Origin of the sequence: Aggregatibacter kilianii (assembly GCF_003129965.1) — a bacterium.
In the GTDB taxonomy this organism is placed as follows: Bacteria; Pseudomonadota; Gammaproteobacteria; order Enterobacterales; family Pasteurellaceae; genus Aggregatibacter; species Aggregatibacter kilianii_A.
This window is the reverse complement of sequence record NZ_NRCJ01000014.1, coordinates 1-57,671: the sequence shown is the minus strand read 5'-3', so window position 1 is coordinate 57,671 and position 57,671 is coordinate 1. Positions and strand designations below refer to the sequence as shown.

General features: G+C 44.2%; 55 protein-coding genes and 1 riboswitch (1 of these 56 running past the window's edge). Of the genes, 41 read left to right on the top strand and 14 right to left on the bottom strand.

Annotated elements, in window-relative coordinates:
* The 9 genes from DK430_RS10800 to DK430_RS10760 form a co-directional block, all read right to left on the bottom strand.
* Positions 1 to 816 carry the 5' portion of a type II secretion system F family protein gene (locus DK430_RS10800; RefSeq protein ID WP_109079072.1) on the bottom strand. It extends 69 nt beyond the left edge of the window, so 816 of the gene's 885 nt are visible here — the first part of the coding sequence; the start codon lies at positions 814 to 816; its stop codon lies beyond the left edge, outside the window.
* Positions 816 to 2,096, bottom strand: a complete 1,281-nt coding sequence (locus DK430_RS10795) for a TadA family conjugal transfer-associated ATPase (RefSeq protein ID WP_109079071.1) — start codon at positions 2,094 to 2,096, stop codon at positions 816 to 818. Before DK430_RS10795 ends, DK430_RS10800 begins: the two co-directional genes overlap by 1 nt.
* A gap of 16 nt (positions 2,097 to 2,112) precedes the next feature.
* The gene (locus tag DK430_RS10790; protein ID WP_109079070.1) at positions 2,113 to 3,234 is read right to left on the bottom strand and encodes a CpaE/TadZ family protein; all 1,122 of its coding nucleotides are present in this window, start codon (positions 3,232 to 3,234) and stop codon (positions 2,113 to 2,115) included.
* 14 nt (positions 3,235 to 3,248) lie between these two features.
* Positions 3,249 to 3,752 carry an RcpB protein gene (locus DK430_RS10785; protein ID WP_109079069.1) on the bottom strand — a complete coding sequence of 168 codons (504 nt, stop codon included), beginning with the start codon at positions 3,750 to 3,752 and terminating at the stop codon, positions 3,249 to 3,251.
* A complete protein-coding gene (locus DK430_RS10780) occupies positions 3,749 to 5,131 on the bottom strand; it encodes a type II and III secretion system protein family protein (RefSeq protein ID WP_109079068.1) in 1,383 nt (460 codons plus the stop codon). Before DK430_RS10780 ends, DK430_RS10785 begins: the two co-directional genes overlap by 4 nt.
* Before the next feature lies 1 nt (position 5,132).
* A complete protein-coding gene (locus tag DK430_RS10775; RefSeq protein WP_109079067.1) occupies positions 5,133 to 5,960 on the bottom strand; it encodes a flp operon protein C in 828 nt (275 codons plus the stop codon).
* Positions 5,961 to 6,006: 46 nt separating this feature from the next.
* Positions 6,007 to 6,435 carry an A24 family peptidase gene (locus DK430_RS10770; protein ID WP_109079066.1) on the bottom strand — a complete coding sequence of 143 codons (429 nt, stop codon included), beginning with the start codon at positions 6,433 to 6,435 and terminating at the stop codon, positions 6,007 to 6,009.
* Positions 6,436 to 6,449: 14 nt separating this feature from the next.
* Positions 6,450 to 6,650: a Flp family type IVb pilin gene (locus tag DK430_RS10765; protein ID WP_109079065.1), complete on the bottom strand. Its 201-nt coding sequence runs from the start codon at positions 6,648 to 6,650 to the stop codon at positions 6,450 to 6,452.
* Positions 6,651 to 6,742: 92 nt separating this feature from the next.
* Entirely contained in the window at positions 6,743 to 6,970 is a 228-nt protein-coding gene (locus DK430_RS10760; RefSeq protein ID WP_109079064.1) for a Flp family type IVb pilin, read from the bottom strand.
* A 533-nt stretch (positions 6,971 to 7,503) separates the two neighbouring features.
* On the opposite strand from DK430_RS10760, the gene DK430_RS10755 reads away from it, so the two are divergent.
* The 13 genes from DK430_RS10755 to DK430_RS10700 all read left to right on the top strand — a co-directional run bounded on the left by DK430_RS10755 (position 7,504) and on the right by DK430_RS10700 (position 20,635).
* Positions 7,504 to 8,628: a PhoH family protein gene (locus DK430_RS10755; RefSeq protein ID WP_109079063.1), complete on the top strand. Its 1,125-nt coding sequence runs from the start codon at positions 7,504 to 7,506 to the stop codon at positions 8,626 to 8,628.
* Between the two features lies 1 nt (position 8,629).
* The gene (gene ybeY, locus DK430_RS10750; RefSeq protein WP_109079062.1) at positions 8,630 to 9,094 is read left to right on the top strand and encodes an rRNA maturation RNase YbeY; all 465 of its coding nucleotides are present in this window, start codon (positions 8,630 to 8,632) and stop codon (positions 9,092 to 9,094) included.
* Between the two features lie 95 nt (positions 9,095 to 9,189).
* Complete coding sequence (locus DK430_RS10745; RefSeq protein WP_109079061.1) at positions 9,190 to 9,879, top strand: DUF5358 family protein; 690 nt, start codon at positions 9,190 to 9,192, stop codon at positions 9,877 to 9,879.
* Positions 9,880 to 9,884: 5 nt separating this feature from the next.
* Positions 9,885 to 11,807 (top strand): tRNA(Met) cytidine acetyltransferase TmcA, encoded by a 1,923-nt coding sequence (locus DK430_RS10740; protein WP_109079060.1) that lies wholly within the window; start codon positions 9,885 to 9,887, stop codon positions 11,805 to 11,807.
* Positions 11,808 to 11,856: 49 nt separating this feature from the next.
* The gene (locus tag DK430_RS13220) at positions 11,857 to 12,033 is read left to right on the top strand and encodes a DUF5363 domain-containing protein (protein ID WP_162616838.1); all 177 of its coding nucleotides are present in this window, start codon (positions 11,857 to 11,859) and stop codon (positions 12,031 to 12,033) included.
* Between the two features lie 129 nt (positions 12,034 to 12,162).
* Positions 12,163 to 15,618 (top strand): transcription-repair coupling factor, encoded by a 3,456-nt coding sequence (gene mfd / locus DK430_RS10735; protein ID WP_109079059.1) that lies wholly within the window; start codon positions 12,163 to 12,165, stop codon positions 15,616 to 15,618.
* 59 nt (positions 15,619 to 15,677) lie between these two features.
* Positions 15,678 to 16,073 carry a GFA family protein gene (locus tag DK430_RS10730; protein WP_109079058.1) on the top strand — a complete coding sequence of 132 codons (396 nt, stop codon included), beginning with the start codon at positions 15,678 to 15,680 and terminating at the stop codon, positions 16,071 to 16,073.
* Between the two features lie 105 nt (positions 16,074 to 16,178).
* Positions 16,179 to 16,763 (top strand): D-sedoheptulose 7-phosphate isomerase, encoded by a 585-nt coding sequence (gene lpcA / locus DK430_RS10725; protein ID WP_109079057.1) that lies wholly within the window; start codon positions 16,179 to 16,181, stop codon positions 16,761 to 16,763.
* A gap of 138 nt (positions 16,764 to 16,901) precedes the next feature.
* Entirely contained in the window at positions 16,902 to 17,636 is a 735-nt protein-coding gene (gene artP / locus DK430_RS10720; RefSeq protein WP_109079056.1) for an arginine ABC transporter ATP-binding protein ArtP, read from the top strand.
* Positions 17,637 to 17,656: 20 nt separating this feature from the next.
* On the top strand, positions 17,657 to 18,376 hold the full coding sequence (locus DK430_RS10715; protein WP_109079055.1) for a lysine/arginine/ornithine ABC transporter substrate-binding protein: 720 nt from the start codon (positions 17,657 to 17,659) through the stop codon (positions 18,374 to 18,376).
* A 4-nt stretch (positions 18,377 to 18,380) separates the two neighbouring features.
* Positions 18,381 to 19,043, top strand: coding sequence for an arginine ABC transporter permease ArtQ (gene artQ, locus DK430_RS10710; protein ID WP_109079054.1), 663 nt, complete (start codon positions 18,381 to 18,383; stop codon positions 19,041 to 19,043).
* A gap of 2 nt (positions 19,044 to 19,045) precedes the next feature.
* A complete protein-coding gene (gene artM / locus DK430_RS10705) occupies positions 19,046 to 19,729 on the top strand; it encodes an arginine ABC transporter permease ArtM (RefSeq protein WP_109079053.1) in 684 nt (227 codons plus the stop codon).
* Between the two features lie 186 nt (positions 19,730 to 19,915).
* Positions 19,916 to 20,635: a lysine/arginine/ornithine ABC transporter substrate-binding protein gene (locus DK430_RS10700; protein ID WP_109079052.1), complete on the top strand. Its 720-nt coding sequence runs from the start codon at positions 19,916 to 19,918 to the stop codon at positions 20,633 to 20,635.
* A 52-nt stretch (positions 20,636 to 20,687) separates the two neighbouring features.
* On the opposite strand, the gene DK430_RS10695 is transcribed toward DK430_RS10700, so the two are convergent.
* Entirely contained in the window at positions 20,688 to 20,924 is a 237-nt protein-coding gene (locus DK430_RS10695; RefSeq protein ID WP_109079051.1) for a zinc ribbon domain-containing protein, read from the bottom strand.
* A gap of 280 nt (positions 20,925 to 21,204) precedes the next feature.
* Between DK430_RS10695 and DK430_RS10690 the strand changes: the two genes are divergently transcribed.
* From DK430_RS10690 to pheA, 20 genes are all read left to right on the top strand, one after another.
* Positions 21,205 to 22,803: a carbon starvation CstA family protein gene (locus tag DK430_RS10690; protein ID WP_109079050.1), complete on the top strand. Its 1,599-nt coding sequence runs from the start codon at positions 21,205 to 21,207 to the stop codon at positions 22,801 to 22,803.
* Positions 22,804 to 23,075: 272 nt separating this feature from the next.
* Entirely contained in the window at positions 23,076 to 23,534 is a 459-nt protein-coding gene (gene mraZ, locus DK430_RS10685; protein ID WP_109079049.1) for a division/cell wall cluster transcriptional repressor MraZ, read from the top strand.
* Positions 23,535 to 23,643: 109 nt separating this feature from the next.
* Positions 23,644 to 24,612: a 16S rRNA (cytosine(1402)-N(4))-methyltransferase RsmH gene (rsmH, locus tag DK430_RS10680; RefSeq protein WP_109079048.1), complete on the top strand. Its 969-nt coding sequence runs from the start codon at positions 23,644 to 23,646 to the stop codon at positions 24,610 to 24,612.
* Positions 24,612 to 24,929, top strand: coding sequence for a cell division protein FtsL (gene ftsL, locus DK430_RS10675; RefSeq protein WP_109079047.1), 318 nt, complete (start codon positions 24,612 to 24,614; stop codon positions 24,927 to 24,929). The genes rsmH and ftsL overlap by 1 nt, the downstream gene beginning before the upstream one ends.
* A 17-nt stretch (positions 24,930 to 24,946) precedes the next feature.
* Positions 24,947 to 26,770, top strand: a complete 1,824-nt coding sequence (locus DK430_RS10670) for a penicillin-binding transpeptidase domain-containing protein (protein ID WP_109079046.1) — start codon at positions 24,947 to 24,949, stop codon at positions 26,768 to 26,770.
* 17 nt (positions 26,771 to 26,787) lie between these two features.
* On the top strand, positions 26,788 to 28,254 hold the full coding sequence (gene murE / locus DK430_RS10665) for a UDP-N-acetylmuramoyl-L-alanyl-D-glutamate--2,6-diaminopimelate ligase (protein ID WP_109079045.1): 1,467 nt from the start codon (positions 26,788 to 26,790) through the stop codon (positions 28,252 to 28,254).
* Between the two features lie 9 nt (positions 28,255 to 28,263).
* Positions 28,264 to 29,643, top strand: a complete 1,380-nt coding sequence (murF, locus tag DK430_RS10660; protein ID WP_109079044.1) for a UDP-N-acetylmuramoyl-tripeptide--D-alanyl-D-alanine ligase — start codon at positions 28,264 to 28,266, stop codon at positions 29,641 to 29,643.
* Positions 29,637 to 30,722 (top strand): phospho-N-acetylmuramoyl-pentapeptide-transferase, encoded by a 1,086-nt coding sequence (gene mraY / locus DK430_RS10655; protein ID WP_109079043.1) that lies wholly within the window; start codon positions 29,637 to 29,639, stop codon positions 30,720 to 30,722. The genes murF and mraY overlap by 7 nt, the downstream gene beginning before the upstream one ends.
* A gap of 37 nt (positions 30,723 to 30,759) precedes the next feature.
* Positions 30,760 to 32,064, top strand: a complete 1,305-nt coding sequence (murD, locus tag DK430_RS10650) for a UDP-N-acetylmuramoyl-L-alanine--D-glutamate ligase (protein WP_109079042.1) — start codon at positions 30,760 to 30,762, stop codon at positions 32,062 to 32,064.
* 13 nt (positions 32,065 to 32,077) lie between these two features.
* Positions 32,078 to 33,268, top strand: coding sequence for a putative lipid II flippase FtsW (gene ftsW / locus DK430_RS10645; RefSeq protein ID WP_109079041.1), 1,191 nt, complete (start codon positions 32,078 to 32,080; stop codon positions 33,266 to 33,268).
* A gap of 49 nt (positions 33,269 to 33,317) precedes the next feature.
* Positions 33,318 to 34,382 carry an undecaprenyldiphospho-muramoylpentapeptide beta-N-acetylglucosaminyltransferase gene (gene murG, locus DK430_RS10640; RefSeq protein WP_109079040.1) on the top strand — a complete coding sequence of 355 codons (1,065 nt, stop codon included), beginning with the start codon at positions 33,318 to 33,320 and terminating at the stop codon, positions 34,380 to 34,382.
* Positions 34,383 to 34,457: 75 nt separating this feature from the next.
* Positions 34,458 to 35,888: a UDP-N-acetylmuramate--L-alanine ligase gene (gene murC / locus DK430_RS10635; RefSeq protein ID WP_109079039.1), complete on the top strand. Its 1,431-nt coding sequence runs from the start codon at positions 34,458 to 34,460 to the stop codon at positions 35,886 to 35,888.
* A 12-nt stretch (positions 35,889 to 35,900) separates the two neighbouring features.
* The gene (locus DK430_RS10630) at positions 35,901 to 36,830 is read left to right on the top strand and encodes a D-alanine--D-alanine ligase (RefSeq protein ID WP_109079038.1); all 930 of its coding nucleotides are present in this window, start codon (positions 35,901 to 35,903) and stop codon (positions 36,828 to 36,830) included.
* Positions 36,827 to 37,594: a cell division protein FtsQ/DivIB gene (locus tag DK430_RS10625; protein WP_109079037.1), complete on the top strand. Its 768-nt coding sequence runs from the start codon at positions 36,827 to 36,829 to the stop codon at positions 37,592 to 37,594. Before DK430_RS10630 ends, DK430_RS10625 begins: the two co-directional genes overlap by 4 nt.
* 24 nt (positions 37,595 to 37,618) lie before the next feature.
* On the top strand, positions 37,619 to 38,899 hold the full coding sequence (gene ftsA / locus DK430_RS10620; protein WP_109079036.1) for a cell division protein FtsA: 1,281 nt from the start codon (positions 37,619 to 37,621) through the stop codon (positions 38,897 to 38,899).
* 83 nt (positions 38,900 to 38,982) lie between these two features.
* Positions 38,983 to 40,266: a cell division protein FtsZ gene (ftsZ, locus tag DK430_RS10615; protein ID WP_109079035.1), complete on the top strand. Its 1,284-nt coding sequence runs from the start codon at positions 38,983 to 38,985 to the stop codon at positions 40,264 to 40,266.
* A 40-nt stretch (positions 40,267 to 40,306) separates the two neighbouring features.
* On the top strand, positions 40,307 to 41,224 hold the full coding sequence (gene lpxC / locus DK430_RS10610) for a UDP-3-O-acyl-N-acetylglucosamine deacetylase (RefSeq protein WP_109079034.1): 918 nt from the start codon (positions 40,307 to 40,309) through the stop codon (positions 41,222 to 41,224).
* Positions 41,225 to 41,353: 129 nt separating this feature from the next.
* Positions 41,354 to 41,614, top strand: a complete 261-nt coding sequence (locus tag DK430_RS10605) for a hypothetical protein (protein WP_109079033.1) — start codon at positions 41,354 to 41,356, stop codon at positions 41,612 to 41,614.
* Between the two features lie 339 nt (positions 41,615 to 41,953).
* Positions 41,954 to 43,594: a bifunctional UDP-sugar hydrolase/5'-nucleotidase UshA gene (gene ushA / locus DK430_RS10600; RefSeq protein WP_109079032.1), complete on the top strand. Its 1,641-nt coding sequence runs from the start codon at positions 41,954 to 41,956 to the stop codon at positions 43,592 to 43,594.
* 26 nt (positions 43,595 to 43,620) lie between these two features.
* Entirely contained in the window at positions 43,621 to 44,784 is a 1,164-nt protein-coding gene (pheA, locus tag DK430_RS10595) for a prephenate dehydratase (RefSeq protein WP_109079031.1), read from the top strand.
* Between the two features lie 67 nt (positions 44,785 to 44,851).
* On the opposite strand, the gene DK430_RS10590 is transcribed toward pheA, so the two are convergent.
* The gene (locus tag DK430_RS10590; protein ID WP_109079030.1) at positions 44,852 to 45,487 is read right to left on the bottom strand and encodes a tellurite resistance TerB family protein; all 636 of its coding nucleotides are present in this window, start codon (positions 45,485 to 45,487) and stop codon (positions 44,852 to 44,854) included.
* 164 nt (positions 45,488 to 45,651) lie between these two features.
* On the opposite strand from DK430_RS10590, the gene htpG reads away from it, so the two are divergent.
* From htpG to DK430_RS10565, 5 genes are all read left to right on the top strand, one after another.
* Positions 45,652 to 47,532 (top strand): molecular chaperone HtpG, encoded by a 1,881-nt coding sequence (htpG, locus tag DK430_RS10585; RefSeq protein WP_162616837.1) that lies wholly within the window; start codon positions 45,652 to 45,654, stop codon positions 47,530 to 47,532.
* Positions 47,533 to 47,610: 78 nt separating this feature from the next.
* Positions 47,611 to 47,955 carry an ArsC family reductase gene (locus DK430_RS10580; RefSeq protein WP_109079028.1) on the top strand — a complete coding sequence of 115 codons (345 nt, stop codon included), beginning with the start codon at positions 47,611 to 47,613 and terminating at the stop codon, positions 47,953 to 47,955.
* Between the two features lie 65 nt (positions 47,956 to 48,020).
* A complete protein-coding gene (locus tag DK430_RS10575; RefSeq protein WP_109079027.1) occupies positions 48,021 to 48,449 on the top strand; it encodes a hypothetical protein in 429 nt (142 codons plus the stop codon).
* Positions 48,450 to 48,477: 28 nt separating this feature from the next.
* Positions 48,478 to 49,611 carry a succinyl-diaminopimelate desuccinylase gene (dapE, locus tag DK430_RS10570; protein ID WP_109079026.1) on the top strand — a complete coding sequence of 378 codons (1,134 nt, stop codon included), beginning with the start codon at positions 48,478 to 48,480 and terminating at the stop codon, positions 49,609 to 49,611.
* 1 nt (position 49,612) lies between these two features.
* Entirely contained in the window at positions 49,613 to 50,293 is a 681-nt protein-coding gene (locus tag DK430_RS10565; RefSeq protein WP_109079025.1) for a M15 family metallopeptidase, read from the top strand.
* 86 nt (positions 50,294 to 50,379) lie between these two features.
* On the opposite strand, the gene DK430_RS10560 is transcribed toward DK430_RS10565, so the two are convergent.
* Positions 50,380 to 53,490, bottom strand: coding sequence for a DUF2339 domain-containing protein (locus DK430_RS10560; RefSeq protein ID WP_109079024.1), 3,111 nt, complete (start codon positions 53,488 to 53,490; stop codon positions 50,380 to 50,382).
* 313 nt (positions 53,491 to 53,803) lie between these two features.
* On the opposite strand from DK430_RS10560, the gene nudF reads away from it, so the two are divergent.
* From nudF to queC, 3 genes are all read left to right on the top strand, one after another.
* On the top strand, positions 53,804 to 54,427 hold the full coding sequence (nudF, locus tag DK430_RS10555; protein WP_109079023.1) for an ADP-ribose diphosphatase: 624 nt from the start codon (positions 53,804 to 53,806) through the stop codon (positions 54,425 to 54,427).
* A 54-nt stretch (positions 54,428 to 54,481) separates the two neighbouring features.
* Positions 54,482 to 55,306 (top strand): 3',5'-cyclic-AMP phosphodiesterase, encoded by an 825-nt coding sequence (cpdA, locus tag DK430_RS10550; protein ID WP_109079022.1) that lies wholly within the window; start codon positions 54,482 to 54,484, stop codon positions 55,304 to 55,306.
* Between the two features lie 86 nt (positions 55,307 to 55,392).
* Positions 55,393 to 55,437, top strand: a riboswitch (PreQ1 riboswitch).
* A 3-nt stretch (positions 55,438 to 55,440) separates the two neighbouring features.
* Positions 55,441 to 56,112, top strand: a complete 672-nt coding sequence (queC, locus tag DK430_RS10545) for a 7-cyano-7-deazaguanine synthase QueC (protein WP_109079021.1) — start codon at positions 55,441 to 55,443, stop codon at positions 56,110 to 56,112.
* Positions 56,113 to 56,250: 138 nt separating this feature from the next.
* On the opposite strand, the gene DK430_RS10540 is transcribed toward queC, so the two are convergent.
* Together DK430_RS10540 and DK430_RS10535 are read right to left on the bottom strand one after the other, a co-directional pair.
* Positions 56,251 to 56,820, bottom strand: a complete 570-nt coding sequence (locus DK430_RS10540) for a Dps family protein (RefSeq protein WP_109079020.1) — start codon at positions 56,818 to 56,820, stop codon at positions 56,251 to 56,253.
* A gap of 132 nt (positions 56,821 to 56,952) precedes the next feature.
* A complete protein-coding gene (locus tag DK430_RS10535; protein ID WP_109079019.1) occupies positions 56,953 to 57,603 on the bottom strand; it encodes a transferrin-binding protein-like solute binding protein in 651 nt (216 codons plus the stop codon).
* Between the last annotated feature and the right edge of the window lie 68 nt (positions 57,604 to 57,671).

The window sequence follows — 57,671 nt, the reverse complement described above, 5'->3', positions numbered from 1 at the left end:
CAAGACGTACCTACCACTCGGATCATTAATTAAGAAATCAAAATTCTCAGGCATGGAAAACTGCATGAAAAAGAAAAAACCAACCGGGAAACAAGCTACGATTATTGCTGACATCCGAGCTTCAGATGTCATTGCCTTCTTTTTCTTTTCCATCTTATTACTATCGGCAATTACACGACCTAATCGTGAAATTACCTCTCTAATTTGTCCCCCTTTACTCAGGTTAGTACGAACGATAGTAATGAAAAAATAAAATTCCTTATATGGATAACGGCTATAGCTATCTTCAAAAACAGTCATTGGATCTTCACCTATAGCAAGGCGTTTATGAATGTTTTTGAATTCTTCTCCCAGTTGACCGGTTAGATCTTTGCCACAACGTTCTAGTGCTTGCAATAAACCGGCACCGGATGTTGCTGCTGCATTCAGGATTTGAATTACTTCAGGAAACATAGCATTAAATGTTTTTCTATTGCGATGTTGCCCAAGCTTCCAAACAAATAAAAGAAAACCAACAGTAAAGAATAAGCAGAAAACTAATCTATCTACATGAACATAAGCAACATTAATTATAAATAGTGTAAAAAATGCCAGACAGCTTATAACAATATTACGAATTAAATTTTTCTTATCTCCACCGGTAAAATAGTAATACCATAGGATAACTCTGCTTTTAACTCCCTTAATAAAACTTGCGGTTTTACTAATGGAAGCATCATATTGGTTAATTTTCCTTTTGGTCGAAAACCAACTACGTAAGGTAGCTATTAATAATAGCGCCCCCATAGATAGCACGGCATAGAACAAATAATCCATTATTCAACCTCTCCGAAAATACTTTGTAATTCGGCACTTAGATTAAATACTTGTGCATTTTGGAAAACGACAGAACGGGTTAATAAACCATGATTAACAAATTCTCCAAGAATTTTACCGTTCTTATCACGATATTTACTTGCTTTATAGGAAAAAATATCCTGTAAAACGATTTGTCCATTTTCCATTCCCATTATTTCAGTGATATTCATAATTTTTCTTGAACCATCATTTAAACGGGAGGCTTGAACAATAATGTTAACTGCCGAAGCAATGTTTCGGCGAATTGCCTCTAAAGGTAATGTCGCATTAGACATCATCACCATACTCTCTAAACGAGAGGTTGCATCGCGTGGACTATTGGCGTGCAGGGTTGACATAGAACCATCGTGACCGGTATTCATCGCTTGTAGCATTTGGAATGCCTCACCGCCACGACACTCACCCACAATAATACGTTCCGGACGCATACGTAAGGCATTGATTACCAAATCCTGCATACTAACTTCGCCTGTTTTTTCAACACCGGCAAGACGGGTTTCTAAACGCACTACATGTGGCTGTTCTAATCGTAATTCTGCCGTATCTTCTAACGTAATAACCCGCTCGCTATGGGAAATATAATTAGATAATGCATTAAGTAAGGTTGTTTTACCGGAACCTGTACCACCGGACACAATAATGTTTACTCGTGATCTGGCAGCAATAATCAAAAAATTTGCCATTTCACGAGTCATTGAGCCGAAGTTTACAAGTTCTTGTAGTGTTTTCTTATTCTTACTGAATTTACGAATTGAAATCGATGTACCATCTAATGCGATTGGCGCAATAACCACGTTTAAACGGCTACCGTCCGGAAGACGGGAGTCAACTAAAGGACTTCCGTCATCAATGCGACGACCAACGCGAGCAACCAGACGTTTCGCAATATCGGTTAATTGCTCATTACTTACAAAAGTTTTATTGGTTTTTTCTAAGATACCCGCACGTTCAATCCAGACATCGTCAGGACCGTTCACTAGAATATCATTGACGGTATCATCAGCCATGAGATCACGTAATGGTCCATAACCTTCAATCTCATCAGCAACAATCTCTGCCATCACTAATGTGTCGGCAGAAGTTAAGTAAGTGCCGCTTTTATTAGAGACACGATTAACAATCTGAACCAGTTCGTTTACCAGTAAGTTTCTTTCACTTTGAAGTTCATCAATCTTTTCTATATCAAGATTGCTGAGTACTTCTGTTCTAAAGAATATTTGTTGTTCTTTGGTCAGCATGTGTAGTCACTACTTATTATTTAATGAGTTTTGCAAAAAATGAAGAAAGTGAACTTTGCTTTTCTTTTGGTTTGCTGTTACGGGATACAGCACCGATAACTTTCAGCATAAGCGAATTCATTTCTTTCTTACCATTACGACCTAAATTAATACCTAATACTGTCTTTGTATTTGTATCTTTCACAAATGGGATGACAGCATCTACTTGTGAGCCAATTAGAGTTTCAATATCCTTTTTAGCCATTAATTTAGATGTTTCCATCCGGCTATCAGAAATACAAATAAAGGTACGAATCGGCTTGCCTGTTGTGCTACGAACTCGTTCACATTCGTCTAGGAATTGTTTAGCTAAACGCAGTGACCCAATTTTTCTTTCTACAACTAAAACAAAACTATTATAGCTTTCTAAGAAATTTACAAAGTTATCTTTTTTAACGTTATAGATTGGCTGATCATAGATGATAAAGTTATATTTCTCCGTGCTTGCCGGTGTCAATTCAAATAGATTGCCATTGTACAAATCAAGGTTTAATGCGTATTCAACGACACTTCCGGCAATCTTTTTATCAAACAATAAATCAAGATCTTGGGAACCGTTTGGACCTTGCGCTAGTAAAACAGGAATTTTTTTATTTACTACAATTTCATTAGCAATATGCGAACTAATTAAACTCGCGCCAATACCGCCTTTACAACTTAATACGGCAATTTTTACTGTGTCTCTTACTCTGGGAACATTCACACCAGAAATGATTTTTTCAACCATTTGGCTTAATTGGGAGTGTGAATTGAAGTAAAGGATGCCTTCTTCTAAGAGTTTTTGTGATAAAGAGATTGAGTCGCTATCACCAATAACACAGCACCATACATTTTGTGGAACGGCACTAAAAACACGCTCAACAATGGTTTTTACATTGGTTTCGTGAGTGATATCAATAATTACACCAACAGTGTCTTCTGCTGAAAATGAAATTTCGTCAGATGATTCAAAAAAATCCTTTTTAATAATTTCAATATTTTCAAGACCACGAGTACGCAAGATCTGTGCGACCTCTCCTTGGATATTGTCGCGGTTCGAGACAATCGTGATGGTACGTGCACTGTCAATTGTAATTGTTTCTTGATCCAGTAATAACATACAAATACCTTTTATTAATATTTCAATTGAACACGTTGGTTGCTTTTGATTGCACAGGAGGTTTCATTGGCGTTCCAGAACACAACCTCCCCTCTGCGAACCGGGCAACGTGTTGGTTTTGCCGCAATTTGCGCTACTTCAATATAAATTGGGTAAACTTCTGTTTTATGCGCTTTTTTCTCGATAAAAATAGATTTTCCGTTAACGCCATCTTTAATCAGTTTTGCACGAATTTTTGCGGCCGCTTTTTTGGCCGTAGCGTCACGCCAAACAATATTTACCTGTTTTTGTTGGTTACTACCAATATCGCGGATTACAGATTGATATATATTGCTGTAACTCACATTGGAGTAGTCCGACAACGCATAACGATTAACTAATTGAGTACGGTTAAATTCACTGTTTTTTGTCGGCTGAGCAACTGTGGTGTCTTTTACAAGTTCATTAATTGCAAAGGTTGTTGTCGGTGCAATAATTGAGGCCAAAGCGATGGTGGCCGTAATAACTAAATTTCTCATTGAATAAACCCACTATTTTTTAAGAAGTTAGACGTTAATGTTTTGTGATAAACATTTTTTAATGGAGTAGTATGGAAGAATCTCTCCATTGTGCCTGTTTGTTCAAAGTCAGGATAGACAATGTCTTTTTCCTCTACCGGCTTAACAACGTTTACTGTTGCCACAATAACTAATTCTTTTTTCTCACGATTAGTAGAAGCGTTACGGAAGAATGAGCCTAAAATAGGAATATCGCCCAACAGAGGAACTTTATTAATGCCTTCAACATCGTTGGAGCTGAATAAGCCACCGATAATAAAGCTTTCGCCATTAGCCACTTCAAATAAGGATTTAGCACGACGGGTATCAAAATAAGGAATATTTCCAATACCTTCAAAATTATAGTTACCGGCAAGGGTACTTACGGATTGATCTAAAATCAAACGAATACGATTATTCTTTTGCAACTTAGCTGCAACAGCCAATTTAACACCGAATTCTTTATAGATAATCGTTGGAGAACCTTCTTTGTCGCGTTGTGCAAATGGGATTTCACCACCAACTAAAATATCGGCAGTTTCACCGGATAACATAGAAATATTTGGTTCGGCTAAGATTTTGCCATTGCTTTGGTTATCTAAGGCATTAATAAATGCTGAGATACCTTGTGCATCCAGACGTAACACACCCTGGGTTCCATTAAAACCACCGGCTGCACTGAAATTACCGCCAAGTAATGGACCGCTTCCTGCAACATGGCTCCAGTTAATCCCCATCGCTTCGGAAAGTTTTTTGTTCACTTCCACAACGGTAAGTTTCACGTTAATTTGGGTTGTGTCATTAATATTAGAATGGTCAACAACGCCTTCATAACTATATTTATCCAAGAAAGGAATACTTTCATTACCTAACTTGGTTTCGGTTACTTTTCTGCCGGTACCTAAAGCTTCACCCACGATACGACGGACTTCATCACTTTCTTCTTGAGAACGTGCTTTCCCTTCAATGACATAGGCTTTACCGACTTTCTTCACAGAAAGATTCGTATTTGGGAAGTGGGTTTTAAGTTGTTTGTTGGTATCTGCAATGTTAGTTACTACAGAATCTACGTTTACCGTATCAGAAGTTAAAGGACGACCATCAGCCCCAAATGCAGTCACTTCTGCTTTACCTTCATCTTTTGCGTAAATAATAAAGGTGTTGTCGTCTAAAATTTCATAGTCGGCAACATTTGGAGAAGACACGAAAATCGTATCGATTTTTTCTTTAGTTTGGACTAATTGGGTTGCGCCTTTCTCTAAAGAAAAGTTTTGCGCGTAAGCATTTAACGAGAACATCGCCCCGAGTACTGCATAGCATACTAATTGTTTTTTGCCAAAAGCACGGTTCCAATTTAGCATCTTATTGACCTCTTAATTTTCTGATAAATACACCGCGTGAATCAATTTCTTGAGTATTATTTTCAGCAGGTAGTATGACTAATTTTGATTCTCTATCCAGTGAATAGAATTTTTTCGCTTGTTCTGCAGTCACTTTTAACGCCACATAACCGGCATATTCCTGATTATTTGGAATCCCATCAGCGGCTTTTTCTGCTTCAGGCGAGTTCTCATCAGCTGGAGCTGAAAAGGTTTTAGCTTGTAAAACCAGCACTTTGCCTAACACTTTTACCAAGTCTTTACGATCATAAGTATTGCGGGAGTCTGCGGAAATTTGTTGGCTATAAACAGCAATATAATCACCACCTGCAATCGTATTTAAAATATAGTCATCGCCGGATTTAATATAAACACGGTAAGCGACTTCTTGATTCGGATCTAAACTGGAAGTAAAGAATCTCGGATCATTTGGAGAAATAATGGATTTATTAGAAAGAAATGAGCCGGCTCTCATATTTTCTGCCATTAAGTAGCCTTGTAATCCCTGAATGCCATTTTTGGCTACAGCATCTCTCAAATCGTTAGCAATTAACGGACTGTCTTCCTCAACAGAAATTTCATTGAGGATATAGTCTTCAGCTTGCAATAAACGGCCTTTATCCACATCATTTTTCAGTTCTGCAGTAAGGATCAATTTCTCCGGTTTTTTCTCCGCTTGCGGTTCCGGTTGGTTTATTGTGGTAGTTTGCTGATTTTCAGTATTCTCACCACCGGTTGGCATGAACATGATTCCGCCGATACCAACAGCCAGTGTAAGCACTGAAATAATCAAGAGCGTTCTATAATTCATTTTTTACCCTTATTGTTTTAATAAAGTAAAGTAATCGCTTATCAAATCAATTTGATAAGACTAGGTTTGTCATAAAGCCGAGGCTTATTGCTACGCCATAAGGCAAGCCGTTTTCTTTAATTGATTTACGGAAAAATAACCAACCGATAATAATTAGTCCTAATCCTGCAAATGTTGTAAAAAAGAAAAAAGGAAAAATTTCGTCATTGGGAATCATTAACATCAACACTGCAATCAATTTCACATCTCCGGCACCAATGACATTTAGCGTGAAGAGTAAAAAACCAATTGCAAGGGCACATAAGGCAGGAACAATAAATAGTGTTTGATATTTTAATAAACTGAGCGGGATAACCGTAATTAATAAAAGGAAGACAATCCGATTACTGATGATTCGCGAATGAATATCGGTAATAGACAAAGTGATTAATAATAGAAAGGTGATAATTACTAATATACCAATAAGCCAGTTCATTTTATGTCATCATATTAACTTGTACCGACTACGGCTTTGACTACTTCGCTGGCAAGGATGGAATATTTATCGGTCAGGATCTTAATAAAAGAGTCATCTCCTATTAATATCGCAACCAGTAGTACAGCCATTGCAATCGCAGCCAATCCATACTCAATAGAAGTTGCTCCTTGTTGACTTTTACAAAATTTATTAAAAGAAAGATTACTATTCAATAAAAGTAACCTCAAAATATATTGAAAACTAAAGTAAACAAGGTTAGTCCCGCTGAAGGAACTAACCAGAGATTAAGTTAAACTAAGTTTTATTATTTAATAACAAGGCTAGTTGCAGCACCGTTAATTGTGCCTACTAAGTCTTTATTGAATTTAGATTTTAATGTGTTGATAAAGCCATCACCGTTATAGAATACTGCAACGATTAAGATGGCTACTGCGATAGCGATCAAACCGTATTCAATTGCGGTTACACCGGCTTCATTTTTTTTGAAAGAACGTAATGCTTCGGTTGCTTTGATATATGCTTTAGTTAACATTTTTTAATGCTCCTAGTTTTTTTGTTTGTAGAAAATAAAATTTAAGAATTCTGTTGTTTAGAATTAATGTCATTTATTTAATAAGTTGTGGAATTAAATAAACGAGGTGCATTATAGTCCTGAAAAATTAAAATGCAAATTTTTTAAAAGAACAAATTCGTTATGTATTATTATCTATTTTGATTGCTAAAAATTTATGTTAAACAATATGATATTTGTGTTTGTAAGTGGTCTAACCTCTTCTTTTGTGATTGGTTTTACAGTAAATTTACAAATTTTAACCTTAATTACAAAAAAGCCATTTAAATATATGTGGATTTAAACATAGGATTATTTATTCCCTATTTATTTTAGGGAATAAATTGTGCTTTTATTATTTTTAACTACATCAAATTAGGACATTTTTGCTAAAAGAGAATTATTTGCAATAAATCAATTTTGTCTTTTCCGTGCAATGTCGTTGGCTTTTGCTACGTCGTTGCCCAAATTGTGCTATATTGTCAGCCACTTTTTTGCATACTCTTTGAGGCAGGATGTTGACCGAACAATTTACCCAAACCTTTACGCTTGAGCCACAAGATAACGAGCGTTTGCGTTCGCTGTGCGGCGCGGGGGACGAACACCTTTCTTTAATTGAAAAACATTTCAACCTTTCTATTGCCCGCCGCGGTTTTACTTTTACCGTACAACCGCAGGATGAACATCCGTCGGCGCATTTTCATAAAATCGTGCAAAGTGCGGTGGATTTACTCCGTGATTTATATGCACAAACGGCGCCTGTGCGTGGTCAGATCAAAGAATTGGATTTAGAAAATGTCCACATGGCGCTGGTGGAAAGCCGTATTTTGCAACAGGATGCCGAACCATCGCGCACCGAAAGCAAGGTTTATAGCACCACGATTAAAACCAAACGGGGCTTGATCAAACCGCGCGGACCGAATCAAATTCAGTATTTGCACAATATTTTGCGTTATGACATCAGTTTTGGTATCGGCCCTGCCGGCACAGGGAAAACCTTTCTGGCGGTAGCCGCCGCAGTGGAAGCCTTAGAACGGCAGGAAATTCGCCGCATTCTGTTGACCCGCCCTGCGGTGGAAGCGGGTGAAAAACTCGGTTTCCTGCCTGGTGATTTAGGACAAAAAATCGAACCCTATTTGCGTCCTTTATATGATGCGCTATTTGAAATGCTGGGATTTGAGCGCGTGCAAAAATTGATGGAGCGCAATGTCATTGAAATCGCGCCCTTGGCGTATATGCGCGGTCGCACCTTAAACGACAGCTTTATTATTCTGGATGAAAGCCAAAACACCACGGTGGAACAAATGAAAATGTTTTTAACCCGTATCGGCTTTAATTCCAAAGCGGTGATTACCGGCGACATTACTCAAATCGACCTGCCGCGCTCGCAAAAATCCGGTTTGCGTCATGCAATCGACGTGCTTTCGGGGGTGGAAGAATTGAGTTTTAATTATTTCGACAGCAAAGACATCGTGCGCCATCCGGTGGTTGCCAAAGTGGTGCAGGCGTATGATGCTTGGGATGCGCAGGAAGAAATCCGCCGTCAGGAACTGGCGGAGCAGCACAAAGCAGCGCTCCAAGAGAAAACAGAGCGAGAAGAAAAAGTGCGGTCGGAAATCACAATGAATTTAGGAGAATAATATGGGAAAGATGGTCATTGATTTACAAATTGCCTGCGAAAATGAAACAGGCTTGCCGACGGCGCAACAAATCGAGCAATGGGCAACGGCGACGGTGCAACCGCAAAGCGACGAAGTGGAAATGACGGTACGCATTGTGGATGAAGCGGAAAGTAATGAATTGAACCTGAATTATCGCGGCAAAGATCGCCCGACCAACGTGTTGTCTTTCCCCTTTGAATGCCCCGACGAAGTGGAACTGCCGTTGCTCGGCGATTTGGTGATTTGTCGTCAAGTGGTGGAGCGCGAAGCGCAGGAACAAGAAAAGCCTTTAATGGCGCATTGGGCACACATGGTGGTGCACGGCAGTTTGCATTTGCTGGGTTATGACCACATTGAAGACGACGAAGCGGAAGAAATGGAAAGCTTGGAAACCCAAATTATGACGGGGCTGGGCTTTGCTGATCCCTATTTGAGTGAGAAATAAGAAAAAATTAGGACGCATAAAACCATTTCCTAAAAACAAGGTCAAACGGGCATTATTTTTATGACAAAATTTTAGCTTTAACCAAAGGAAACACGATGCTTAAAAAATTTTTGACCGTTTTACCGCTTTTCTTTTTAACCGCTTGCGTCGGTTATTATCCTTATCCGCAGTTTGATCCGTCTTACCCACCGCCTTCGGTACAGTATGACGACACAGAGGAAAACGACGCGGTTTTCCGCACCCGCCGTCACCATGACGCCAAATATCAAATTTCTACGGAAGCCATGGAAAGATTCATTTTAGCCAAAAATAATCTGGAATATTGCCTGTTGCCGGAATTGGGCAAGCAGTCTGACGAACGAGTGACCGCGCTGGAAAAACGCCTATTAAAAGACATGATGAATGATCGATTAGCCGACATTGTGGGCAAATCGGCGGCGCGCACGATTTTTGACGATGTGCCTTCTTATGATTATTTTCAGTTTAAATATCAACAGCTCAACCATGACGTGAACAACATTCGTGAAGTTGAGTGTCACGATCTGAAACGGCATTTCCGCGATCAGCTCAACGAACGCAAACGCCGACAAGGGCTGGCGGGCGATAGCCGTTCCATTGAAAATCAAATGCAACAGCAGCGGCAAACCATGGACGATGCCTTCCGCCGTTTTCACACGCAACAACAATCCATGGAACGCCAGATTCGCGGTGAAAGTGAGCCCTTATACAAAAGCAATAAAAATATCAGCGTGGATTGGACAGATCCGTATTCGCGGGGTTGGTAATCGAAATGGCGCGGCAATTAATCCTTTTGGTTGGTGATGATGTTGCATTGGCGCGCCAAACAGAAAGCCTTTCTGTACTCAAAAGTGCGGTCTATATTGGCGGCGTTTCGCCACTTTTTTCTTCTCAAGCGCATTTCCCGTTTAGCAAAAGTAAAAATCTGCTTGGCAGTGAATTCCCCACTATCATTTACGACGCGCGTCAAGGCGTCAATTTAGATGCCCTTGCCATTGCCGCCGGTACATTGCAAGAAGGGGGCGTGCTGTTATTACTATTCAGCCATTGGCAGGATTTAGCCGCGCAACCTGACGATGACAGCCTTCGTTGGTCGGGCGAAAAACACCCCATAAACACACCGCACTTTGTGGCTTTTTTACAGGAAAAAATTGAGCAATACGGCTTCCCGATTTATCAGGCAATGCCGTTGAATCTAGCTTTGCCGATGCCTCCCCAAAGCCTTTCAACCGATGTTAAACCGACGTTAGAACAAGCCACGCTATTGCGACAAATGGCGCAATCCGATGCGGACATTTTTATCGTCACGGCAAAGCGCGGGCGGGGAAAATCTGCGTTGGCGGGGATGTTTGCCAAACAACAGTTAGCGCAAAATCAGCCCGTTATGCTCACCGCGCCGAATAAAAGTGCGGTTAATATTTTCAATGAATTTGCGGGCGCGGATATTGCCTTTATGCCGCCTGACGAATTGCGTCGGCAGGTTGAGGAAAACCCGCAGCAATTTGCCGATCATTGCTTGTTTATTGATGAAGCGGCGATGATTCCACTAGCTGTGTTGTTTTCGTTAACGCGCGCTTTTAAACGCCTTGTGCTGACGACCACGATCCACAGTTACGAAGGCTCGGGCAGAGGCTTCCTATTAAAATTCATGGCAAAAAACAACCGCACTTTTCATCACGTTGAATTGTTTACGCCCCTGCGTTGGCGGGCGGACGATAAATTGGAACGCTTTATTGACGAATTGCTGCTCTGTGATTGCGAAGATCGCCTGCCGCAGCCGCTGTACGATGCTGAATTCGCCGAACAAATTCAGATTTCTTCTCAAACAGCCATTCCCCGCCATCAAATTGAGGCGGTTTACGGACTGCTAACTTTAGCTCATTACCGCACCTCGCCGCTGGATTTGCGCCGTTTACTGGATGCACCGCACCAACAATTTTATCTTGCCGAAGCGCAAGAAACCTTGCTCGGTTGCGTATGGGCGGTGCCGGAAGGCGGGCTGGAAGATAAAGCGTTAATCCGCCAAATTCGACGGGGACAACGCCGTCCGCGCGGCAATTTGGTGGCGCAAATGCTGTGTTTCCAGGCGGGATTGGAAGAAGCTTGTAAATGGCGTTCCCTGCGCATTACCCGTATCGCCGTGCAGCCCAACTGGCAACAACATGGCTTGGGGCAGCGTTTAATTGCGCAGGTGAAACAGCAAAGCGCGACGGATTTTCTTTCCGTGAGTTTCGGTTATACGCCCGAACTGCTGGTATTCTGGCAAAAGTGCGGTTTTATTTTAGTGCATTTCAGCGAAAGCAAAGAAGTCAGCAGCGGTTGTTATTCCGTGGTAGCGTTGTGTCCGTTGAATGCCCGAGGGCAGGCGTTAGTGCAACAGGCAGAACGACAATTTCAGCGTAATTTGCCTCTTTCTTTACATCCGCTGGCGGCGCAATTTGTGGCGAGGGAAACCGATTGGACGCCGGATGATACGGATTGGCGACGTTTAAGGGATTTCGCCGATTTTTTCCTGCCACTGTCTTCCGCACTGCCGTCCATTCGGCGTTTAATCAAATTGGCAGGGGGGCAACATTTCCCGTTGCTGGCGGATTATTGCAAACAACCGCAAAAAAGACCGAATCAAAAAACGTGGTTAGAAAATTGTCGTTTGGAAGTTAAGAAGTGGTTGCAAAAAAATTTCGTCTTCTTATGATAACAATCTATTAACAACCTAAAATAACAGCAAAACTAAGGAGACAAACATGAGCGAAGAAGCAAAAAAAGGTTGGATTAAACGCGCCTGGGAAGCCTATTCCGATTTCTGTAAAGAGGCGGGTATCGATCAAGGCACTTGCCGCGGTTGCGTGCCGGTGGTGAGATTTGATGAAGATCCGGAACCGAAGGAAAAAGACACGAAGAAAGAGGAAAGCACTCATTAAGATTTATCCCCTAGGGTAACTTGTTACCCTAGACTTAACACTGTTTTTTTATACAGACTTTTATTGGCAATCCCTCCGCGTTTGAGCTACACTAGCGACAATTTTTTTCTTAAATAACATTGTCGTTTTATGCAAACTCCATTTTTTCACATCGACATTCCGACCCAAGCGAATGATCATAAAATTTTAGCCAATATGCTGCCCGGCGCAGACAGCCTTGCCGTGAGCGAAATTGCCTCACAGTTCGACGGTTTAACCGTGGTAGTGACCAATGACACCCGAAGTGCGGTGCGTTTGGAGAAAGAATTAAAGCAGCTCTCGCCCGCTAACTTAGCGCGAAACGTCACCTTTTTCCCCGATTGGGAAACCCTGCCTTATGACAGCTTTTCGCCTCACCAAGATATTATTTCCGCGCGTCTGAGCGCCTTGTTTCACTTGCAACAACGCAAACAGGGCATTTTCATTTTGCCGGTCGCCACCTTAATGCAACGGGTCTGCCCGCCGTCTTATTTGCAACATAATGTGTTGCTGATTAACAAAGGCGATCGTTTCGTCATTGAAACCCTTCGACTGCAACTGGAAAAGGCCGGTTATCGCGCGGTGGAGCAAGTGCTGGAGCACGGCGAATATGCCGTGCGTGGCGCCTTGTTAGATTTATTCCCGATGGGAAGTGCGGTGCCTTTTCGCCTAGATTTTTTCGACGATGAAATTGATTCCATTCGTACCTTTGACGTGGACACCCAACGCACCTTGCAGGAAATCGAGCAAATCAATTTGTTGCCGGCGCACGAATTTCCGACGGATAGCCACGGCATTGAGTTTTTCCGCAGTCAATTTCGCGCGGCATTCGGCGAAATTCGACGGGATCCGGAACATATTTATCAGCAGGTCAGCAAAGGCACGCTGGCGGCGGGGATTGAATATTGGCAGCCGCTATTTTTTGAGCAAATGGCGACCTTATTTGACTATTTTCCGGCGAATACCTTGTTTATTACCGGCGAGCAACATCAGGCGCAGGGCGAGCGTTTTTATGCCGATACGGAACAGCGTTTTGAAAGCCGTCGTGTGGACCCGATGCGTCCGTTGTTATCGCCCGATAAACTGTGGTTGCGCATTGATGAGGTCAATCGTTATTTAAAACAGTATCCCGCCATCACCTTCAAAGCGGAAAAAGTGCGGTCGTCTGCGCGGCAGAAAAATTTGGGCGTTGCGCCTTTGCCGCCGCTAACCATTCAATCGCAACAAAAAGAACCCTTACATCAGCTACGTCAATTTATCGAACATTTTAAGGGCGATATTTTATTTGTCGTGGAAACGGAAGGGCGGCGCGAAACCTTGTTAAGCCTGCTTGCGCCGTTAAAGCTTAAACCAAAGCAAGTGCATATGTTGACGCAGGTGAGGGAAGAAAAATTTGCCTTAATGGTCAGTCCGCTTGAGCATGGTTTTATTATTGAACAGGATACGCCGCTTGCCATTATTTGCGAGGCGGAATTGCTCGGCGAACGGGTGCAACAGCGGCAGCGCGATAAATCCCGTACCGTCAATCCCGACACCTTGATTCGCAATCTTGCCGAACTGCAAATCGGGCAACCCGTGGTGCATTTGGATCACGGTGTGGGGCGCTACGGCGGCTTGGTGACGCTGGAAAATGGCGGCATCAAAGCGGAGTATTTGTTGCTCAATTACGCCAACGACTCAAAACTCTATGTGCCGGTGGCGTCGTTACATTTAATTAGTCGCTATGTGGGCGGTTCCGATGAAACCGCGCCGCTACACAAATTAGGTTCCGAAGCCTGGGGCAAAGCGCGAAGCAAAGCCGCCGAGAAAATCCGTGATGTGGCGGCAGAATTGCTGGATGTGTACGCCCAACGGGAGGCGCAAAAAGGTTTTGCATTTCACTATGATCGCGAGGAATTCCAACAATTCTCCGCTACCTTCCCGTTTGAAGAAACCCACGATCAGCTCATGGCGATCAATGCCGTGATTTCCGATATGGCTCAACCGAAAGCCATGGACCGCTTGGTGTGCGGCGATGTGGGCTTCGGCAAAACGGAAGTGGCGATGCGCGCGGCATTTTTGGCGGTGATGAATCATAAACAGGTCGCCGTGTTGGTGCCGACCACCTTGCTCGCGCAGCAGCATTTCGACAATTTCAAAGACCGCTTCGCCAATTTACCGGTGAACGTAGAAATGCTGTCCCGTTTTAAAACCGCTAAAGAGCAAAAGCAGGTGGTGCAGGATTTAGCCGAAGGCAAAGTGGATATTCTCATCGGTACGCACAAAATTATCCAAAGTGACGTGCAATTCCACGATCTCGGCTTATTGATTATTGACGAAGAACACCGTTTCGGCGTGCGCCAAAAAGAAAAAATGAAACAATTGCGCGCCAACATTGATATTCTCACGCTTACCGCCACGCCGATTCCCCGCACCTTAAACATGGCAATGAACGGCATTCGCGATCTTTCCATTATTTCCACCCCGCCGGCGCGTCGTCTGACGATTAAAACCTTTGTGCGTCAAACGGACGAATTGGTGATTCGCGAGGCGATTTTGCGTGAAATTCTACGCGGCGGGCAGGTGTATTATTTGCATAACGATGTGGCGAGTATTGAAAATACGGCGGAAAAACTGACCGCACTTGTGCCGGAAGCACGCGTCACCGTCGGGCACGGACAAATGCGCGAGCGTGAGTTGGAACGCGTGATGTCGGATTTTTATCATCAACGTTATAACGTGTTGGTGTGTTCTACCATTATTGAAACGGGCATTGACGTGCCAACGGCGAATACCATTATTATCGAACGCGCCGATAATTTCGGTTTGGCACAGTTGCACCAATTGCGCGGACGGGTGGGGCGTTCTCATCACCAAGCCTATGCGTATTTGCTCACACCGCCGCCGAAATTGATGACCAAAGACGCGCAAAAACGGCTGGAAGCTTTGGAAAGCCTTGACAATCTTGGCGCAGGTTTTATTTTAGCGACACACGATTTAGAAATTCGCGGCGCGGGTGAATTGCTGGGCAACGAGCAAAGCGGACAAATTGAAAGCATCGGTTTTTCCCTTTATATGGAATTGTTAGAGCGCGCCGTGAAAGCCTTAAAAGAAGGGCGCGAACCGTCTCTCGACGAACTGACGCAGCAACAAACGGAAATTGATTTACGCGTGCCGTCGTTACTGCCGGAGGATTATTTGGGCGATGTGAATATGCGTTTGTCTTTCTATAAACGCATTGCCGGCGCGGAAAATACCGAAGCTTTGGACGAATTGAAAGTGGAGCTTATCGATCGCTTCGGTACGCTCCCGCAAGCCACCCGAAACTTATTGCAAATTGCACAGTTGCGTCTGGATTTAAAACCGCTCAATGTGATTCGCTTGGATGCCAACGCTCAAGGCGGTTTCATCGAATTCGCCCCGAACGCCGATTTAGACCCGATGATCTTTTTACAATTAATTCAACGCAACCCCGCCGTTTATCGTTTCGACGGCCCGCATAAATTCCGTTTCAGCAAAGACTTAACGGATAATAAAGTGCGGTTAGAATTTGTGATGGATTTAGTACGGGAATTAACTTCGCGCTAAAGAGAATGATGTATCTCGGTTAAAGATTGAGTTTAGAACTAAAAATGAGGAGAAATATTATGGAAGGTCAATGTTTATGCGGAGCGGTTTCCATTACCGTACCACAAAATAAAAGCGTTCACGCCTGTCATTGTAATATGTGTCAGCGTTGGAACGGCGGTCCTTTATTTGCTTTTCACTGCGAGGAAATAGAGGTTGAAGGTAATGAACATATTACCCGTTATCAATCCTCCGAGTGGGCGGAACGCGCGTTTTGCAAGCACTGCGGTTCACATCTTTATTATCATTTGCTTGGTTCTCAAAGCTATGAAATTTCTGCCGGGTTGTTTTCTGCTCAAACGGATTTTAAGCTAGAAGATGAAATCTTTATTGACAGAAAACCCGCATTCTATGAATTGAAAAATGATGTGCCGAAATTAACGGAAGCCGAAGTGATGGCTAAGTATGGTTTTTAAATGAAAAGTGCGGTGGTTTTTCGACATGTTTTTAAAATACTTAAAAAACATACCGCACTTTGGTTATAATGGCGCGCAATTCATCATTTTATAAAGGAGAACCTAATGTATTTCGATCAAATCAAAGCCGAGCTTACCGAAGCGGCGGATGTATTAAACAAATTTTTATCTGATGACAACAACATTAAACTGATTCAACAAGCGGCGTTATTGATTTCCGACAGCTTCAAACAAGGCGGCAAGGTGTTGTCTTGCGGTAACGGCGGTTCACACTGTGATGCCATGCACTTTGCGGAAGAATTAACCGGTCGCTACCGTGAAAATCGTCCGGGTTATCCGGCCATCGCCATTTCCGATGTGAGCCATTTAAGCTGTGTAAGTAACGATTTCGGTTACGACTATGTGTTCTCTCGTTATGTGGAAGCGGTTGGGCAAAAAGGCGATGTATTATTCGGTTTATCTACTTCAGGTAATTCTAAAAATGTGTTGAATGCGATTGAAGCTGCGAAAGCGAAAGGCATGAAAGTGATTGCCATGACCGGCAAAGACGGCGGCAAAATGGCAGGGCTTGCCGATGTGGAAATTCGCGTGCCGCATTTCCGTTATGCGGATCGTATTCAGGAAATCCATATTAAAGTCATTCATATTTTGATGATGCTAATTGAATTTGAAATGGCGAAAAAGGAATAAAAGTGCGGTCATTTTTAACAATGTTTTTAAAAATCCCAAATCACATGGGATTTTTTTATAAGATTAAGTTGCATAATTATTCATAAAAGCATAATATGTTTTCAATTTTACGTTATTGATGTAGAGAAGTAGTGAAGAATGACAATCAGTGTTGAAAATTTAAATTTTTTTTATGGCGCGAACCAAGCCTTGTTTGATATTAACTTAACCGCCGATGACGGTGATGTGGTGGTGTTGCTAGGGCCGAGCGGCGCGGGGAAAAGCACCTTGATTCGTACTCTGAATTTATTGGAAGTGCCGCAATCGGGAAAATTAAGCATTGCCAATAATCAGTTTGACTTGTCTTTTGGTAATGATCCGAAGCAACTTCGTCAGCTACGCCGCGATGTGGGCATGGTGTTCCAGCAATACAATCTGTGGCCGCACATGACGGTGTTGCAAAATCTCATTGAAGCACCCATGAAAATTCTGGGCGTGAGCGAAACGGAAGCCAAGCAACAAGCGTTGGAGTTATTGCAACGTTTACGTTTAGAAGAGTTCGCCGAGCGTTTTCCGTTGCATTTGTCCGGTGGGCAGCAACAACGCGTGGCAATTGCCCGCGCGTTAATGATGAAACCGCAAGTGTTGCTATTTGACGAACCGACGGCGGCGCTGGATCCGGAAATTACCGCACAAATCGTTTCCATTATTGAAGAATTGCAACAAACGGGGATTACCCAAGTGATTGTGACCCATGAAGTGAATGTGGCGAAAAAAGTGGCGACGAAAGTAGTGTACATGGAACAGGGGCATATCGTGGAAATCGGTGATAAAACCTGCTTCGAGCAACCGAAAACGGAACAACTTAAACAATATCTATCACACAATATTTAACCTTGAGTAGGAGAAATAACATGAAAAAATTACTGTTAAGCGCGATTTTATTGGGTTCTGCCGTAGCAGCCAATGCACAGGATTTAACCTTTGCCATGGAACCAAGTTACCCACCGTTTGAATCCACGAATGAAAAAGGTGAGATTATTGGTTTTGATGTGGATATTGCCAACGCTATCTGTAAAGAAATCCAAACGACCTGTCATTTCAAAGGCGAGGCTTTTGATTCGTTGATTACTAACTTGAGATCAAAACGTTTTGATGCGGCAATTTCTGCCATGGATATTACCGAAGCGCGCGCGAAACAAGTGTTGTTCTCTGATCCGTATTACGACAGCACGGCAAGTTACGTAGCGTTGAAAGGCAAAGCGACTTTAGAAAGCGCGAAAAACGTTGGCGTGCAAAACGGCACAACGTTCCAACAATATACGGTTGCCGAAACCAAACAATATGCGCCGAAATCTTATGCCAGCTTGCAGGACGCGATTTTAGACTTAAAAAATGGGCGTATTGACATTATTTTCGGCGACACCGCCGTGCTGGCAGACATGATTTCCAAAGAACCTGAAATTCAGTTTGTCGGCGATAAAGTCACTAACAAAAAATATTTCGGCAACGGTTTGGGTATCGCCATGAACAAGTCCAATAAAGAACTTGCAGAAAGCCTCAACAAAGGTTTGGCGGCGATTAAAGCCAGCGGCGAATATCAAAAAATCTATGATAAATGGATGACCAAATAATCTTATGTTTTCCGATTATTTTTCTTTAATGCTGACCGCAGCCCTGATGACGTTAGGGCTTGCGGTTTGCTCGTTAGTACTGGGGCTTATTCTGGGCATGGTATTTGCCATGCTGGAAGCGAATCGCTTTGTGGGAAAACCGATGGCGGTGTTTGTTGCCTTGTTACGTGGATTGCCGGAAATTCTGGTTGTGTTATTGGTGTACTTTGGTTCCAGCGAACTTGTTGAGTTGATTACCGGCGAGTACATTGAATTCGGTGCGTTCGGTTGCGGCGTGTTTGCGTTATCTTTAATTTTCGCCGCGTATGCCTCGCAAACCTTGCGCGGGGCGATTCAAGCAATTGCTAAAGGACAGTGGGAATCCGGTGCGGCATTGGGGCTGAGTAAAGGTTATACTTTCATTCATATCATTATGCCGCAAGTGTGGCGCCACGCGCTGCCGGGATTGAGCAATCAATGGTTGGTGCTGCTGAAAGATACGGCGTTAATTTCTTTAATCGGCGTGGATGACATTATGCGTCAGGCGCAGTTAATTAACACCAATACGCATCAGCCTTTCACTTGGTACGGCATTGCGGCGTTGATTTATCTCTTGGTGACTTTAGTGAGTCAAGTGGGCATCCGTAAATTAGAACTGCGTTTTACGCGCTTTGAAAGGGAAGTGTAATCATGTTTCAAGAATATTTAAGCGTTATTGCACAGGGCATTCCCACCAGTTTGTTATTAACCGTGGTTTCATTGGCGATCGCCTTTGTGTTGGCGTTATTGCTTACGGTGTTGCTTTCCGTTGGCAATAAAGCGGTAAAAAGTGCGGTCAATTTATACCTTACTTTATTCACCGGTACGCCTTTATTGGTGCAGTTCTTTCTGATTTATTCCAGTCCGGGACAATTTCAGTGGATTGTGGACGGCCCGTTGTGGTCTGTGCTTTCTAACGCTTGGTTTTGTGCGGCGTTAGCGTTAGCATTAAACAGTGCGGCGTATTCCACTCAATTATTTCACGGTGCGGTCAAAGCCATTCCGAAAGGACAATGGGAAAGCTGCGCCGCGTTAGGATTGAGCCGTTTACAAACACTAAAAATTTTAATTCCGTATGCCTTAAAACGTGCGTTGCCTTCCTATTCCAATGAAATCATTTTGGTATTTAAGGGCACCGCATTGGCATCCACCATTACTATCATGGACATTATGGGCTATGCCCGACAGCTTTACGGCACGGAATACGATGCGCTTACCATTTACGGTATCGCAGGCGGCATTTATTTGATTATTACCGGCATCGCGACGTTACTGTTGCGTAAACTGGAAAACAAAGTGCTTGCCTTTGAGCGATTGGATATGAAAGGTGCGTAGCACTATAAAAGTGCGGTCGTTTTTCATCGTGTTTTTTAAAATCCCAAAATTCCTTTGGGATTTTTTATGTTTTCATATTGCATAAATATGCAAATAAAAGTAATATCTTTTCATGTTGATCAAATCATAAGCAAAATACATCAAGTTATCCGCCAGATTATTCACACAGATAGAGGACGCATTACGATGAAAACCTTACTACTCGGCAGCTTGTTAATGGGCGCAACAATCACAGCGAACGCACAGAATTTAACTTTCGGCACGGAGCCTAGCTATCCGCCTTTTGAATTGACCAATGAAAAAGGGGAGCTTGTCGGATTTGATATTGATATTGCACAAGCCATTTGCAAAGAAATTCAAGCCACTTGTCAGTTCAAAACCCAGCCTTTTGATGCGTTAATTCCAAGCCTGAAAGCCAAACATTTTGATGCGGCAATGTCGGCGATTGATATTACCGAGGCGCGTGCCAAACAAGTGTTGTTTACTGATTCCTATTACGACAGTTCCGCCAGTTACGTGGCGTTAAAAGGAAAGGGGGATTTGGCTACGGCGAAAAATATCGGCGTGCAAAACGGTTCTACCTTTCAGCAATATACTTTGGCGGAAACCAAACAATATGACGCGAAAGCCTATGTGAATTTGCAGGATGCCATTTTGGATCTGAAAAATGGACGGGTTGATATTGTATTGAGCGATACCGCGCTGTTGGCGGACATGATGAAAAAAGAACCCGATATTCAATTTGTCGGTGAAAAAGTGGTGAATCCGAAATATTTCGGTAACGGCACAGGCATTGCTGTGAATAAATCCAACAAAGCCTTGCAGGAAAGCCTAAATAAAGGGTTGGCGACAATTAAAGCCAATGGTGAATATCAAAAAATTTATGATAAATGGATGACGAAGTAGTCGATTTTTTTGTTCATTTGGGATGGCGCAAACATTCAGGTTTGTGCCTTTTTTATTTTCCATCGGTTATCCAACCCGCCACAATCAACACTAAAGCGAAAATTGCGCCCCAAATGAGGTGGAGTTTAACGCTTTTGCGATTAATTTCTTCATTCTGTAATCGGCGTTCTTCCAGCTTTTGTTTATAGGCTCCAAGATTTTCCGGCTTAAAGGAAAAACCGCAGTTCGGGCAGGCTTCTGCGCTTTCACTGATTTTTTTACGGCATTCGGGGCAGCGATGTAACATAATTTTCTCTTGCGTGATTCATGTGCATAAGGCGCACAATGTAGCGATTTTTGCTAAAAACACAAGAAATTTATACCGCACTTTGGGTTCAGGTTAAAAATGTGATTAATATCACATTTTGTGAAGATATTTTGAACCGACGGATCATAGTTTGTTTACTTAATTGTAACAGAGACCTAAAATAGCGCCGCTTTACTCGGTTTCGAGTAAATCGTTTAAACATTAACCCGAACCGGTTATTTTTGACTCATGAAACTAACTGTTCTCTTTGTAGGATTCTCATATGTTGTGGTTTTTCTTCTGTGTTTTGGTGTTGATTTTAGGTTATGCGATTTATGGCAAAATTATCGAAAAGATTTTTGTCATCAACCCTAAACGTCAAACGCCGGCGTATCAACTCAATGATGGCGTGGATTACATGCCAATGTCCAAAACCAAAATTTGGCTTATTCAATTATTAAACATTGCCGGTACCGGTCCGATTTTCGGTCCGATTCTTGGTGCGCTATATGGACCTGTGGCAATGTTGTGGATTGTTATCGGTTGTATTTTTGCCGGTGCGGTGCATGATTATTTCTGTGGGATGTTAAGTATTCGCCACGGCGGCGCAACCATGCCGTATTTGGCGGGTAAATTCTTAGGTCGCCCGGTTAAAGTCTTCATTAATATTTTAGCCCTTGTTCTTCTTTTATTGGTCGGTGTGGTATTCGTAGCCAGCCCGGCACAGTTAATGGGGACCATTACTATGGACGTCATGGGCGCTTCTCAAGGGGCATTGCAACTTGGTGATGTTGAGGCCGTTCATCAGGCGGTAGAGTCCGGCGGTTTAACCGTTTGGGGCATGGATAAAGCAACGGTTGTTTCCGTATGGACAGTGATTATTTTCGCCTACTATATTCTTGCCACCTTGTTACCAATCGACAAAATTATCGGTCGTATTTATCCAATCTTCGGTGCGTTATTGCTCTTCATGTCCGTAGGTATGGTGTACGGTTTGGTTTCTGCACACTTCAGCGCGGTCGATCCGATTGAATTCTTCCGTACGATCGATGCAGATGGTCAAGGTTTAACTTGGGATAAATTCACTCAAAACTTCCAAGTGAAAGGTGATGTTCCGATTTGGCCATTATTATTCTTAACCATTTCCTGTGGTGCATTGTCCGGTTTCCACGCAACACAAACACCATTAATGGCACGTTGTGCAGAAAATGAAAAAGAAGGTCGTTTCATTTTCTACGGTGCGATGATCACTGAAGGTGTCATTGCGTTAATTTGGTGTATGGTTGGTTTGGCATTCTATGAAAACCCACAAGCATTACAAGATGCGATTTCTGCAGGTTCCCCGTCTAAAGTTGTGTATGACAGCTCATTACACTTCCTTGGATTTATCGGCGGTATTTTTGCGGTACTAGGCGTAGTGGTGCTTCCAATCACCTCCGGCGATACGGCATTCCGTGCGGCACGTTTACAATTAGCGGAAATCTTCCACATTGATCAACGTTCACTTTCTAAACGTTTGTTGATTGCGGTGCCGTTGTTCGTATTAGGCTTCTTTGTTTCCACTATCGACTTCAGCGTATTATGGCGCTATTTCACTTGGGCAAACCAAATGACTGCGATGGTGATGTTATGGACGGCTGCGGCATATTTATACCGCTACCATAAATTCCACTGGGTGGCTTCCATCCCTGCATGGTTCATCACCACAGTTTGTGCCACGTACTTGTATTACAACAAAATCGGCTTTAGTTTAGATTATCAGTTATCTGTGTATTTAGGCTTTGCTACAACGGTTGTATGTGTTGTCTTATTCTTCGCCTTGGTGAAACGTTCAGGTGAGCCGGATCCTGATGCGTTAGTGGATAACCTCGCAAAACAATAAAAATTTTGACCGCACTTTTGCGGTAAACGCAACCAAAACACCCTGCTAATGAAAATTGGCAGGGTGTTTTTTTATACGTTTAATTTCATTCTGTTACTTAGACGATCCGATAAAAAAATACAAAACTTTACACAGAGGATCCTGAAACAGCTTGCAACTTGTACAAACAAATAATAAACTTAGCGAAAAGTGGTAGAAAGTGGTTTTTTGTGGAGAATTTTGGAAGAAAATCCCAAATTCAGACCAATTAAACGGAAAAAAGGAATAAATTCATGTTTCGTGGAGCTTCGGCGGTTAATTTAGATGCGAAGGGTAGAATTTCTATCCCGACCCGCTATCGCGCCGAGCTTTTAGAACAAAATCAAGGACAAATGGTTTGTACCGTAGATATTCGTCAGCCTTGTTTATTGCTTTATCCGTTACAGGAATGGGAAATCATCGAACAAAAACTCCTTGAACTCTCCAACTTCGATCCCGTACAACGTAGTCTTCAACGGGTAATGTTAGGTTATGCCACAGAATGTGAATTAGATAATGCAGGTCGAATTTTAATCAGCGGTCCATTGCGTCAACATGCCAAATTAGAAAAATCCATTATGTTGGTGGGGCAATTGAATAAGTTTGAAATCTGGAGTGACGCGGAATGGCAAGCCCAGGTGGAACAAGACATGGCATTAGGTGCAACGGATACCTTCGCATTATCGGAAAAATTAAAAACGCTGTCATTATAAGAGGAAAACTCACAGAACAGCGGCACTAGCAAAAGATAAGCGGCGGTTACGCCGCTCTATCTTCTTCTTTTTTACATTGAAATTTTTTATGTACCATTGGTAATGACTTATGACGCAGTTAAATACGTTTTCTTCAGCTGAACATTTGACGGTTTTATTGCATGAAACCGTAGATGGTCTGGCATTGAAAGAAAACGGCATTTATATCGATGGTACTTTTGGTCGGGGCGGTCATTCCCGTTTAATCCTTTCCCAATTATCGGCTAACGGCAAGTTGATTGCGATCGATCGCGATCCGCAAGCCGTCGCGGAAGCAAAAAAAATTCAGGATTCGCGTTTTCATATTGAACATTGCGCTTTCTCGGAAATTTTACCTCTTTGTGAAAAACTCGGTTTAGTCGGCAAAATTGACGGTATTTTGCTTGACCTTGGTGTGTCTTCGCCACAATTGGATGATGCACAACGCGGTTTCAGTTTTATGAAAGACGGTCCGTTAGATATGCGTATGGATAGCTCAAGAGGGCAATCCGCCGCCGAATGGCTTGCACAGGTTTCCGAGCAGGATTTGGCTTGGGTGTTAAAAACCTTCGGTGAAGAGCGTTTTGCTAAACGCATCGCCAAAGCCATCGTCGATTACAACAAAAGTGCGGTACAAAATGGCGGTGAATATTTAACGCGAACGTCGCAACTTGCCGAATTAATCACGCAAGCTGTGCCGTTTAAAGATAAGCATAAACATCCGGCAACCCGTAGTTTTCAGGCGATTCGCATTTATATCAATGCCGAGTTGGATGAGTTGGAAAAAGTATTACAAGCCGCATTAAGCGTGTTGGCACCGCAAGGTCGTTTATCCGTGATCAGTTTCCACTCGCTGGAAGATCGCATGGTGAAACAATTTATGCGCAAGCAAAGTCAGGGGGAAGCGATTCCGAAAGGGCTTCCGTTGCGCGAAGATCAAATTCAGCGCAATCAAACGTTAAAAGTGATCGGTAAAGCCATTATGCCGAGTGATGCCGAAATCGCCCAAAACCCGAGAGCCCGAAGCGCCGTATTACGCATAGCCGAGAGAATTAACTGATGTTGGAAAATAACGATAGATACCCGCTACAAGACATTATTATGGAAGACTTATTCACGTCGAATAAGTTTGTGCTGATCTTGTTATTGTTGATTGTGGTAACAGCTCTCGGCACCGTTTGGATTACCCATCAGACCCGCAGTCTGGTGGCGGAAAAAGGTGACTTGGTTCTTCAGCACCAAGCATTAGAAAATGAATTTTTAAATTTAAAATTAGAAGAGGCGACACAAAGCGATAACACTCGAATTGAAGCGATTGCCAGACAATTAGGCATGCAGCGTGCAACACCCGAACAAGAAGTTGTAATTCTTGAGTAAAGCTGAAGGTGATGAAAATGGTGAAATTTAATAAATCGGTAAAACCTTTAAAAGCAAAGAAAACGACAAAAACTTCCGTTAAAAGCGGTTCTTCGGTAAAACCTAATAAACCGAAACCGGTGTATGAAAGAAGTTTTTTAAAAGGTCGTTATTTATCCGCACTGAGTTTAATTGTGGTGGGATTGACTGCGCTTATCGCTCAAGCCGCTTATGTTCAAATTGTTAATGCCGATTCATTAATTGATGAAGCGGATAAACGCTCCTTGCGCAAACAGGAAGTGCAGTTCGTGCGCGGTTCGATTTTGGATCGTAACGGTCAGTTGCTTTCCGTGAGCGTGCCGATGTATTCCGTGGTCGCCGATCCGAAATTCATTTTCGATGAAAATTCCCTGAAAGATAAAGAACGCTGGCAAAAACTGGCGGAAGCCTTGGGCATTTCATACAGCAATTTACTCAAACGGGTAGAAAAAGATCCGAAATCCCGTTTTGTGTATTTATCCCGTCAAATTTCACCGACGTTGGCAAGCTATGTAAAAGATTTAAAAATCACCGGTATCGTGTTGAAAGCCGAACCGCGCCGTTTCTATCCGCGAGTGGAAGAAACCGCTCATTTAATCGGTTATACCAACATTGACGGCACGGGTATCGAAGGTATCGAAAAAAGTTTTGATTCCATGTTAATCGGCAAATCCGGCCTGCGTACTTACCGTAAGGATAAATTCGGTAACATCGTGGAAAATATTTCCGATGTGAAGAAATACGATGCCCAGGACGTGACCTTAAGTATTGACGAAAAATTACAATCTATGGTGTATCGCGAAATTAAGAAAGCGGTGGCGGAAAACAAAGCGGAATCTGGCACTGCCGTATTGGTGGATGTGCGTACCGGTGAGGTGTTGGCGATGGTTAATGCGCCGTCTTACAACCCGAATAACCGTACCGGTGTGAAATCCGAATTGATGCGTAACCGCGCGATCACCGATACGTTTGAGCCGGGTTCTACGGTAAAACCGTTCGTCGTTTTGACCGCACTTCAACGTGGTGCGGTACGTCGTGACGAAGTGATTAATACCGGTCCGTTGGTGTTAAACGGACATGAAGTGAGAGATGTTGCGCCGCGTGATAAATTAACCTTGGACGGTATTTTGGAACATTCCAGTAACCGCGGGGTGAGCCGTTTGGCATTGCGTATGCCGCCGAATGCGTTGATGGAAACTTATCAAAACGCAGGGTTGGGTAAAGCTACCGATTTAGGTTTAATCGGCGAACAATCCGGTTTGTTAAATGCGCACCGCGCCCGTTGGTCTGATATTGAACGCGCTAACGTCGCTTATGGTTATGGTATTAACGCCACGCCGTTACAAATTGCGCGCGCCTACGTAACTTTGGGCAGCTTCGGGATTTATCGTCCGTTATCCATTACCAAAGTGGATCCGCCGGTTGTGGGCAATCGCGTATTCTCCGAAAAAGTCACCCGCGAAGTGGTGAATATGATGGAAAAAGTGGCGATTAAAAACGGTCGCGCCATGGTGGACGGCTATCGCGTGGGTGTGAAAACCGGTACGGCGAAGAAATTGGAAAACGGTCGTTATGTGGATAAATATGTGGCGTACACCGCAGGTATCGCGCCGATTTCCGATCCACGTTATGCGTTGGTGGTTTTGATTAACGATCCGAAAGCCGGTCAATACTACGGTGGTGCGGTATCTGCGCCGTTATTCTCCAACATTATGAGTTATGCGTTACGCACCAACAACGTTGCGCCGGATGGCTTGGATCAAGAAAAAACGGCAAAACGTACCGTGCGTTTAAGCGATAAAAAAGCGAGTGGCGTTAACTAACTTGATGAGAAAAAATAATGCACCGATTAACCGCACTTTTAGGGATTGATCTTGCCGAAGACATCAACCTAACCGAAATGACATTAGACAGCCGTACTGCAAAGGCCGGCTGTCTTTTTATTGCTATTAAAGGGCACCAAGCCGATGGTCGCCAATACATTCCGCAAGCCTTACAAAACGGTGCAAGTGCGGTCATTTTTGAGGCCGATTCTGCGGCAGAACATCTCCAAGTTCGTTACGAGCAACAGGTTCCTCTCATTGCTTTTTATCAATTGAGTGAAAATTTATCCCGCCTTGCGGATATGTTTTATCACTATCCCTCTAAACATTTAACTTTAGTCGGCATTACCGGCACCAACGGTAAAACCACGACGGCGCAATTATTGGCACAATGGACGCAACTTTTAGGACACCGCAGCGCGGTGATGGGAACCATTGGCAATGGCTTATTCGGGCAGGTAAAAGAAGCTGCCAATACAACGGGCTCGGCAGTGGAAATTCAAGCGTCGTTGGCAGATTTTGTGGCAAAAGGCGCAGATTTTGCCGCCATTGAGGTGTCTTCGCACGGGTTGGTGCAGCATCGCGTAGAGTCGGTGCATTTCAGCGCAGCGGTATTTACCAATTTAAGCCGCGATCATTTGGACTACCATCACACCATGGAAAATTATGCGGCGGCGAAAAAACGCTTGTTTACCGAGTTGGACAGTCATCATCAAATTATTGATGCGGATGACCCCGTCGGAGCCGCATGGCTGGCGGAAATGCCGGGTGCCGTCGCCGTCAGTGCCAACGCGAATTTTATTCCGCAACACGCCAAATGGCTAAAAGCTGTGGATGTCGTCTTTAATCACAAAGGCGCGAAGATTAAATTTGAATCCTCATGGGGCTGTGGGGAGTTACAAAGTTCGCTTATCGGCGCTTTTAACGTCAGCAATTTGTTATTGGTGACGGCAACCTTGTTGGAGCTTGGCTATCCGTTATCCGATTTAGTCAACAGCGTGCATCAACTCACCGGGGTATGCGGACGTATGGAAATGATTCATGCGCCGCAGAAACCGACGGTGATCGTGGATTACGCCCATACCCCCGATGCGTTGGAAAAAGCTTTGCAGGCGGCGCGTTTGCATTGCCATGGTAAGCTTTGGTGTATTTTCGGTTGCGGCGGCGATCGCGACAGCGGTAAACGTCCGCTGATGGCGAAAATCGCCGAACAGTTGGCGAATAACGTGATTGCCACCGATGACAACCCACGTACCGAAGATCATACGAAAATCATGGCGGATATTTTAAAAGGCTTTGCCAATCCGCAACGCGTGCAGGTCATTCATCAGCGCGAAGAAGCCATTGCTACCGCCATTAAAAGTGCGGTGGAAAATGACGTGATTTTAATTGCCGGTAAAGGGCACGAAGATTACCAAATCATCGGCAAAACCAAACATCATTTTTCCGATCAGGAAGTTGCCCGTCATTATTTATTTCACTAAAAGAACAACATGATTACATTATCTCTTGCACAACTTGCCTCCATTTTAGAGGCGCAACTCATCGGCGATGGTGATATTACCGTCGACAGCGTGAGTACGGATAGCCGTAAGTCGGTCAGTAACGGCTTGTTTTTTGCCCTGAAAGGGGAAAATTTCGATGCGCACGATTATGTTACCAAAGCCGCCGAACAAGGCTGTGTGGCTGCCGTGGTGGAACACCCGACAGAAGACAATATCGCCCAACTTGTCGTTAAAGACAGTCGCCTTGCGCTAGGGCAGCTTGCCAAATGGTTGCGTGAAAAAATCAATCCGAAAGTCGTGGCGATGACGGGCTCTTCCGGCAAAACCACCGTGAAAGAGATGACTGCCGCCATTTTGCAACAAAGTGCGCTGGATTTTGACGACGTTTTATTTACTCAAGGCAACTTTAACAACGACATCGGCGTGCCGCTCACCTTGTTACGTTTAACGGAAAAACACAAATTCGCCGTCATTGAACTGGGCGCCAATCATATCGGCGAAATTGCTTACACTACCGCCTTGGCGCAACCTGATGTGGCGTTAGTCAATAACGTGATGGCGGCGCATTTGGAAGGTTTCGGTTCTATTGAAGGCGTAGCGACGGCAAAAGGCGAAATTTTTCGCGGACTCACGAAAGACGGCGTTGCTGTCATCAACTTGGCGCATAACTATCAACAAAAATGGCGGCAAGACATCGGTCAACACGATGTACAATATTTCGCTTATGACAATCCGCAGGCGGATTTTTACGCCGAACGTATTCAATTCTCCGAACAGGGCGCGTCTTTCGTGTTGCACACTCCGCAAGGCAGCGTGCAAATCAACTCCCCGTATCTGGGTGAACACAATGTATCTAACACCTTGGCGGCGACCGCGTTGGCAATGAATGTGGGCGCAACGTTAGCACAGGTAAAAAAAGGTTTGGAAACGCCGTCCTTGGTAAAAGGGCGTTTGTTCCCGGTTCAACCTTGCGAAAACCTCTTGTTATTGGACGACACGTATAACGCCAATGTGGGGTCCATGAAGTCGGCGATTTCCGTATTACAAAAATATCCCGCTTTTCGTGTCTTTGTTGTTGGTGATATGGGCGAATTAGGCGATAATACGCAACTTTGTCATCAAGAGGTGGGGGATTTTGCCCATACCGCCCATTTAGATTTGGTACTTTCTTTCGGACGTTCCAGCGCCGCCATCAGTGCGGTCAATTCCGGACGTCATTTTACCGATAAAACGGAACTTGTCGCTTATTTAACACCAATCATTAAACAGCAATTAACACAACAAAAAGTCGTTGTTTTGGTGAAAGGATCACGCAGTATGAAAATGGAAGACGTGATCGATTTATTAAAAGGTAATTTTTTATGTTAGTTTGGATCGCTGAGTTTTTAACCAAATATTATTCGAGTTTCCACGTTATTTCTTATATCACCGTGCGCGCCATTTTAGCCTTGTTGACCGCACTTTTAGTCTCTTTATGGATTGGTCCGAAAGTCATTCGTCGCCTGCAAATGCTGAAGTTCGGTCAGGTTGTGCGGAATGACGGGCCGGAAAGCCATTTCGCCAAAAAAGGTACGCCGACCATGGGCGGCGTGATGATTCTGTTTGCCATCGGCGTGAGCACCTTATTATGGGCGGATTTACGCAATCCTTATATCTGGTTCAGCTTATTTGTGTTATTCGGCTACGGCGCCGTGGGGTTTGTGGACGATTACCGCAAAATTACCCGCAAAAGCACCGACGGTTTAATTGCCCGTTGGAAATATTTCTGGCTTTCCGTCGTCGCCTTAGTGGCGATTTTCGGCATGTACGCCATGGGCAAAGACACCGATGCCACACGCTTGGTCGTGCCGTTTTTCAAAGAATTTATGCCGCAACTCGGTGTCTTTTATATTGTGTTGTCGTATTTCGTGATCGTCGGTTCCAGTAACGCGGTGAATTTTACCGACGGTTTGGACGGCTTGGCGATTATGCCGACGGTGCTGGTAGCGGGCGCATTTGCCTTGGTTGCATGGGCGACAGGTAATATCAATTTCGCCGAATATTTGCACATTCCATACATTAAATTCAGCGCGGAATTGGTGGTGTTCTGTACCGCTATCGTCGGCGCGGGGTTAGGGTTCTTGTGGTTCAACACTTACCCTGCACAGGTGTTTATGGGCGATGTGGGCTCATTGGCATTAGGCGGCGCCTTGGGCGTGATTGCCGTATTAGTGCGCCAGGAATTTTTATTACTCATCATGGGCGGCGTCTTCGTCATGGAAACCCTGTCTGTGATTTTACAAGTGGGTTCCTACAAACTGCGTAACAAACAACGCATTTTCCTCATGGCACCGATTCATCACCATTTCGAGAAAAAAGGTTGGCCGGAGCCGCGTGTAATTGTACGCTTCTGGATCATTTCTTTGATGCTCGTGTTAATCGGATTGGTTACTTTAAAACTGCGTTAAGCCGATAAAGTGCGGTCGTTTTTGAGAGAGAATTTCAATGCAATATCAGAATAAAAAAGTCACGGTTATCGGGTTAGGCAAAACGGGCTTATCCTGTGTCGATTTTCTGCGCGCCAAACAGGCGAACGTGCGCGTCATTGATACGCGTAAAAATCCGGCAGGCGCAGAGCAACTGGACAGCGCCATCCCATTGCATACGGGCGGCTTAAATCAACAATGGCTGCTGGAAAGCGATCTCATTGTCATCAGTCCGGGACTGGCAGTCAAAACACCTGAAATTCAGACCGCACTTCTGGCTGGCGTGGAAGTTGTCGGCGACATCGAATTATTCTGCCGTGAAGCGGATAAACCAATCGTGGCGATCACCGGCTCCAACGGCAAAAGCACCGTCACCAGCTTGGTGGCGGAAATGGCAAAAGCCGCCGGGTTAAGCGTCGGCATGGGTGGCAATATCGGCATCCCCGCACTTTCCTTATTAAATCAGCAACATGATTTGTATGTGTTGGAACTGTCCAGCTTCCAATTGGAAACCACCTATTCTCTAAAAGCCGCGACGGCAACGGTGTTAAACGTAACCGAAGATCATATGAACCGCTACGTGGATTTACAGGATTATCGCAACGCCAAATTAAAAATCTATGAAAATTGCCAAACGGCGGTCATTAACGGGGAAGACCCATTGACATTGCCGACGGTCCAACATCCGCAAACACAGGTGGCTTTTGCCGAAAACAACGCGGATTATTGGCTGAAAACCGAAAATAATAGAGCCGTTTTAATGGCGCGTGATGAAAGGATTTTAGCCTGCGACGAGATGAAATTAAGCGGTCGCCATAATTACATGAACGCCTTAGCAGCGATTGCTTTGGCACAGGCGGCAGGCATAAATTTACTCGGAATTCAGACCGCACTTCGTGAGTTCGGCGGCTTGGATCACCGCTTTCAAGTAGCACATATTGCCAACGGCGTGCGTTGGATTAACGACTCCAAAGCCACTAATGTGGGCAGTACCGTGGCGGCGTTAACCGGTTTACAGGTGGCGGGCAAGTTGCATTTATTGCTCGGCGGCGATGGCAAAGGCGCGGATTTCGCCGAATTGGCACGCCTAATTAATCAACCGCACATTCATTGCTATTGTTTCGGTCGCGACGGCAAGCAATTAGCCGCACTTGCTTCACAAAGTCAATTATTCGATACCATGGAACAGGCCATTACGGCGATTCGCCCGCAGTTACAATCAGGCGATATGGTGTTGTTATCTCCGGCGTGCGCCAGTTTGGATCAGTTCAGTTGTTTTGAAGCACGCGGCGATGAATTTACGCGTTTGGCACGTTTAAGTTAAACAGGTTCGCAGCATGGGATTTTGGGATAAGTTCAAAGAAAGCAGTCAAAACGTGACCACAGTGGCGCCGACCAATTTGTTATACGATCGTGCATTGTTGTGGTTGTATTTGGTGCTGTTACTTATTGGCTTATTGGCGGTGTCTTCCGCGTCCATTCCGGTGGGCACGCGATTGTACAGCGACGCGTTTTACTTTGCCAAACGGGATGTGATTTACATTATTCTGTCCGGCGTCACCTGCTATTTTACGCTACAAATTTCCATGGAAAAATGGGAAAAATGGCACGTCAAATTATTCGGTATCGCGCTTATTTTGCTTTTCCTTGTCATGATTCCCGGTATTGGGCGCGAGGTCAACGGCGCGCGACGTTGGATTCCCATGGGATTGTTTAACTTTCAACCGGCGGAGTTCGCCAAACTCGCCTTAACCTGTTTCCTCGCCAGCTATTTCACCCGCCGCTACGACGAAGTGCGCAGCCGCAAATTGAGTGCGTTCAAGCCCTTTGTGGTGATGGGATTAATGGGCTGTTTCCTGTTGGTGCAACCTGACCTGGGTAGTACCGTCGTGTTATTCATCATCACCTTTGGCTTATTGTTTATTGTCGGTGCCAATTTCTGGCAGTTCATCGGCTTAATCGGCGTGGGCGTGCTGATGTTCGTGTGGTTGGTGCTTTCTTCCGCTTACCGACTGAAACGTATCACAGGTTTTATGGACCCCTTCAAAGACCCTTACGGCACCGGCTTCCAATTATCCAACTCCTTGATGGCGTTCGGGCGCGGTGGCTTTTTCGGCGAAGGACTAGGCAATTCCGTATTGAAACTGGAATATTTGCCGGAAGCGCATACCGACTTCGTGATGGCGATTGTGGGTGAAGAATTCGGCTTTTTCGGCATTTTAGTCATCATTATTCTGCTCGGTTTATTGGTTTTCCGCGCCATGAAAATCGGACGAGAATCCTTGCTATTAGAGCAACGTTTCAAAGGCTTTTTAGCATTCGGCATCAGTTTTTGGATTTTCTTCCAAGGCTTCGTCAACCTGGGTATGGCGCTGGGTATGTTGCCGACTAAAGGTTTAACCTTCCCGCTGATCAGTTATGGCGGTTCCAGTATTATCATCATGTCCGTCACTATCGGTATGTTATTGCGTATTGACCATGAAAATCGCTTAATGCGGGGTGGTCAGGCGCGATTGCGGGATGACTAAGCGGAAAAAAGTGCGGTCGTTTTTTCAAGTGTTTTTTTAGAGAAGAGATATGGGTAAAAAATTATTAGTGATGGCAGGCGGAACGGGCGGACATGTTTTTCCTGCCATTGCCGTTGCACAAGAATTACAACAACAAAGCTGGGAAATCCGCTGGTTGGGCACGCAAGATCGTATGGAGGCCCAACTTGTACCCAAACATGGTATTCCCATTGAATTTATCCAAATTTCAGGTTTACGCGGCAAAGGCATCAAGAGTTTATTATTGGCGCCTTTTGCTATTTTGCGTGCAGTGTGGCAGGCGCGTAAGATTATCAAACAATATCAGCCCAACGCTGTGTTAGGCATGGGCGGTTATGTGTCCGGCCCGGGCGGCATCGCGGCAAAACTTTGCGGTGTGCCGGTGGTGTTGCACGAACAAAATGCCGTTGCGGGCTTAACCAACAATTGGCTATCCAAAATCGCCGCCCGCGTATTGCAAGCTTTTCCGAACGCCTTTCCCCATGCCGAGGTGGTGGGTAACCCGGTTCGTCGTGATTTATTTCAAACGGAATCGCCGGAAGTGCGCTTTGCCGCGCGTGATAAAACCTTACGCATTTTAGTGGTGGGCGGTAGTCAAGGGGCGCGCGTATTAAATCAAACCGTGCCGCAAGTTGCCGCTAAGCTCAGCGCGCAAGGTTTGGATATTTATGTGCGTCATCAGGTAGGCAAAGGCAATTTAGCCGGCATTGAAGAAATTTATCAGACAAACCGCAACGGCGTTGCCACCGAATTTATTGACAACATGGCGGAAGCCTACGCCTGGGCGGATTTGGTGATTTGTCGCTCCGGTGCGCTAACGGTCTGCGAATTGGCGGCAGTAGGTACGCCGGCAATTTTTGTGCCGTTCCAACATAAAGATCGTCAGCAATTTTTGAATGCTAAATATTTAGCCGATGCGGACGCAGCGGTGATTATTGAACAGCCGGAATTTACCGAAGAGCGCTTATTACAAGCGCTAGCGCCGTTATTGGCAGATCGTGAAAAATTATTGACCATGGCGTTAAATGCCAAAAAAATGGCAACGCCGTTAGCCGCCAAGCGGGTTGCCGACGTCATTGAAGACGTGGCGAATTAAATAAAAAGAGAAAAGTGCGGTCGTTTTTCGCGGGGTTTTTTACCTCCGCCGACTTGCAGAAAAAAGGAAATATCAATGGATAACTATCATCAACAGATTAGAAACATCATTCCGGAAATGCGCCGGGTTAAGCAAATCCATTTTATCGGTATCGGCGGCGCGGGCATGTGCGGCATTGCGGAAATTTTACTGAACGAGGGGTATCATATTTCCGGTTCGGATATTGCCGAAAGTGCGGTGACTCAACGTTTAACGCACGCCGGCGCGAAAGTGTTTATCGGACATAAAGCGGAGAATATTGCCGGTGCCAGCGTGGTGGTGATTTCTTCCGCGATTCACGGCGACAATCCGGAAGTAGCGGCGGCAAAAGAAGCCCGTATTCCGGTGATTCAGCGCGCACAAATGCTCGCGGAATTAATGCGTTTCCGTCACGGTATCGCAGTTGCCGGTACGCACGGTAAAACCACTACGACGGCGATGGTTTCTATGATTTATGCCGAAGCGGGCTTGGATCCGACTTTCGTTAACGGCGGGTTGGTGAAATCGGCGGGAACGAACGCGCACTTGGGTTGTAGCCGTTATTTGATTGCCGAGGCGGACGAAAGCGACGCCTCTTTCCTGCATTTGCAGCCGATGATTTCTATCGTGACCAACATTGAGCCGGATCATATGGACACTTATCACGGCAATTTTGATGAAATGAAGCAAACTTATGTGAATTTTCTGCATAATCTGCCGTTTTACGGTCTAGCGGTGTTGTGCGCCGATGATGCGGTGTTGATGGGCTTAGTGCCGCAGGTGGGACGTCAGGTGATTACTTACGGCTTTAGTGAGAGCGCCGACTATCGTATCGAAGATTATCAACAAACCGGTTTTCAAGGACATTACACAGTCATTTGTCCGAACGGCGAACGTATTGATGTGTTGCTCAATGTACCGGGGCGCCATAATGCGTTAAATGCCACGGCGGCTTTGGTAGTTGCTAAAGAAGAAGGCATTAAAAACGAAGCGATTTTAGCAGCGTTGGCGGATTTCCAAGGGGCGGGGCGTCGTTTCGATCAGCTAGGGCAATTTATTCGTCCGAACGGCAAAGTCATGTTGGTGGACGATTATGGTCATCATCCGACCGAGGTGGGGGTGACTATTCAAGCGGCGCGCCAAGGTTGGGAAAATAAACGCATTGTGATGATTTTTCAACCACACCGTTATTCCCGCACACGCGATTTATTCGATGATTTCGTGCAGGTTCTGTCTCAAGTGGACGCCTTGATTATGTTAGATGTGTATCCGGCGGGTGAAGCACCGATTGTGGGGGCAGACAGTAAAGCATTATGCCGTTCTATTCGTAATTTAGGAAAAGTCGATCCGATTTTGGTGTCCGATACGGAACAATTAGGTGACGTGCTCGATCAAATTATTCAGGACGGGGATTTAATTTTGGCGCAGGGTGCGGGTAGCGTGAGCAAATTGTCACGTCAGTTGGTGGAACGTTGGACGAAAGAATAAGTGGATAACAATATGAGTAAAACATTAAAACAGGAAAAAATCGCCGTATTATTGGGCGGAACCTCTGCCGAACGCGAGGTGTCTTTAAATTCGGGATCTGCGGTATTAAACGCTTTACGCAAACAAGGCTATGACGCTCATCCTATCGATCCGAAAGAATTTCCGGTGGCAACCTTAAAAGAGCAGGGTTTTGATCGCGTGTTTAACATTTTGCACGGTCGTGGCGGGGAAGACGGCACCATGCAAGGGTTGCTTGAGCAAATTGGTATTCCTTACACAGGTTGCGGCGTCATGACCTCTGCACTCACTATGGATAAGATGCGCACTAAAATGTTATGGAAAGCCTTTGGTTTACCTGTTGCCGAGATGGAAATTGTGACGGCGGAAAATAGACTAAACTTAAACCCTGACTCTGTGGTCAAAAAGCTAGGATTGCCTTTGATGGTTAAGCCTTCCTTAGAAGGTTCCAGCGTTGGATTAACTAAAGTGAAATCCATCGATGAGCTGGAAAGTGCGGTGGATTTTGCGCTTAAATTTGATCGTACCGTGTTAATTGAAGAATGGCTTGCCGGCGATGAATTTACCGTGCCGGTGCTGGATAATGAAGTGTTGCCTTCCATTAAAATTGTGCCGGAAGGGGAATTTTATGATTATGACGCAAAATACATTTCCGACAATACACAATATTTTTGCCCGGCAGGATTAAGCGAGGAACGTGAACAGGAACTCCGTCGTTTGGTGAAACAGGCCTATGATGTAGTGGGCTGCCGTGGTTGGAGTCGTATTGATGTGATGGCGGATGCGGAAGGTCAATTCCGTTTGGTGGAAGTTAACACCAACCCGGGCATGACCAGCCACAGTTTATTCCCAAAATCGGCAGCAATGGTCGGCTATTCTTTTGAGCAGTTGGTTGAGAAAATTTTAGAGTTGAGCGCGGAATGAATTTATTAAAACGCAAAACCCCACAAAATATAAGATATGGTGAGCCGAAATCAAAAGTTTTTGTGCAAATTAAATTATTACTTGTGCTATTATGCGTTGGCATTTTGTTCTATTCTTATTCAAATTGGCAAAATTTTTTAGAAAAATTAGATAGTAAGCCGATCAGTGCTTTTGCTTTGGTAGGCACGCCGAATTTTACCGATGATGCGGATGTGCGAGAAGCCTTGCTGAAAATGGGTGAGTTAAAAGGCTTTTTCGGGCAGGATGCCGATTTAATCCGTGAACAAATTGAGATGATGCCTTGGGTGAAAGGCGCGGTGGTACGCAAAATGTGGCCGAACAGATTGAGCGTTTGGGTCACGGAATATCAGCCGGTCGCTATTTGGAACGAAACCGAATTTCTTTCAAAAGACGGCGTGGTTTTTCAATTACCAATGAGTAAATTGAAAGAACAAAATTTGCCTCGTTTGTCAGGGCCTGATTTTCAAAGCGAAAAAGTGTTGGATGCTTGGAATAGAATCTATGCCGACTTAAAACAGAAAGGGTTAACCCTTAAAGCGGTGGCGATTGATGCGCGGGGCGCTTGGCAAGTGGTATTGGATAATGATGTGGTGCTGAAACTTGGGCGTGGTGAGTGGAAAACTAAACTGGATCGTTTTGTGACGATTTATCCGCAGATTGAAGTGCCTGAAAATAAAAAACTTTCCTATGTCGATTTGCGTTATGCGTCCGGTGCGACGGTGGGTATGGTTGATTTAAATTAATGATTAACAGTGTGAAGTTAGAAAATGTCTAAAATTGTGGAATCAAAGACGATTGTTGGCTTGGAAGTGGGTACTTCCAAAGTCGTTGCCGTAGTTGGTGAGGTTTTACCGGACGGCGTAGTGAATGTGCTTGGTGTGGGCAGTTGCCCGTCTAAAGGGATCGATAAAGGGAGCATTACCGACTTAAATGCGGTGGTAACTTCTATTCAGCGTGCCATTGAGGCGGCGGAATCCGTTGCCGACTGTCGCATTATGAGCGTGACTTTAGCCATTACCGGAGAACACATTCAAAGTCTTAATGAAAATGGTTTCGTGCCTATTGCCGAAGGCGAAGTGACTCAAGATGAAATTGATTCCGCAATTCATACGGCAAGTTCGGTAAAAATGCAGGAAGGCTTGTCTTTACTTCACATTATTCCGCAAGAATTTGCTGTTGATAAGCAAATGAACATTAAAAATCCGTTGGGGTTACAAGGTGTTCGTTTAAAAGCGCAAACCCACTTAATTGCTTGCCACCAAGATTGGCTAAACAACCTGAAGAAAGCAGTAGAACGTTGCAAATTAAAAGTCGATAAAATTGTGTTTTCAGGCTTGGCCTCCAGTTATTCCGTGCTCACCGAAGATGAAAAGGATTTGGGGGTTTGTTTAATTGATTTCGGTGCCGGTACGATGGATATTATGGTGTATATCAACGGTGCGTTACGTTTCAGTAAAGTGATTCCTTATGCAGGGAATCGTGTTACTGATGATATTGCTTATGCTTGTGCCACTTCACGAATGGAAGCAGAAAGTATTAAAGTAAACCACGGTAGCGCATTAACCCCGCCTAAATATCATGCGGACAAAAAAATTGAAGTGTCCAGTATCGGCGGACGTGGACCACGTACATTAACAAAAGAGCAACTTTCTTTGGTGACTTCTGCACGTTACAAAGAATTACTTGGTTTGGTAAAGAATGAATTGCTTTATTTGAAAGCAGACTTAGAAGCCAAACATATTAAATTTGATCTTATTGCCGGCATCGTGATTACCGGTGGTGGGGCGCAAATTGAAGATTTGAAAGACGGTGCGGTGGAAGTATTTGGTCCAAATGCTCAAGTAAGAATCGGTAGTCCGCTGAATATTACCGGATTGACCGATTATGTAAATAAACCGCAATATGCAACGGTTATCGGTTTATTACAATATGAGCACAGTAATGAAGATGAAGGACCGTTAAATGAAGAACATTCCGATGGCGGATTTTTCAGCGCATGCGGCAATGTGATGAAAAAAATTTTTAATAAAGTGCGGTCGGAATTTTGAGAATTTTGATTTTTCATCTACAATATGAACAATTTGGGTTTTAATATATGTCGATAATGTGTCGGCAGTGACGGAGAATAAGTATGTTTGAACCAGTAGATTATGATCTTGGTGAAATGAATGGCGCGCTGATTAAAGTGGTCGGTGTCGGTGGTGGTGGCGGTAATGCCGTTAACCATATGGTTGCCACAATGGTAAAAGATAATGTGGGCGGTACCATTGTTGATGAAACGATGATGAATACCGATGAACATGGGAAAATTATGTTCTATGCCATTAATACCGATGCTCAAGCGTTACGTAAAAGCCAAGTACAACAAACGGTTCAAATTGGTGCAAATACCACCAAAGGTTTAGGTGCCGGTGCAAATCCGAATGTCGGACGTAAAGCCGCCGAAGATGACCAAGATGCGATTCGTCAAATGTTGGAAGGTGCCGATATGGTATTTATCGCCGCCGGCATGGGAGGCGGTACCGGTACGGGAGCCGCACCAATTGTTGCACAAATTGCAAAAGAATTAGGTATTCTTACCGTTGCCGTGGTGACCAAACCATTTGCTTTTGAAGGTAAGAAACGAATGATGTTTGCCGAAATGGGGATCAAAGAATTATCCAAACATGTAGATTCCCTTATCATCATTCCAAATGAACAATTAGCCAAAGTTATGCCGAAAAATGCAACATTAATGCAAGCTTTCTCCGCCGCTAATGACGTGTTGCGTAATTCTGTTACCGGTATTTCGGATATGATTACTTCCCCGGGTTTAATTAACGTGGACTTCGCTGATGTTCGTACCGTAATGTCAGAAATGGGGCAGGCCATGATTGGCTTCGGTTCCGCATTAGGTGCTCCGGGTGAAGGTCGTGCGGAAGATGCGGCAAAAATTGCGGTGAAAAGCGATTTATTAGAACGCGTGGATTTATCCGGTGCCAGAGGGGTGCTGGTCAATATTACTGCCGGTATGGATTTGGGCTTAACCGAGTTTCAGGCTGTCGGCGATACAATTAAAGCTTTTGCTTCGGATGAGGCTACGGTTGTGGTGGGTACGACTTTAGTGCCTGATATGGTTGATGAAATTCGCGTAACAATCGTTGCAACCGGTATTGGTGAGCCGGAAGCGCCGGAAATTCAGATTTCTCCGCGCCCTCAAACGGCGTCTACCGGTCAACAACCGATGACGAACCAGTTTGGTGCACCAAGAACAAATGCGCCGACTTATGGTCATAATGTACAGGATCCAAATAATTTATCGAATAACCAACAAAACGTGCAACGTAGAGACGATTTGGATACGCCTATTACCGAACGCCTAAAAGATACCAATTTATTCAATGTTCAAGGCTTTATGCGTAACGGCGATAAATAGAATGATTATCTTGTGATAACAGCAAGTTAAGAGAAAAGTTATGATTAAACAAAGAACATTAAAACAAAGCATAAAAGTTACCGGTGTAGGATTACACAGTGGTAATAAAGTGACGTTAACTTTACGTCCGGCAATGCCGAATACCGGTGTTGTTTATTGTCGTACCGATTTGAATCCACCGGTCACTTTTCCGGCGAATGCTAATGCGGTTCGCGACACAATGCTTTGTACTTGTTTAGTGAATGAACAAGGTGTGCGAATTTCGACAGTCGAGCATTTAAATGCAGCACTGGCGGGGCTTGGCATTGATAATATTATTATTGAAGTGGATGCACCTGAAATTCCGATTATGGACGGTAGTGCAAGTCCATTTATTTATTTGTTACTGGATGCAGGTATTGAAGAGCAAAACGCACCGAAGAAATTCATCCGTATTAAACAAAAAGTGCGTGTTGAAGACGGCGACAAGTGGGCGGAGTTTTCGCCTTATAATGGCTTCCGCTTGAACTTCACAATCGATTTCAACCATCCGGCAATCAGTAAAGATGTGCGTAATTATGTGATGGATTTTTCCGCACAGGCGTTTGTACAACAAATTAGCCGCGCAAGAACTTTTGGCTTCATGAAAGATATTGAATACCTTCAGTCTCAAGGTTTGGCACTAGGTGGTAGTTTAGACAATGCAATCGTATTGGATGATTATCGTATTCTGAATGAAGATGGTTTACGCTTTAAAGACGAATTAGTCCGTCACAAAATGTTAGATGCTATCGGTGATTTATATATGTGCGGTTATAACATCATCGGTGATTTCAAAGCCTATAAATCAGGTCATGGGTTGAATAACAAATTATTGCGTGCTGTGTTGGATAATCAGGAAGCATGGGAGTTTGTTACCTTTGAGGACAAACAGCAGGTTCCCCAAGGTTATGTTGCTCCGGCGCAAGTTTTAATTTAATGAAAACTATCTTAAAAGCTATATTTCTTTTGAAATATAGCTTTTTTTTATCCGTAAAAGTGCGGTCCGAAATTTAAGTGTTTTTGTATATCGAACGGCTAGCCGGTAGTTGTTTAATAAGGAAACCAAATGAAGAAATACATTTTTCTGTTTTTATTCGGCTTATCCAATATGGTCTTTGCAGGAAGCGATGTGATTGCTGATATTGTTGCTTGTAAAACTGCTGAAGATAAAGATTTAAAACTCATTTTTGTACCTGAAAATCAGATGCTTAGCTTATCTTTTGATAATGCGCTGATCGTTGAGACTACGATGGATAAAATCTATCTGCAACCTTATGCAACGGAAAGTACTCTATATTTTCCGCCGAAATCCGGCGATAATCGTTGATTTGTTATCAGAGAACGTGCCAATAATAATGGCTATACCGATATTTCGTTTGATATTTGCCAAGACCAAAGCGGAAAACTGATTAATCGTTATGAATGTAAAAAAGAAACGATTTCATCCATGTTAATGGCATTTTCTGCGGAGGGGAGAGAAGTGCCTGAGAATATTGAAACCCTTATGTCCGAATAGATGTGCTAAAGTGAGGTCACAAAATCCAAAGGATTTTGAGCGTAGGCTTTGTCAACAGCTCCGAAGGAGCGAATAAATCACAGCGTTTTTTAATTGCTATATTTAAGAGTAAATTGAGTGAATTTACGAACACAACAGGAGTATCTCGTCATGCAGAAAGTCTTTAAAATTTTACCTCTAATCCTTGTTACCTCTACGGCGATGGCTTATGAGCAGGGCAAGACTTATCAATTTACCGTTTTGCATTCCAATGACACACACGGACATTTTTGGCCAAATGATAAAGGCGAATACGGTTTTGCTGCACAAAAAACCTTAGTGGATAACGTAAAAAAAGAAGTGGAAGCTAAAGGTGGTTCTGTGGTGGTTTTGCACGCGGGCGATATTAATACGGGCGTACCGGAATCTGATATGCAAAATGCCGAACCGGATATTATGGCGATGAATGCTATCGGTTATGAGGCTATGGCGCTCGGCAACCATGAATTTGATGGTCCGTTGCAATTACTTGAAATGCAGGAAAAATGGGCGAAATTCCCGTTCTTGTCCGCTAACGTATTTTATAAATCTACGGGCAAACCGTTAGTCAAACCTTACACGGTTTTAGATAAACAAGGATTGAAAATCGCCGTGGTGGGATTAACCACAGAAGATACGGCGAAGCTAGGTAATCCGGAATATCAAGGCAATATCAAATTTACCGATCCGACCACAACGGCAAAATCGACTCTGAAAGAAATCAACGATACCGTTAAGCCGGATGTGCGCATTGCCTTAACCCACATGGGCTATTACTACGACGGGAAACATGGCTCCAATGCACCGGGGGATGTGAGTCTTGCGCGTAATTTGGATAAAGGCGCATTTGATATGATTATTGGTGGTCACAGCCATGATCCTGTGTGCGTGGATGAAAACGGCGTATGGATTAAAGATCATAAACCGACGGACACCTGCAAACCGGATTATCAAAACGGTACATGGATTATGCAAGCCTACGAATGGGGTAAATATCTTGGTCGTGCGGATTTTGAGTTTAAGGATGGCGAACTTAAATTAGTAAATTATCAATTGATGCCGGTGAATTTAAAACAAAAAGTGAAAAAAGCTGATGGCACGACGGAATATGTACTTTATGGCGAAGAAGTGGCGCAAGATCCGGAAATGGTAAAATTGCTGAAACCTTATCAGGACAAAGGCGATAAATTGCTGAATGTCAAAGTGGGTGAACTGAAAGGCAAATTGGAGGGCGATCGTAATGTGATTCGCTTTGAGCAAACCAATTTAGGGCATTTAATTGCTGAAGCGCAACGTCAACGCGCAAAAGCGGATGTGGGCATTATGAATTCCGGCGGCGTACGTGATTCCATTCAGGCAGGCGATGTGACTTACAAAGATATTCTGAAAGTTCACCCGTTCGGAAATATTGTGAGTTATGTGGAATTAAGCGGTCAGGAATTATTAGATTACTTAAACGTTGTAGCATTGAAAGAAGTGGATTCCGGTGCTTATGCGCAATATGCCGGCATTACTATGACCGTTGATCGCCAAAATAAACGCGTGGAAAATGTAAAAATTCAAGGTAAACCGTTAGATTTGAAGAAAACCTACCGCTTGTCCGTGCCAAGCTATAATGCGGCGGGCGGCGACGGTTATCCGGTGTTGACCAAAAATCCGACGTATGTGAATACCGGCTTTATTGACGCGGATGTATTGAAGAAATTCTTTACCGACAATTCACCGCTTGATGCAAGCAAATTTGAACCGAAAAATGCCGTTGTATTCAAGTAAGTTTTGCTTAAGTAAAAGGAAAGGTTATGTCATTGGATTTAAGTGAAATTCGTCAACAAATTACGCAAATTGACCGCAGTTTATTGAAACTGCTTTCTGAACGGCATCGTTTGGCGTTCGATGTGGTGCGCAGTAAAGAGGTGACTCAAAAGCCATTGCGTGATGCGGTGCGTGAAGAGCAGTTGTTGCAAGAGCTGGTGCAGTTCGCGGAAAATGAAAACTATCAGCTTGAACCGCAATATATCACCTCAATTTTCCAGAAAATCATTGAAGATTCGGTATTAACGCAACAGGTTTATTTGCAGAAAAAACTCAATGAACAGCGCGAACAGAATATTCACATCGCTTTTCTCGGTAAGCGCGGCTCCTATTCCCATTTGGCGGCGCGCAATTATGCCACCCGCTATCAAGAGGAACTGGTTGAAATCAGCTGTGCGAGTTTTGAACAGGTGTTTGAAAAAGTACGCAACGGCGAAACGGATTACGGCGTGCTGCCGTTGGAAAATACCACTTCCGGTGCCATTAACGAAGTGTATGATTTATTGCAACATACGGATCTGTTTTTGGTGGGCGAACTGGCATATCCCATCCAACATTGCGTATTGGTCAATGAACAGGATGATTTAAGCAAAATTGATACCCTGTACAGCCACCCGCAAGTCATCCAACAATGTAGCCAATTTATTCAAGGTTTAGATCGGGTTCACATTGAATACTGCGAAAGCAGTTCTCACGCCATGCAGCTGGTTGCCGGTTTAAATAAACCGAATATTGCGGCGTTGGGCAATGAGGATGGCGGCAAGTTGTACGGCTTGAAAGTCTTACAGCGTAATATTGCCAACCAAGAAAACAACATTACCCGCTTTATTGTGATTGCAAAGAAAGCGCACAGCGTCTCCCCGCAAATTCACACCAAAACCTTATTGTTGATGAGCACGGGGCAACAGGCGGGGTCGTTGGTGGATGCGTTGTTGGTGTTTAAAAAGCACAACATTAATATGACCAAGCTGGAGTCGCGCCCGATTTACGGCAAACCGTGGGAAGAAATGTTTTACTTGGAAATCGAAGCCAATATTCATCACCCTGACACGCAAGCCGCCTTGGAGGAATTAAAACAATTCAGTAATAACCTGAAAATTCTGGGTTGTTATCCAAGCGAAATTGTCAAACCGACGAAAATTTCAACGTAAATCCCGAAGAAGAAAAAAGGCATTATCGAATTTTACCGATAATGCCTTTTTTCATTTGAACCCTGAATTAGAATCCGGCTTGTTTTTCCAGTTGTTCTACCAGTTGATCGTCTAATCCCAGCGCTTTGGCTAACTCGGATAAGAACACGATTTCCTTACGGGATAAATCTTGACACACCAAACGCGCGGCTAAATACACGTTTGCGGCAAGTGCGGTGTCATTTCCCACCGTTTTTGCGATCTCGGCAACGCTAATCGGATGCTCGATTTCTTGTGTCAACCATTGACTTAATTCCGTATCGCCGCTTTCTTTCAAAATAAGGGCTTTTTCTTCCTCGCTGATTTCGCCGTCGGAAGCGGCGGCGGCAATCATCGTGCGCAGAATAACGGAGCCTGCATCCGCGTTACTGCCCGAATTTAACACATCAAATTCGGTCTGACTGATGTCCGGTTGCGCGTTTTGTTGGGATTTTTGATAGTTTTGGTAGGCTTGATACGCCATGTTGCCTAAAATCGCCAAAGAGCCTAGTTTGGTTAAGCTGACGCCACCGGAACGTCCTAAAATCATCGATAAAACCCCGGCAAGCGCTGCGCCGCCGCCGACTTTGGTGATATTATCAACAGTGGAATTACCGGTTTCTAAACGGCTTGCGGATTTTTTCGCAAGATTGACGACTTGGTTTAACAGGTTATTAAAATCCATAAAGTTTCCTTATGTTTGTGAGTGGGACTGTATTCAAAGACAAGCGAAACCTAAAAAAATTCCCTGAAAACCGACCGCACTTTTCTTAATGACGGCTCTTGAAATTTTGCCTTCCGCACTTATATCCATAACGTTTTCAATTTATCAACATAAGTAGGAAAAAAATGAGTACAAATCAAGAAACCCGCGGCTTCCAGTCGGAAGTCAAACAACTTCTCCAATTAATGATTCATTCTTTGTATTCCAACAAAGAAATTTTCTTGCGCGAGCTGATTTCCAACGCCTCCGATGCGGCGGATAAACTTCGTTTCAAAGCGCTTTCCAATCCCGATTTATATGCCGGTGACGGCGAATTGCGCGTGCGTATCAGCGCGGATGCCGAAAAAGGCACTCTTACTATCAGCGATAACGGTATCGGGATGACCCGCGAGCAGGTGATCGATCATTTAGGCACGATTGCGAAATCAGGAACAAAAGAATTTTTGACCGCACTTGGGCAAGATCAAGCCAAAGATAGCCAGCTTATCGGTCAATTCGGTGTAGGCTTTTATTCTGCCTTCATCGTTGCCGATAAAGTCACCGTGAAAACCCGTGCTGCAGGTGAATCGGCTGATAAAGGCGTGCTTTGGGAGTCCGCCGGCGAAGGCGAGTATTCCGTGGCGGATATTGAGAAAAAATCCCGTGGTACCGATGTGATTTTGCATTTGCGCGAAGATGAAAAAGAATTCTTAAACGACTGGCGCTTACGTGAAATTATCGGTAAATATTCCGATCATATTGGTTTACCGGTGGAAATGCTGACCAAAGAATATGATGACGAAGGCAAAGAAACGGGCGAAAAATGGGAAAAAATCAATAAATCCGATGCCTTGTGGACACGCGCCAAAAACGACATTTCCGACGAGGAATACAAGGAATTTTATAAACACATCAGCCACGATTTTGCCGACCCGCTTTTGTGGGCGCACAACAAAGTGGAAGGTAATCAGGAATACACCAGCCTGCTTTATGTGCCGTCCAAAGCACCATGGGATTTATTCAATCGCGAGCATAAACACGGCTTGAAACTCTATGTGCAACGCGTGTTTATCATGGATGACGCGGAACAATTTATGCCGAATTATCTGCGTTTTATGCGTGGCTTAATTGACAGCAACGATTTACCGTTAAACGTCTCCCGCGAAATTTTGCAAGATAATAAAGTTACTGCCGCACTGCGCAAAGCCTTAACCAAACGTTCTTTGCAAATGCTGGAAAAACTGGCGAAAGACGATGCGGAAAAATACCAACAATTCTGGCAAGAGTTCGGTTTGGTATTGAAAGAAGGGCCGGCAGAAGATTTTGCTAACAAAGAAGCCATTGCGAAATTGTTGCGCTTTGCTTCAACTCACAATAACGGAGCCGAACAAACGGTGTCGTTGGAAGATTACGTTTCCCGTATGAAAGAAGGTCAAAAGGCGATTTACTACATCACGGCGGACAGCTATGTAGCGGCAAAAAACAGCCCGCACTTGGAATTGTTCAACAAAAAAGGCATTGAAGTGTTATTGCTTTCCGACCGCATTGACGAATGGATGTTGAGCTACTTAACGGAATTTGACGGCAAACCGTTGCAAAGTATCACCAAAGCGAACTTGGATTTAGGCGATTTGGCGGACAAAGAATCCGACGCGCAAAAAGAACAAGACGAAGCTTTTGGTAGCGTGATTGAACGCGTGAAAACCTTGCTTGGCGATCGTGTAAAAGATGTGCGCGTGACCCATAACTTAACGGATACGCCTGCCGTGGTGTCCACCGACAACGATCAAATGACCACGCAAATGGCAAAACTTTTCGCCGCCGCAGGTCAGCATGTACCGGAAGTGAAATATACCTTTGAACTTAACCCGGAACATCATTTGGTGAAAAAAGTCGCAGACATCGCCGACGAAGCGCAATTCGCCGATTGGGTCGAATTGTTGTTGGAACAAGCTATGCTGGCGGAACGCGGTTCATTGGAAAATCCGACAGCCTTTATTAAACGTATCAATAAGTTATTAGGTTAATTTATTTGAGATGAAATAGTATAAGGGTTAAAATCCTCAGTCTGATTAGATTGAGGATTTTTTATTTTAGGAGAAAACATGATCATCGTTTACGGCATTAAAAACTGCGACACTGTGAAAAAAGCTTTGAAATGGCTTGCTGATCACAACATCGAACATAAACTTCACGATTACCGCGTGGATGGCTTAGAGGTAAGTTTTTTAGAAAAAGCGGAAGCGCAATTCGGTTGGGAAAATCTGGTGAATAAACGCAGTACGACGTGGCGTAATTTGGATGAAAGCGTGAAAAATTCATTATCAAAAACGACCGCACTTTCGGTGCTTGCCGAGAATCCAACGTTGATTAAACGCCCGATTATTTTGCAGGAGGGCAAGGCGTTGATTGGGTTTGATGAGAAAAAATATGAAAGTACATTTTGCTAAATGCCATGGAGGTGTATAGATTTTCTGCTTGCTTATTCTATTATTTTAAAAAATGGAGATTAAAAATGAATGCCCCGTTAGCACAACTGACCCGACGATTTTTAGTCGGTAGTGCGCTTATCGCCTTGCTATGTTCTTGCTTATTTAATTTTTTTGTTAAAGAATATTTTGTTTCTGTTTTTCTTATTTCATTTTTTCCTTCTTTTATAACTTGGTTAATCTTTATTCTAACCAAAGCAAGAGCCACAACAAGTTATGTGTTATTGGCATTTATTATGCCCTTTTTTATCCCTTTGATTAGCAGCATAGCTTTGTATTTTATGCCTTTCGATGGAGAAACAAATGTTGATCCCGTAACTGGGCTTCGTATGCTTTTTGCACTGCCTGACATTGAGGCGATAGCTTGGCTTTATATTATCTTGGCATCGCCTTGTGTCGGTTTAGGCTTGGCTCAAGCCATCTTAGCTGCATGGAGTTTGCCAGAGAAGGCATAAAGTGCGGTCAATTTTCGAGGTGTTTTTTATGAAACAAAAAGTGGTTTCTCTGGCGCAGGATTTAATCCGTCGTCCTTCCATCAGTCCAAATGACGAAGGCTGCCAGCAACTGATCGCCGAACGTTTGCAAAAATTGGGTTTTCAAATCGAATGGCTGCCTTTTAATGACACCTTAAATCTGTGGGCGAAGCATGGTTCGGGAGAGCCTGTGATTGCTTTTGCCGGGCATACGGATGTGGTGCCGACAGGCGATGAAAGCCAATGGACGTATCCGCCTTTTGACGCCAAGATCGTGGACGATGTGCTTTACGGGCGCGGGGCGGCGGATATGAAAGGTTCGCTGGCAGCAATGATCGTGGCAGCGGAAGAATACGTCAAAGCCCATCCTAATCATCAGGGCACAATCGCGTTATTGATCACTTCTGATGAAGAAGCCGCCGCCAAAGACGGCACGGTGCGCGTGGTGGAAACGCTGATGGCGCGCGGTGAAAAAATCACTTACTGCATGGTGGGCGAGCCGTCCAGTACGCAAACCTTGGGAGACGTGGTAAAAAACGGTCGTCGCGGTTCTATCACGGGCAATCTGTATATTCAAGGCATTCAAGGGCACGTGGCGTATCCCCATTTGGCGGAAAATCCGATTCACAAAGCGGCGCCATTCTTGCAGGAACTCACCACCTACCAATGGGATAACGGCAACGAATTTTTCCCGCCGACAAGCCTACAAATCGCCAATATTCACGCGGGCACGGGCAGTAATAATGTGATTCCGGGTGAGCTTTATGTGCAATTTAATTTGCGTTATTGCACGGAAGTGACGGACGACATCATTAAACAAAAAGTAGCGGAAATGTTGAAAAAGCACGGTTTGACATATCGCATTGAATGGAATCTTTCCGGCAAACCGTTTTTAACCAAACCGGGTAAATTATTGGATTCCGTCACTTCCGCGATTAAACAAATTACGGGCGTGACACCGCAAGCAGAAACGGGCGGTGGTACGTCGGATGGACGTTTTATCGCGCTGATGGGCGCGGAAGTGGTGGAATTCGGCCCGCTCAATGCCACCATTCATAAAGTGAACGAATGTGTGAGCGTCTCCGAGCTTGGCAAGTGCGGTCAGATTTATCATCAAATGCTCGAAAATTTATTGGATAACTAAAATGAAATTAACCCCAGAAATGCTCACCGGCAAATCGCGCGCGCATTTAATCCATTTACCGACGCCACATTCGCCAAATCATTTTTTGCAGGCGGAAGCGGCAAAAGCCTTTCAAGGCTTGCAACAAAGTGCGGTCAAAAATGGCTTTAATTTACAGCCGGCGAGTAGCTTTCGTGATTTTGCTCGTCAACAGCTTATTTGGAACGGTAAATTCAACGGCGAACGCAAAGTGCACGATGATGCAGGCAATGCCTTGGATTTAAGCCAACTGGATGATTGGCAAAAATGTCAGGCGATTTTGCGTTGGTCGGCATTGCCTGGGGCGAGTCGCCATCATTGGGGGACGGAAATTGATATTTTCGATCCTGATTTATTGCCGCAAGGGCAGGTGTTACAGCTTGAACCTTGGGAATATGAAAAGGGCGGTTACTTTTTTGAATTGAGTGAATTTCTCACGGAAAATCTACCGCACTTTGATTTCGCGCTTCCGTTTATGCAGATGCCGAAAAATAAAAAAATCGGGCGCGAGCCTTGGCATATTAGTTATGTGCCGTTGGCGGAACAGGCGGAGAAACAGTTCTCAATGGACGTGTTATTGCAGGTGTGGGAGAAGGAAGACATTGCCGGCAAGACAGTGTTACAACAACATTTAACGGAGATTTTCGAGCAGTATTTCGTGTGATTTTAAAGAAAAAGTGCGGTTGGTTTTCAGATTGTTTTTTGAGTAAAAAACGTTTTGAAAACCAACTGCACTTTTTTTATGTCATGTTAGGCTTTGCTTTCCGTTTGTGCCGCCTTATTTTTGGGCGGTAATGGCGCGAAGTAGCCGACGATGAGCAATAACAAACCAACCACGATGAAGGAGACGATTCGCGCTACGCCGCCGCTATTACCCAATTCCACCAAGAATAATTTGATCACTACCAAAGAGATGAGCGCTGCGCCGCTAAACCAAATAGGTTGCTGCCCCGATCTGTTGCCTTTTAGCATTAACGCGATGGCGCACAGCGTCCAAATTACGGATAAAGTCGCTTGTAAGCCGAAGGAGGCTAAGAGGGTGGCAAGTCGCCATTCGATGCCGTCATAGTGGTGCCATACGCGCATAACCATCACGCTCACCATAAACAAACCGATGCCTGCCATTGCCGCTAAGGCATGCTTTTTGTATTGTGCCGGCACATATAACGTCTGCCATTTCCAAAGCAAATAGATGGTAGCCAAGGAGGCGAGCTCCAACGGATTCAGTATCGGCAAATAAGGCAACGGCGCGCTTGTGCCGTCGGAGATGATATTGCCGAACACCAGCCAACCGGCGAGGAACAATAAGGTCGGCAAAATGCCTTGTTGCAAATAAACGGATTCTAAATTTCGCTGCTGCAAGTAATGGCGACAGCGCATTAATATGCCGAAGGTCATTAACGGCACCAATGCGAAAGAAAGCATGCTCCAGGCATCGGTCAGCGCTTTAAATTCAGCCCATTTTATGCAGAACAGGATGAAATTAATGATAAAAAGATTCAAACCGAGCAGGTGCCAATAGGTTTTAATTTTGTCGTGTAACACCGATGCCATATTACGCAGTTGCCATAAAATCAGGTAATGCAACGCGCAGGCGGCAAGCAAAATCAACAGCCAGTCATAAATATTTTCCGCTGTCACAACGATTTCCGGAATGTAAAAGCCGATGGAAACTAAGGTGAAAAACGGTAAATACGCCAGTTGTACCTTATTCACCAGTTGCCATTGGGAAATTTTGGCGAAAAGCGACAAGAGTGCGAACAGAATGACGATATTACGTCCGATGATAAGCGCCTCATCCAAGAAGGCGACATTCATTAATGCTTGGAAGATGAGAAAGCCGCCGACAATGACATCGATTAGACCCAAGAACGATGCAGCACCGGCAAAATTGGTGTGACGGTATTTCGGATTCGCCGAACTCCAACCGATGAACCACGCGATTATCCCCAATAAGGCAAACAGCAAGGTTTCCGTATTTTGCTCAAAGAAAAAGAAATTGAGCGGAATAAGCGTAATAAACAGAATGACCGTGGCGAAAATCGTTAATAAACGGTTAAACCAACGCCATTGGATCAAGGCGCAAATCACCGCTAAAGCAGCCGTAAGCAGGACTGAGGCGAATGCACTGATGTAGCCTAATGTATGCATGAGTGATGGCTTAAATGCCAATGCCGATAAACTAATGGCGAAAATGGTACCCGTCGCTGCTTTTTCCCATAACGCGGAAACTTGGCTACGATAGTATTGCCAGGCAATGGCGATGGCAAAACCTAATGCAATTACAGAGAAGCTATTGGTTAGATTTCCGTAGAAAATATGAGTTAGCAGGCTGACCGGAATAAAGAACAAGAGGGCGCTTAAGCGTGCCACAGGGGATTTTTGGTAAATACCGAATCCATAAATTAACTCGGCTTCGAGACTCCATAAGACAACGGTTTTCCGTTGCTCGCTGAAGAAATTGCTGAGGCCGATAGTAAAGAACACCAAACTTAGGGCGAACATGGCATGGGCGACAATGTGTAATTTTGCGTTGCGGTTAATCACGAAACCGCAAATGCCATAGAATAAGCCGAAGCCTAAACCCGAATAGAGCATACCGTTGGTGAAATCGTGTGCGATGCCATATTGCATGGCAAAAGAGCTGATGGCACTGCCCACTAACAAACTGCTATCCAACACACCCACTTGTTTTACACCGTTTAACCAATAATGAATTAATTGCCCTAAGGTAGCGTTATTGTATTGTTCCGATAATTCTGATGATTCGGCAGGTTGTAACATGGCGAAACGCCAGACGATGAAGGTGTAAAGGGCTAAATAATACGCCAGGAATAATTGGCAAACGAGGTAAAGTTCCGGTTGGTAATGTTGTGCTCCCCAGCCTCCCACGAGAATGGTGGAACCGACAAAGCCAATTAAATTCAATGAGCGCCAGGATTTAAACCAAGCCACCACGGCAATGCTGGTATTTAATAACGCCAAATAACTAAAAAGAACCAAATAGTTACCGCTACCATCGGAAAGCAGCGCCGGCGATGCCAAGCCGCCGATGAGTGCCACTTGCGCCAAAATGCGGGCATTTTGCACCAACGCCAACACCACCATAATCGCAACCAAGACGACTTGGAATAGGAAAACCAACGACACAGGCAGAAGCTGGTGCAATTTAAAGGTGGCTAGTGAGGTGAGATACAACACACCGATGCCCAGCCCTTGTAACGTCAAGCCATATTCACGCCGGGTATTGCGTAATCGCCAACCGACCAAGCTACAGATGACGCCGGTAACGGCAACGCTTACATAACGGGATTCAACGGAAAAGGAAATGTGTTCGGAAGCAAAGCGTAATAAGAAACTTAGCCCTAAAAATAAAATCACTGCGCCGACTTTGAGAATCGGATTGCCTTTCAGGAACCACTGCCAAATCGGATTCGGTTGATGTGGTTTTGCGCCTTGCTTGCCGGATGGAGCTTGTTCAATCACCACTTGTGGTTTAGGCGTTTCAATGGCAGGGATTTCTGCTTGAATTTCTTCGAACACTTCCGGTGCAGGGGCTTCCGTCGGCAAGTCGCTTTCAGGAGCTTTGGCAAAAGCTTCTTGTGGTGAATACGTTGCAATAGCCGGTTCAGGGGAATCCTCTATTGCCTCGGCTTTTGTTGCCGACTCAACAGGCGGTGGTGGAGCGGATTGTTGTTCCAATAATGTAATCTGGGATTTGAGCTGCGCGATTTCTTTTGCTTGCGCGACAGACTGTGTTTCTAATCGTTTGATTCGGAAATTAGTTTTGCCGCGAAAGTCAATCGCCATGATGATGAGGACGACTGCTAGGGCTAAAATCAGTAATAAAATTTCATCCATAGGAAAGCCTTGCGTTTTTGTTTTGTTTATTGGCTTGCTTTATAGCCTAAAGTTGTTTGAAAAACAATAGGATTCTGAGTTTGGGCGCAGAAAAGTGCGGTCGGTTTTCAGATTGTTTTTCGGAAATGAAAAACGCCTTGAAAACCGACCGCACTTTGTGTTTATGCTTTGTTACATTTCTGTGACACTTTTGCCGGATGTCACAAACTTTTGTGACAGAGTTCAAAAATCTAAAAATTTTGCGAAGAATGGCGTTTTTTTTTGTAACAAATGAAAGTATCCTAGTTGCCGGCAGTAATTTAAGGAGAGAAAGATGTATCAGTTTCAACAATTTACTCAAAACGATATTGAAATTGTAAAGGATGAAACGGTTTATCAAGGTTTTTTTAAGCTAAATAAAGTGCAGTTTCGACATAAACTCTTTAACGGCGGCTGGAGCGGCATCGTTACCCGCGAGCTGTTGATTAAAGGCGCCGCTTCGGCGGTGGTGGCTTATGACCCCGCACAGGATTCGGTGGTGCTTGTCGAGCAAGTGCGTATCGGTGCATACAATCCGACACTGCAACAATCACCTTGGTTGCTGGAATTAATCGCCGGCATGGTGGAAGAAGGTGAAGCGCCGGAACATGTGGCGCTTCGGGAAAGCGAAGAAGAAGCAGGCGCGCAAATTACCGACTTGCAACATTGCTTAAGCGTATGGGACAGCCCGGGAGGCGTGTTGGAACGCATCCATTTATTCGTGGGTAAGGTTGATAGTTCAAGCATTGGCGGTATTCACGGTTTGGCGGAAGAAAACGAAGATATTCGCGTTCATGTCGTAAGTAGGGAAACGGCATATCAATGGGTTTGTGAGGGTAAAATTGATAACGGCATTGCAGTAATGGGATTACAGTGGCTGGAGTTAAATTACCGAAAATTACAAGCGCAGTGGCTGTAAACACACGGCATAGGTAATTTAGACTAAGTTTAATATTAGGAGTAGGAGTTTACTTTGTTAAATACCTATAAATATGACACCCCGCAAGCGGTGTTTCGTATCATTCAAATAACCGACCCCCATTTATTTAAAGATGCAACGGGTGAGTTATTGGGAATTAATACCCAAGCGAGCTTTTCACAAGTGTTAAGCGAAATCCGTCAGCAATCCTATGATTATGATTTGGTGTTAGCCACCGGCGATTTGGTTCAGGACAGCAGCGAAGAAGGTTATCTGCGCTTTTGCGAAAGCGTCAAACCTCTTGAGAAAACCGTATTTTGGATTCCGGGCAATCACGATTTTCAACCGAAGATGTTTGATATTCTCAAACGTGACAACATTTGCGACAAAAAGCACATTTTATTAGGCGAAAATTGGCAAATTCTGCTGTTAGATAGCCAAATCGCCGGCGTTCCGCACGGGCAACTCGGGCAATATCAACTGGATTGGCTAATGGCGAAGTTGAAAGAACATCCACGGCGTTATTCTTTGGTGGTGTTGCATCATCATATTTTATCGACTCATTCCGCTTGGCTGGATCAACATAATCTACGCAATGCGCACGAATTGGCTTACACGCTCGCACCGTTTAATAACGTCAAAGGTATTTTATACGGACACATTCATCAACAGGTGGACGGCGAATGGAACGGTTACAAAGTCATGGCGACGCCATCTACCGGCATTCAGTTTAAACCGGACAGCAACACCTTCGCGCTAGATACCGTGCAACCAGGGTGGCGTGAAATCGAGCTTTACGCCGACGGACGAATCGAAACCCGCGTCAAACGCATTCAACAGAAAACCTTCCTGCCGAATTTACAGGAAGAAGGGTATTGATTGGCTTAAAGTGCGGTCATAAAAAACAACGTTTTTTAAGGGGATTTTTCATCCCCTTATTTCTTTGCTAAAATCCACCGCACTTTTCATCTGTGGTTCGCAACCCTCCCACATAAAAAAACTAAGGACTCACTATGTCAAATCAACCTCAAAAAGCCCTCGTGATTTTCTCCGGCGGGCAAGATTCCACCACTTGTTTATTTCTCGCCATCAAAGCATTCGGCGCAGAAAATGTTGAAGTCATCACCTTTCAATATGGTCAACGCCACGCTATTGAACTGGAAAAAGCCAAATGGATTGCGCAGGATTTAAAAGTCAAACAAACGGTGCTTGACACCAGTGTAATCAAAGCCATTACCCACAACGCCTTAATGGATCCCAACGCACAAATCAGCCAAAAAGATGACGAATTGCCAAACACTTTTGTGGATGGGCGTAACGCCTTATTTCTGCTTTATGCTGCCATTTACGCCAAAAGCCAAGGCATTCGGGTGATTTACACCGGCGTATGCGAAACGGATTTCAGCGGCTACCCCGATTGCCGCGATGTGTTTGTCAAATCCATGAACGTCACCTTAAATCTCGCCATGGATTACCCCTTTGACATTCGCACACCGCTCATGTGGCTGGATAAAAAAGACACCTGGGCACTGGCGGATCAACTCGGTGCATTCGACTACATCCGCCAACATACCCACACCTGTTACAACGGCGTAGAAGGCGGCTGCGGCGAATGTCCGAGCTGTGTTTTACGGGAGCGGGGATTGAAAGCGTATTTGTTAGAAAGGGAAGGAAAAAACGTTTAGAAAAAACACCGCACTTTTGCGACGGAATAGACAAAAGTCAGTTTAATTCAATATGTCATATGAAATTAAACTGACTTTTCGTGAATAAAGGAAAAAACAAAACCCGACTCACGTCGGGTTTGCTTCATTTTATTTTAACTAAATATTACCTGCACCGTTATCCAAATGGGCACGTAAGAACCATTGTAATTTCTCAATAGCGCGGGTTTGTGCCACTAATAAATCTTCGGTAATCGGATCCAATTCGCCAAAGTGCTCCAACACGAAACGGTGGGATTCGATGTTGTGAGTGTAATATTTATCAATTAAACGCAAATGATCTTGTGCGGTTGCACGACCAAGCGGATATTCCGGTGTTTGACGATGCGCTACTAAATTGCCCGGCAAGCCGTTTGGTGATACGCCAAGCGTGGCAATGCGCTCTGCCATTTCATCTACAAATTCACGCACTGCGTCGGTTTGGCTGTCCAACATTTCATGCACCGCGATAAATTGCGGACCGACCACGTTCCAGTGCGCGTGTTTCAAAATCAGGGCTAATTCGTTTAAACCTTGTAAACGGCTTTGCAATGCATCGGCAATAGAATGCCCGGTTTTCACTTCCACGCCCGGCACGGTGTAATCGGCGTTTTTATGCGTATCCGCACTTAATGAACGGTTCACTTCAGTTAGCTTTAAAACAGGGTAGCTGATATTTTCGGTAGTCATCATATTTCTCCTATTGGTTAGTTTTTCATCTGACTTTTAACAGGTGGGGACGTATGATGAGATTTCAAGAAAATTTTTATTGAAAATAAAGAAAAAATACCCACGATTTAGCGTGGGTATTTAATTAGGGGCTTATTGCCAGTTGGCCTTAGCTGAAAATGCGCCGCTGAAGCCTTTTTCTTCGTTGACGTAAATGCCACCCATTTCGTTAGCACCTTTACCAAAGAAAGCTCCTTGCATGGTTGTGCCGTCTTTTGTCCCGTTGAATTGATTGCCGGAAATTTTACCTTCCAACTCGCTGACAACGTTATTTGGATAGCCTGTTGCCAGCAATCTTCCTTCCACTTTTTTCTCATCAAAGTTAGCTGTCATATCAATGCCGACAATTCCCCATCTTGGAGGGTTAATGTCGGAAGCACCTTCATTTAAGGTTTCATTGTTGACATGATAGCTACTTAACCCAAGATAGCGAACTTCTCCTGTGCTTGGAATTTCATTCACCGGTGTTAACTCACCCTGTACATAAACATAGGTTTTGCCATCTTTTTGATTTTGATAAATGCCATTACGGGTACTCTCCATGAATATTAATCCATTAACAAACGCACCTGTACTTAAACGTGTCTCTCCGTTTTTATCTAAATAAGTGTATCCGGGATTTACGCCTTCGGGCGCAATATCAATTGTTTTTCCATTTATATTTAATCTGTCGATATCGTTTGTTGATAATCGATGTGTTTTCGGATTAACAATTCTGTCATTGGCATCACCACTTTTATCCAACGTGCCGTAAAACTCCGTCCTTCAGGGCGGAGATATAAGGCACAAACGGCGTAAGCCGTTTCAAACCT

Excerpts from the sequence above, each read along its gene's own strand:
- DK430_RS10795 (WP_109079071.1), bottom strand. The coding sequence starts at position 2,096 with ATGCTGACCAAAGAACAACAAATATTCTTTAGAACAGAAGTACTCAGC.
- DK430_RS10790 (WP_109079070.1), bottom strand. The coding sequence starts at position 3,234 with ATGTTATTACTGGATCAAGAAACAATTACAATTGACAGTGCACGTACC.
- DK430_RS10785 (WP_109079069.1), bottom strand. The coding sequence starts at position 3,752 with ATGAGAAATTTAGTTATTACGGCCACCATCGCTTTGGCCTCAATTATT.
- DK430_RS10780 (WP_109079068.1), bottom strand. The coding sequence starts at position 5,131 with ATGCTAAATTGGAACCGTGCTTTTGGCAAAAAACAATTAGTATGCTAT.
- DK430_RS10775 (WP_109079067.1), bottom strand. The coding sequence starts at position 5,960 with ATGAATTATAGAACGCTCTTGATTATTTCAGTGCTTACACTGGCTGTT.
- DK430_RS10770 (WP_109079066.1), bottom strand. The coding sequence starts at position 6,435 with ATGAACTGGCTTATTGGTATATTAGTAATTATCACCTTTCTATTATTA.
- DK430_RS10760 (WP_109079064.1), bottom strand. The coding sequence starts at position 6,970 with ATGTTAACTAAAGCATATATCAAAGCAACCGAAGCATTACGTTCTTTC.
- DK430_RS10755 (WP_109079063.1), top strand. The coding sequence starts at position 7,504 with ATGTTGACCGAACAATTTACCCAAACCTTTACGCTTGAGCCACAAGAT.
- ybeY (WP_109079062.1), top strand. The coding sequence starts at position 8,630 with ATGGGAAAGATGGTCATTGATTTACAAATTGCCTGCGAAAATGAAACA.
- DK430_RS10745 (WP_109079061.1), top strand. The coding sequence starts at position 9,190 with ATGCTTAAAAAATTTTTGACCGTTTTACCGCTTTTCTTTTTAACCGCT.
- DK430_RS10740 (WP_109079060.1), top strand. The coding sequence starts at position 9,885 with ATGGCGCGGCAATTAATCCTTTTGGTTGGTGATGATGTTGCATTGGCG.
- DK430_RS13220 (WP_162616838.1), top strand. The coding sequence starts at position 11,857 with ATGAGCGAAGAAGCAAAAAAAGGTTGGATTAAACGCGCCTGGGAAGCC.
- mfd (WP_109079059.1), top strand. The coding sequence starts at position 12,163 with ATGCAAACTCCATTTTTTCACATCGACATTCCGACCCAAGCGAATGAT.
- DK430_RS10730 (WP_109079058.1), top strand. The coding sequence starts at position 15,678 with ATGGAAGGTCAATGTTTATGCGGAGCGGTTTCCATTACCGTACCACAA.
- lpcA (WP_109079057.1), top strand. The coding sequence starts at position 16,179 with ATGTATTTCGATCAAATCAAAGCCGAGCTTACCGAAGCGGCGGATGTA.
- artP (WP_109079056.1), top strand. The coding sequence starts at position 16,902 with ATGACAATCAGTGTTGAAAATTTAAATTTTTTTTATGGCGCGAACCAA.
- DK430_RS10715 (WP_109079055.1), top strand. The coding sequence starts at position 17,657 with ATGAAAAAATTACTGTTAAGCGCGATTTTATTGGGTTCTGCCGTAGCA.
- artQ (WP_109079054.1), top strand. The coding sequence starts at position 18,381 with ATGTTTTCCGATTATTTTTCTTTAATGCTGACCGCAGCCCTGATGACG.
- artM (WP_109079053.1), top strand. The coding sequence starts at position 19,046 with ATGTTTCAAGAATATTTAAGCGTTATTGCACAGGGCATTCCCACCAGT.
- DK430_RS10700 (WP_109079052.1), top strand. The coding sequence starts at position 19,916 with ATGAAAACCTTACTACTCGGCAGCTTGTTAATGGGCGCAACAATCACA.
- DK430_RS10690 (WP_109079050.1), top strand. The coding sequence starts at position 21,205 with ATGTTGTGGTTTTTCTTCTGTGTTTTGGTGTTGATTTTAGGTTATGCG.
- mraZ (WP_109079049.1), top strand. The coding sequence starts at position 23,076 with ATGTTTCGTGGAGCTTCGGCGGTTAATTTAGATGCGAAGGGTAGAATT.
- rsmH (WP_109079048.1), top strand. The coding sequence starts at position 23,644 with ATGACGCAGTTAAATACGTTTTCTTCAGCTGAACATTTGACGGTTTTA.
- ftsL (WP_109079047.1), top strand. The coding sequence starts at position 24,612 with ATGTTGGAAAATAACGATAGATACCCGCTACAAGACATTATTATGGAA.
- DK430_RS10670 (WP_109079046.1), top strand. The coding sequence starts at position 24,947 with ATGGTGAAATTTAATAAATCGGTAAAACCTTTAAAAGCAAAGAAAACG.
- murE (WP_109079045.1), top strand. The coding sequence starts at position 26,788 with ATGCACCGATTAACCGCACTTTTAGGGATTGATCTTGCCGAAGACATC.
- murF (WP_109079044.1), top strand. The coding sequence starts at position 28,264 with ATGATTACATTATCTCTTGCACAACTTGCCTCCATTTTAGAGGCGCAA.
- mraY (WP_109079043.1), top strand. The coding sequence starts at position 29,637 with ATGTTAGTTTGGATCGCTGAGTTTTTAACCAAATATTATTCGAGTTTC.
- murD (WP_109079042.1), top strand. The coding sequence starts at position 30,760 with ATGCAATATCAGAATAAAAAAGTCACGGTTATCGGGTTAGGCAAAACG.
- ftsW (WP_109079041.1), top strand. The coding sequence starts at position 32,078 with ATGGGATTTTGGGATAAGTTCAAAGAAAGCAGTCAAAACGTGACCACA.
- murG (WP_109079040.1), top strand. The coding sequence starts at position 33,318 with ATGGGTAAAAAATTATTAGTGATGGCAGGCGGAACGGGCGGACATGTT.
- murC (WP_109079039.1), top strand. The coding sequence starts at position 34,458 with ATGGATAACTATCATCAACAGATTAGAAACATCATTCCGGAAATGCGC.
- DK430_RS10630 (WP_109079038.1), top strand. The coding sequence starts at position 35,901 with ATGAGTAAAACATTAAAACAGGAAAAAATCGCCGTATTATTGGGCGGA.
- DK430_RS10625 (WP_109079037.1), top strand. The coding sequence starts at position 36,827 with ATGAATTTATTAAAACGCAAAACCCCACAAAATATAAGATATGGTGAG.
- ftsA (WP_109079036.1), top strand. The coding sequence starts at position 37,619 with ATGTCTAAAATTGTGGAATCAAAGACGATTGTTGGCTTGGAAGTGGGT.
- ftsZ (WP_109079035.1), top strand. The coding sequence starts at position 38,983 with ATGTTTGAACCAGTAGATTATGATCTTGGTGAAATGAATGGCGCGCTG.
- lpxC (WP_109079034.1), top strand. The coding sequence starts at position 40,307 with ATGATTAAACAAAGAACATTAAAACAAAGCATAAAAGTTACCGGTGTA.
- DK430_RS10605 (WP_109079033.1), top strand. The coding sequence starts at position 41,354 with ATGAAGAAATACATTTTTCTGTTTTTATTCGGCTTATCCAATATGGTC.
- ushA (WP_109079032.1), top strand. The coding sequence starts at position 41,954 with ATGCAGAAAGTCTTTAAAATTTTACCTCTAATCCTTGTTACCTCTACG.
- pheA (WP_109079031.1), top strand. The coding sequence starts at position 43,621 with ATGTCATTGGATTTAAGTGAAATTCGTCAACAAATTACGCAAATTGAC.
- DK430_RS10590 (WP_109079030.1), bottom strand. The coding sequence starts at position 45,487 with ATGGATTTTAATAACCTGTTAAACCAAGTCGTCAATCTTGCGAAAAAA.
- htpG (WP_162616837.1), top strand. The coding sequence starts at position 45,652 with ATGAGTACAAATCAAGAAACCCGCGGCTTCCAGTCGGAAGTCAAACAA.
- DK430_RS10580 (WP_109079028.1), top strand. The coding sequence starts at position 47,611 with ATGATCATCGTTTACGGCATTAAAAACTGCGACACTGTGAAAAAAGCT.
- DK430_RS10575 (WP_109079027.1), top strand. The coding sequence starts at position 48,021 with ATGAATGCCCCGTTAGCACAACTGACCCGACGATTTTTAGTCGGTAGT.
- dapE (WP_109079026.1), top strand. The coding sequence starts at position 48,478 with ATGAAACAAAAAGTGGTTTCTCTGGCGCAGGATTTAATCCGTCGTCCT.
- DK430_RS10565 (WP_109079025.1), top strand. The coding sequence starts at position 49,613 with ATGAAATTAACCCCAGAAATGCTCACCGGCAAATCGCGCGCGCATTTA.
- DK430_RS10560 (WP_109079024.1), bottom strand. The coding sequence starts at position 53,490 with ATGGATGAAATTTTATTACTGATTTTAGCCCTAGCAGTCGTCCTCATC.
- nudF (WP_109079023.1), top strand. The coding sequence starts at position 53,804 with ATGTATCAGTTTCAACAATTTACTCAAAACGATATTGAAATTGTAAAG.
- queC (WP_109079021.1), top strand. The coding sequence starts at position 55,441 with ATGTCAAATCAACCTCAAAAAGCCCTCGTGATTTTCTCCGGCGGGCAA.
- DK430_RS10540 (WP_109079020.1), bottom strand. The coding sequence starts at position 56,820 with ATGACTACCGAAAATATCAGCTACCCTGTTTTAAAGCTAACTGAAGTG.